We start from the raw sequence: 56,195 nt of genomic DNA on the forward strand, positions 1-56,195 counted from the left end.
CGCCGGTCGGACGGGCGGCGTTGTGCGCGGGCCGGACCTCCCGCGCCGTCAGGGGATGCGGACCGCCGCCGACAGCGGCAGGTTCCGCGAGGAGTCGCCGACCGCGATGACGTTGCGAAGCTCGTGTACGACAGGCCGTACCCGAAGGGGAACAGCGGCTGCTCGCCCGGCGCGTCGTACCAGCGGTAGCCGACCACTGCCGGCCGCCGCGACCGTCGGGGTGATCGCCTGGCTCGCCACCGAGCTCCCGGCCCGGAGCGCGCTGCGCGCGGCGCCCGCTGCCGTCCTCGCCCAGCGCTCCTGACGCCACCGCGGGCCCGGCCGACGCCCACGATCCACCGCGAACCATCAGCATCGGGACATCGTTGACGGGGTGACGGTGGCGCTCCTACTCTGCTACCGACCGGTCGGTATGTGCGTCGGAAGGGCCGCGATGTTCGCCAGCACGATGCAGGAGTTCCCCCTCACCGTTCCCGCGATCCTGCGGCACGGCGCCCGCGTGTACGGCGACGGCGAATGCGTCACCTGGACCGGCGGCGAGCCGCGCCGCGCGTCGTACCGGCAGGTCGCGGAGAACGCCGAGCGGCTCGCCGCGGCCCTCGCCCGGCTGGGCGTCGGCGAGGGCGACCGGGTGGCGACCTTCTGCTGGAACAGCCAGGAGCACCTGGAGGCGTACTTCGCCGTGCCGGGGATGGGGGCGGTGCTGCACACGCTGAACATCCGCCTCTTCCCCGACCAGCTCGCGCACATCGTCGGACACGCCGAAGACAAGATCATCATCGTCGACGACTCCCTGGTCCCCCTGCTCGCCCGCGTGGCCGACCGGCTACCCACCGTGGAGGCGTTCATCGTCGTGGGCGACGGTGACGCGTCCGCGCTGGGCGCCGCGCGAGTGCTGCGCTACCGCGAGCTGCTGGCGGCCGAGGAGCCCGGGTTCCGCTGGCCCGAACTCGACGAGCGGACCGCCGCGTCGATGTGCTACACCAGCGGCACGACGGGCGACCCGAAGGGCGTCGTCTACTCCCACCGCTCGACCTTCCTCCACGCCATGGCGGCGATGTCCGCGTCGCTGATGGGCATCACCGACGCGGACCGCGTGCTCGCGATCGTCCCGATGTTCCACGTCAACGCCTGGGGCCTGCCGTACGCCGCGTTCCTGTCCGGCGCCACCCTGCACATGCCCGGCCCGCACCTCCAGCCCGAGCACCTCACCGCGTTCATCTCAGCCGAGCGGACCACCGTCGCCTCGGCGGTGCCCACCATCTGGAGCGCCATCCTCAACCACGGCGCCGGCCACGACCTCGACCTGTCGTCGCTGCGGACCGGCACCTCCGGCGGCGCCGCCGCGCCCCGCGCGCTGCTGGAGGGCTTCGAGGACAAGTACGGCCTGCGCATCATCCAGGGCTGGGGCATGACCGAGACCAGCCCCCTCGGCGGCATGGCGTTCCCACCGCCAGGGGTGCAGCCGGGAACCACGGAGGACGTCGAGTGGCGCCTCAAGTCGGGCCGTGTCGCGGCGGGCGTGGAGATGCGCATCGTCGGCGCGGCGGGCGAAGAGCTTCCCTGGGACGGCCGGTCCGTCGGGGAGATCGAGGTGCGCGGACCGTGGATCACCGGTTCGTACCACCGCGATCCCGCACCGGAGAAGTTCCACGACGGGTGGCTGCGCACCGGCGACATCGGCACGATCGACGACCGGGGCTTCTTCCAGATCACCGACCGGGCCAAGGACGTCATCAAGTCCGGCGGCGAATGGATCTCCTCGGTCGAGCTGGAGAACCACCTGGTCTCTCACCCCTCGGTCCTCGAGGCCGCGGTGATCGGGATTCCGGACCCGCGCTGGGACGAGCGCCCGCTCGCCTTCGTCGTCCTCCGTGACGGCGCCCCGGCGACCGCGGGCGAGCTCGCCGAGTTCCTGTCCGGCAAGGTCGCGCGCTGGCAGGTCCCGGAGAACTGGGCGTTCGTCGAGGAGATCCCCAAGACAACGGTCGGCAAGTTCGACAAGAAGCCGCTGCGTGCGCGCTACCGCGCCGACGAGGTCAAGATCGAACGCCTCTGACGCCCGCCGTCGACACCCCTCCGGCCCGGAGCATCACGCTTAGTCATCGGACGGTTGCCTTCCGTGTTACCTTTGCTTTCCCGTCGCGGAACGAAAAGGGGCCGAAGATGGGATGGAGGAAGAGGTTAGCGTCCAATCCCTTCGGGACCATGGTGGCGGTCGCCGCGATCGTCCTCGGGGGGCTCGGGGCCGTCATCGGCGACGACACCAGCCAGGGGATGAGCAAGAGTCTGGCCGGGCACAGCAACGCCATCGCGCACATCTGGGGCGTCACCTTCGCCGTGGGGGGCGTCCTCAAGCTCTACGGCCTGTTCACCCGGCGGGTCACGCTCGAGCTCCCCGGCCTGTACATCGTCAGCGGCGGCTACGGGTTCTACGCCTTGACCGTCGTCCCCGGCCTGGGAGTGCACGGGCTCGCCGCCGGGATCGTCTCCGGGTCGCTGGCGGTGGGTTCACTCCTCAAGGCCAAAGCGATCATGCGGCGCGCACGTCAGGTGGCGGCCGAGTCTCCGCCGGACGGCGAGCGACCATGACCACGGGCAGCGACATCGTCGTCTCCGTCGCCCAATTCGCGGCGGGCGGCACGATCGTCCAGGCCATGGTCGCGATCTTCCGGCGGCGCGGCGAGCTGCGGCAGCTCGACCGCCAGATCGAGTCCGTCGCCATCGATACGGCCGACCAGGTGGTCATGATGCTGCACGCGGAGCTCGTCGACTCCAAGGAGGAGGCCGGCCGGCTCAAGCTGGAGCGGGCGGGTCTTGAACGGCAGATCGAGGCTCTCACCGCGCAGATGTCCTCGACCCGCACCGAGCTGACCACCACGCGCGCCGAGCTGCTCACGGCGCGCGCCGACCTCGCCCGCAAACGCGATCGCCGCAGGTAGGTCTCTCAGCGGCGTGCGGGGATGAGCGGTCGCCACGCGATCGGCGTGGACAGGACCATCGCCGAACTCGTCTCGCCGTGCGACGCGAGGCGCACCAGGATGCGCTCGAGCTCGGCGACCGAGGTGGTGGCGACCAGGACCATCGAGCACACGTCGCCCGTGAGCCGGGACACCTCCAGCGCCTCGGGAATGTCGTCGAGCAGCTCCGGGTGGACCGTGATGCAGCGGGCGCCGTAGCACTTCATCCGGACCTGGGCGACGACGGCGAACCCGGCCGCCGCCGGATCGACGCGGGCGTGATATCCGGTGATCACCCCCGCGTCCTCCAGACGGCGCACCCGCTGGGCGACCGTCGGCGCGGACAGGTGCACCCTGCGGGCCAGCTCGTTGTACGACAGCCGCGCGTCCTCCTGGAGCGCCCCGAGAAGAGCCCAGTCGACGGCGTCGAGGTCCGATTTCATGACCGTAAGCCTAATCGCCCGATGCGATTCCACTCGTAAGGAAAAGACGACTGTATCTTCGTCATCACCCCTTGGATGTCCGGATCGACCCACACAGAATGGTGTGTAGCAAAGAGCGACGAAGGATGGTGAAAGGTGACGGCCGAAGCACCGTCCGGCTGCCCCGTCCAGCACTCCGCCGATGAGCCGAGGCTCGACTTCGGTGGCACGACGCCGTACGAGGACTACGTGCACGCCTCCACGTTGCACGAGCTCCAGCGGCCGGTCACGGACGAGCCGCTGGAGATGTCGTTCCTCGTCGTCACCCAGGTCATGGAGCTGTACTTCGGCCTGCTGGCCTTCGACCTGAGGTACGCCCGCGACCGGCTGGAGGCCGACGACGTCCGTGAGGGCACCGCCGCGCTGCGGCGCTGCACCACGCATCTGAAGGCACTGCGCGCCGCCTGGCTGCCGATCGCACGGATGACGCCACGGGAGTTCAACACCTTCCGCCACGCGCTCGGCGAGGGCTCCGGGTTCCAGTCGGCCGCGTACCGGCACGTGGAGTTCCTCCTCGGAGAGAAGTCCGCGTCGATGCTCGCACCTCACCGGTCGGTGCCCGCCCAGCACGCCGAACTGTCCCGGGCGCTCGGCGAGCCGGGCGTGTACGACGCGTCGCTGGCCCTGCTCGCACGGCGGGGGCACGGCGTACCGGACGACGTCCTGAACCGCGACCTCACGCTGCCGTACACGGCGTCCCTCGCCGTGGAGGAGGCCTGGACCAAGATCTACGCGACCGACGCCGGCCACCTGATCCGGCTCGGCGAGGCGCTGAGCGACGTCGCCGAGGAGTTCACCGGCTGGCGTCACGACCACCTGATGGCCACGCGCCGGGCCATGGGCTCCAAACCGGGCACCGGAGGCTCCGCGGGCGTGTCCTGGCTGGAGAAGCGCGCGCGCCGGGATATCTTCCCGGAGCTGTGGACCGCTCGTGCCCGCGTCTGAAGGATCACCGCTCATGGACCTGGCCGGACATGCCGCCAAGCTCGACGCCGACGACCGCCTGGCACACCTGCGCGCCGAGTTCGACCTGCCGGCCGGCACCGTCTACCTCGACGGCAACTCCCTCGGCGCCCCGCCCCGCCGGGTCGCCGACCACGTGGCGAAGGTCGTCCGCGAGCAGTGGGGCGGGCGGCTGATCCGGTCCTGGTCGGAGGGCTGGTGGGAGGCGCCGAGGCGGGTGGGCGAGCGGATCGCCCCGCTGATCGGGGCCGCGCCCGGCCAGGTCGTGGTCGCCGACTCGACGAGCGTGAACATCTTCAAGGCCCTGGTCGCCGCCGTACGGCTCGCGCCCGGCCGGCGAGAGATCGTCGTCGACGCCGCCACCTTCCCGACCGACGGCTACATCGCGGCGTCGGTCGCCGAGCTCACCGGCGCCGTCCTGCGGGCGGCCGACGTCGACGACCTGCCGGCCGTACTGGGCGAGCGCACCGCCGTCGTGCTGCTCAACCACGTGGACTACCGCACGGGCCGGTTGCACGACATGGCGGCCGTGACGGCGCGCGTGCACGCGGCCGGCGCCCGCGTCGTGTGGGACCTGTGCCACAGCGTCGGCGTGCTCCCGATCGCGCTCGACGCGCTCGGCGTCGACCTCGCGGTCGGCTGCACCTACAAGTTCCTCAACGGCGGCCCGGGCGCACCGGCCTTCCTGTACGTGCGCCAGGATCTACAGGAGGCGTTCGACCAGCCGCTGTCCGGCTGGGGCGGCCACCGCGAGCCGTTCGCCATGGCCCCCGGCTACGTCCCGGCCGACGGCATCGAGCGGGCCCGCTGCGGCACCCCCGACATCCTGTCCCTGCTCGCCCTGGAGTCGGCGCTGGAGATCTGGGACGGCGTCGCGCTGACCGACGTGCGCGCCAAGGGCCTGTCCCTGACCGGCTTCTTCATCGACTGCGTGGAGGAGCTGCTCCCTTCCGGCACGGTCGAGGTGCTCACTCCCCTCGACGAGCGGCGCGGTCACCAGGTCTCCCTCCGCCACGTGGAAGCCGAGGCGGTCATGGCTGAACTGATCGCGCGTGAGGTGGTCGGCGACTTCCGCGCTCCCGACGTCCTCCGCTTCGGCTTCGCGCCGCTCTACGTCACCTACACCGACGCCCTCCGCGCCGCCGAGGTCCTGGCGGCCGCCGTGGAGAAGACGCCGGCCGGAGTGCGACACAGCTGATCACTGGTGGTCACCGCGAATTGAGGCCGGCAACGCCAGTGATCCTGCTGGGCTGCGGACACTCAGCGGGCCGTCAGATGATCGATCGGCAGCTCAGGGTTCCCGCACCCCGCAGGTCGCGGCCTCCCCAGTAGCCGACGACCGAAGAAGGAACTCGCCGAACCGGCGCGCGACCCCGGGCCCGTGTGGAACGATGATCATCATTGACGATCCCGACCATGGAGTTCTCACGGAACCACCGCCGCGGCCGCCGATACGGAGACACCCGTCGGACACGGGCTCAAAGCCGCCGGACTGCGCATGGCACGACGCGTCCTGACCGCAGCCGGTAAGCCGCCGACTCGACAAATCAGGTAAGTATCCAGCGATTCGGGAGAATGCCATGGAAACATTCGAAGACGAGCATTCCATTGGTGAAGCCGGGGTCGCCGGCGATACGCCCCTCGAGGACATCGATGTCGAGCGCATCCGACGGGTCATGGACTTCACCCGGTCGTTGAGCACTGGCGAACTGCTCGCCGAGATCCTGCCCAGTGGCACGCCCGCGCACGTCGCCGCGGAGATCGCGCGGCACTGCCGCGTCGCGCACGGCTCGGTCATGGTGTTCACGTCCGGGCCGAGCGCCCTCGCCGCCCCGCTGACCGGTATCGGGCTGAACCCCGGGGCGCCACGGCCGAGCACCGTCGTACACGAAAGAGTGGCCCGCCGATATGGCATTCCCGAGGCGGACCTGCAGGTCCAGATCGTGCATGCCGCCATTTCCGGCAACGAATCCGGCCATGTCGGTGAAATCGAGATATTCCTTTGCTCAGTGGGGTCAGGCGAGAGATTTCAACGGCTGCTGGACGATGAACGCCGGGCCAACCACGAAACACATTTCGCAATCGACGTCGCCGCGCCCGAGCCGCACCTGACAGAACGGCTGTGGGAGCTGCTCACCGGCCCTGCGGGAATGACGCCCGACGGCGGCGGATTCAACCCTTATGAAGGCCCGGCGGGCCGCACCGTACTGTACTTCCGCACCGAGGGTCTGGTCGCGCCCCAGGGGTGGCCGCGCAGGCTGGAGCTGCTCGTCGACGGCGATCACGAGCTGCTGGCCACCCACCTGCGGTCGGCGGAATCGTCTCGTCCGGCCCGCACCGCGCCGGAGCCGCCCGCCGACGAGGAGGCGACGCGGCGGATGTTGGACCTGCTGACCGGCGCGTGGACCACCCAGGCCCTGTGCGCGGCCGCGGAGCTCGGCATCGCCGACCACCTGAAGTCACACCCGGCGACCAGCGCCGAGCTCGCCACGCTGACGAACGCCGACCCCGACCTGATGCACCGGATACTGCGGTACCTGGAATCACTGGGCGTCTTGCGCCGGGACGGCCGGCGATGGAGCCTGACCGGGCTCGGCATGACGCTGCGGACCGGAGCGCTCCGCGACGTCGCCCGGCTGTACGGCGGGATCTTCTACCGCAGCTTCGGCTCCCTCTCACATTCCGTCCGCACGGGCGAGAACGCCTTCGAGCACGCCCTGGGCATGCCGCCGTTCGACTACCTGAACGAGCATCCCGACCAGGCAAGCGTCTTCCACGGTGCCATGGCGGCCGGGTCGTCGTGGTTCAGCGGTGTCCCCGAGGTGATCGACTTCACCGACGCGGGCACCGTCGTCGACGTCGCCGGCGGCCATGGCGACCTGCTCCGCCACATCCTCATGGCGGCTCCCGCCGCCCGGGGCGTGCTGTTCGACCAGCCCGCGGTGGTCGACGCGGCCCGCGAGGAGCTCGAGAAGGACGACCTGCTCGACCGGTGCGAGGTCATCGGCGGCGACTTCACCGAGTGGGTGCCGGAGGGCGGTGACGTCTATCTGCTCTCCCGCATCCTCCATGACTGGGACGACGAACAGTGCCTGAAGATCCTGGCGAACTGCCGCCAGGCCATGTCGGAGACCGCCCGGCTGGTCATCATCGAACGCCCCATCCCGACGGACGGCACACCGTCCCTGGCCATCGCCTGGGACGTGCACATGGCCGTCAACAACATCGGCGGGCGGGAACGCACCCACGAGGAGTACCGCCGGCTGCTGCGCGTCGCCGGTTTTCGCCTGGTCGACACCCGGCCGCTCGCCCTCGACATGGCGGCCCTGACCGCCGTTCCGGCCGACGGCTCATGACCGGGGCGGCCGGGATGCGGCCGCACGCGTGACCGGGGCGGCCGGGATGTGTGTGCGCACGCGGACGCGTCGATCGGCTGACCCCTGCACCGGCAGTCCGATGTCCGGAGCGAGCCTGGTCCGGCAGGCCCGCCCCGGACTGTGGGGGCCGTCCCGTCTCATCGGAGACGGGACGGCCGGCTACTTGCGCCGCAGGACGCTGCTCGGGAGGTTGAAGGGCATCCGATTCGTGGCGGGCTTGGAGCGGGCCTTCTTCCGCAGGGCCGGGTACAGGTCGGTGTAGACCTTGGTCGCGAGGTAGGTCCGCATGCTGGCGGTGTTCTGTCCGGACGCCGACGGCAGGCCGCCGCGGAGGTTGGCGACCGGCGTGAGGAGTCCGCAGCCGCTCGCCCCGGGAACGCTGTAGGCGTTGTCGTTCAGGGTGAGGCCGACGATGTCGTTGTCGTACGGGGTGAGGCTCGCCGGGTCCACCGTCGTGTTCAGCTTGATCGGCGCCTTGGTCGTGCCGATGTAGCAGGTGTTCCCCATCAGCGCGTTGATCAGCTTGATGCGCAGGTCCAGGGTGGAGCGCAGGTTGCCGCTGTCGTCGACGGACAGGCCGAAGTTCCCCACGTACTTGGGCTGGGCCTGCAGTTTGACGCCCGGCAGGTTCTCGGTGCCGGGGATGCCCAGCGCTCCGCCCGGCACGGTCATCGGCTTGCCGGTCAGGGTGACGATCTGGACCTGCTTGCTGGCACGGTCGGGGCCGCTCGCCAGGCTGATCGTCATCGGCTCGGTGAGCGGCTGGGTGATGTTGCCGAGCTTCATCGACCCGCCGCCGACGACGAAGATGTTGCACCACCACTGGGCCGGGTCGGCGCCGACCGGAAGCCGGTCGGGGCACGAGGAGAAGTCGACCTTGACCGGGGAGGGTTCGGCGTGGGCGGCGGGGGCCGTCAGGGCGACGGCGATGGGGGCGGCGGCGGCCGTGGCCAGGATCCGGCGCGTGATCGACTTCATCGGGACATCGCTTTCTGTAGTGGCAGGTGCGGCCACGGTCGAGATGCGCCACCGCCTTCTCGAACCGGTCGAAGGCGATCGCCGAGCGGGGGGTGCACGGCGCAGATCGTCGGGGCTCCGGCAGGGGACTCGCTCGCCCGGAGCGAGTCCCCTGCCGAACTGGTGACCAAGATCTAAAACAGCGAACCCCACCAGGTCAACCGGCCAGTAGCGATCTTGGCCGTACCTGGCCAATCGCGTGCCCCTGCAGGGATTAACGGTGCGTGACCGCACGAGTGCGACATTCCGCAAAAAAGCCGTTTAGCAGGCATTTCGTCAAATAGCCGTTCAGATCACCGCATGGCAACGGCGGGCTGGATACGCTCAGTCTCGTCAGCGGCGACGCGATGCGGCTACGCCCCTATCGAGAGGTGTCCTGGCCAGGACACGGCACGGGCGGCCCATGCGAACGCGCGCCCGCCCGGCGAATGCGACGGAGTCGTCGCCATTCGCGGGATTCCCGGCCAGGTCGCCCGCCCGAAGAAGGAGGAATGGGAATGATGACGTCCGGCTGCGTTCGGCCGGCGACACAGTGCGACGGTCACCAGACCGTCGGCCTGGGCCTTTCCACGAGATCGCACGACCGAGTCTCCACGGGAGGCGGCCGGTGACCGGACCGTTGGACTGGCAGCGACTCGTCGTGGCCCTGGCCGTGACCGTCGCCGCGGTGGGGACGGGGTTCGGCCTGCGCACTCTCCTGGGCTGGCTGACGCACCGCGCCGGGAACACCCGCTGGACCTGGGACGACCTGTTCGTCAAGCTGCTGCGCGACCTCGCGGTGGTGCCCTGCACGGCCCTCGGACTGTGGATCTCGGTGCTGGTCCTGCACCTCAAACCGGGCATCCGGACGACGACGGGCCGCGTTCTCGTCGCCGTCCTCATCCTGTCGATCTCGATCGCGATCGCGCGCTTCGCCGCCGGCGCCGTCTCGTCGATCGCGCTGGCCAGGTCGGGCGTCGCGCAGTCGGCGACGATCTTCGTCAACATCGTCCGGGTCGTGGTCGTCGGGATCGGCCTCCTCGTCCTCCTGCAGAGCCTCGGGGTCTCCATCACCCCGCTGCTGACCGCGCTGGGCGTCGGCGGCCTGGCGGTCGCGCTGGCGTTGCAGGACACGCTGGCCAATCTCTTCGCCGGGGTGCACATCCTGGCGTCGAGGAAGGTTCAGCCCGGGGACTTCGTACGGCTGGACAGCGGCCAAGAGGGCTACATCGTCGACATCAACTGGCGGAACACGACGATCCGCCAGCTACCCGACAACCTTGTGGTCGTGCCGAACTCGCGGTTCGCCGACGCGATCGTGACGAACTACCACCGGCCAGCGCAGGACATGTCGATTTCGGTCAAGGTGGTCATCGGCTATCACAGCGATCTGGACCACGTCGAAAAGGTCACCCTTGACATCGCTCACGAAGTGATGGCGACCGTGGACGGCGGAGTCACGGAATACGAGCCTTCTGTCCGATTCAACACGTTGGGTGAAGCGAGCGTCGGCTTCTCGGTCAACCTCCGGACCCGGGAGTTCACCGACCAGTACGTCGTCGTCCACGAGTTCATCAAGCGGCTGCACCGCAGGTACCGGGCGGAGGGGATCGACATCCCGTTCCCCCAGGGCAGCCTCATCCTCGCGGGTACGGTCCCGGCGCCCTGACAGACGCCGGTTCGGCCGGTCCGCCCGCGGAACGAACGAGTCGGCGGCCCGGGACCCGGGCTCAGACGAGCCGGTCAGTGACGGCGGCCAACCGACGGCCCGGGGACCCGGCCCAGACGAGCCGGTCAGTGACGGCGGACAGCCGACGGCCCGGGGACCCGGCTCAGACGAGCCGGTCGGTGACGGCGGACAGCCGGCGGACGAGGGACACGGCGTGTTCCCGTTCGCCGGCGGCGAGGTCCTGCCAGATTTCGGCGAAGCGGCCGACGATCTCCTGTCTCTTCTCCTCGAGGACGGCGCGGCCCGCGGCGGTCAGCGCGATGCACGTGCTCCGGCCGTCGCGGGCGTGCGGTGTGCGCGTGACCATTCCCCTGCGCTCGAGCGCGGTCAGCGCGCGGGTCACCGTGGGCTGGGCCAGCCCCGCCTGCTCCGCCACCGCGGACACCCCGCGGTCCCCCACGACGTCGATCGCCCCCAGGACCACCAGTTGGGGCACGGAGATGGCGTCCCCCTGAACCGTGTTGGCGGCGCCACCCGTGCGCCGGGCGGCGCGCAGGAGGTCCAGCACCGCGTCGACGAAATCACCGAAAAGGTCGGCCGATTCGTCACTTGCGGTCGCTAGGACACCCCGATCCGTCATATCCATAGCGTACTATGGAGTCGGAACGAGGAGACAGGCCACCATGGACGAGTCATTCACCCCGAGTCCCGACGGCTCCGCGCGGGACGCACGTCACAGGCCCCTGTTCGTCGTGGGTGTGGACGGATCGCACTCCGGCCGGGCCGCCCTGTGCCAGGCCGCGGAAGAGGCCGCCCGGACCGACGCGCACATCCTCTGCGTGCACGTCCGCTCCCAGCCCAGCCTCGGCGAGCTCGCGGCCCTCGTCGCGCCCGGCGCCGCGCTCATCAGCCGAGAGTGCCGGGATCTCGTGGAGATGCAGGCCTGGCTGGACGCCGTCCAGATCCTCGACCCGCTCGGGGGCTCCTGGGAGTTCGAGGCCGTCACGGGCCGCCCCGACAAGAGCCTGCGCGAGGTGACGATGGCGCGGCACGGCGACGCGCTGTTCGTCGGCCAGTCCCAGCGCGTCGGCTGGTGGTCGCGGCTGTTCCACCGCTGTCCCGCACGCCGACTCGCCCACGCCCGGGAGTACTCCGTCCACCTCGCCGGCACGCCGTAACCGCTCCACCGCCGCGCGGGGCACCGATTTTGTTCGCCGGTGCCAATCGTCGCCCTGTTTTCGTGCGTGACGTGCGCAGCGGACGGCCGGCGATTCCGCAAGGGTGATGACTCCTCGAACGGATGATCACGCTCGCTGACGCCCCGTCATCGGGCGAGTGCGGAAAGCGGTGGGGCATCACATGGTCGCTGGCGGTTTCACGCGCGGGTTCACCGGGGTCCTCCTGACGGTCTCCGCCTCGGTGGGCGTCCTGTCCGGCACGGCCGACGGCGCCGTGAAACGGGTGGCCGCCGACGACGGCGCCAAGATCACCGCGGAGCACTGGATCGACGCGCACACCGTCGACCTCACGGTCTCCTCCCCGGCCCTGGGCGCGTCGGTGCCGGTCCGCGTGCTGGTGCCGCGCCGGTGGTCCCGCTCGGCCAAGAGCTCCTGGCCGGTCGTGTACGCCTACCACGGCGGCCGGGACACCTACGTGTCGTGGACCCGGAGCACCGACATCGCCAAGGTCGCCGCCGCGTACGACGTCATGGTCGTGATGCCCGACACCGGGTGGGCGGGCTGGTTCACCGACTGGTGGAACAAGGGCAAGCGCGGCACGCCGAAGTGGGAGACGTTCCACACCTCCGAGCTGCTCCAGCTGATGCAGCGCAACTACCACGCGGGCACGCGCCGCGCCACCATGGGCGTCTCCTCCAGCGGGTACGGCGCGGTCAAGTACGCCGCGCGCCATCCGGGCATGTTCAAGTACGCCGTCTCCCTGAGCGGCGTCCTCCACCTGACCCAGACCGGCGTGCCCGCCCTCGTCATGTTCGAGGCGAGCGAGAAGTACGACCCGTTCCGGATCTGGGGCATCCCTGGCATCGACGACAAGAACTGGAAGGCGAACGACCCGTACGCGCTCGCCGCGAAGCTCAAGGGGACGGGGCTCTACCTCGCCAGCGGGCTGACCGGCCTGCGCGGCCCGCACGACCCGCAGGGCTCCGAGCCGGCGGAGCTGCAGGAGGTCGTGTGCGGGGCGACGACGGTCTCGCTGGTCGACCGGCTCCGAAAGCTGCGCATCCCCGTCACCGCGCACATCTACCGGAACGGCTACCACGACTGGTCGACCTGGCAGCCGGAGATGCACACCGCCTGGCCGCTGATGATGAAGGCGCTCAAGGCCAAGAAAATCACCTGACTCGGCGCATCCCTTAGTCAGACGGGCTCGCGGGTAGGTGCGGAGCGTTGCCGGCCGGTCCGCGGCGCGCGGACCGGCGTGTTCTCCAACGCTACGAGGGGTGATTTGATGAAGGATCGCGGCAGACCTCGCGTCGTCGTGGTGACCGGGGCGAGCGGGGGCATCGGGCGGGCGACGGCGCGGTTGTTCGGCGAGCAGGGCGCCAAGGTGGCCCTGCTGGCCCGTGGTGAGACCGGGCTGCGGGCGGCCGCCGAGGAGATCCACGCGGCCGGTGGACAGGCGCTGCCGATCCCCACGGACGTGGCCGACTGGGAGCAGGTACACGCCGCCGCCGAGCGCACCGAGGAGGAGCTCGGGCCGATCGACGTGTGGGTGAACGTCGCCTTCAGTTCGGTGTTCGCCGAGTTCAAGGACATCGATCCCGCGGAGTTCAAGCGCACCACCGAGGTGACCTACCTGGGGTTCGTGTACGGGACCAGGGCCGCGCTCGACCGGATGCTGCCGCGCGACCACGGTGTGATCGTGCAGACCGGGTCGGCGCTGGCCAAGCGCGGGATCCCGCTGCAGTCGGCGTACTGCGGCGCCAAGCACGCCATCCAGGGCTTCCACGAGTCGCTGCGCACGGAGCTGATGCACCGGCACAGCGGCGTCAGGGTGACCATGGTGCACATGCCCGCCGTGAACACCCCGCAGTTCGACTGGGTGGAGAACAAGCTGCCCCGGCACGCGCAGCCGGTGCCGCCCATCTACGAGCCGGAGGTCGCCGCGCGCGCCCTGCTGTACGCCGCCGACCACCCGCGGCGACGGGAGTACTGGGTGGGCGGCAGCACGGTGGCGACGATTCTGGCCAACCGGGTGGCCCCCGGGCTGCTCGACCGCTACCTCGCGCGGACCGGATACGACTCCCAGCAGACCGACCGGCCGCGTGACCCGAACCAGCCGGCGAACCTGTGGAAGCCGGCCGACGGCCCCGATGGCCCCGACTACGGCGCGCATGGCGGCTTCGACGACCGGGCGCATTCCCGCAGCGCCCAGGCGTGGGCGGCGGAGCACCGGGGGCTGCTGGCGGCCGGTGCCGGTGCCGCCCTCGGCCTGACCGGTCTGGGGCTCCTGCGGAACGGCCGATGAGGGCACAGCCGATCGCACGGCTGACCTGGGGCGTACTGCTGACGACGGCGCCGGGCACGGTCCTGGAGACGATCACGGGCCGGCCCGCCACGCCCTCGCAGCGCTGGGTGCTGCGGGTGCTGGGGAGCCGGCACGCCGTCCAGGCCGTGGTCGACCTGGCCCGGCCGACGCCGGCCGTCCTGCGGCTGGGCGCCGCCGTCGACCTGCTGCACGCGGCGACCTGCGCGGGTGCGGTGGCGTTCCTGCCCCTGTGGCGGCGCCCGGCCGCCATGGACGGCGTCGGCGCGCTGCTCCTCGCGGCCGGCGCCCTCGCCCAGGCCCGTACCCGGTGACGGCTCGGCCGTTCGCGCACCGGCGTACTGACGCCGGCTCCCGTACCCGCTGACGGCTCAGCGGTTCCGTACGGCGCGCAGGGTCTCCTTCAGCGAGGACAGCGTGGCGAAGACGGCCGTGGGCTCGTACCCGCAGTGCGCCATGCAGTTGGCGCAGCGCGGATCGCGACCGCGGCCGTAGGCGTCCCAGTCGGTCGCCTCGACGAGTTCCCGGTAGGTGCGGGCGTATCCGTCGGCCATCAGGTAGCAGGGCCGCTGCCAGCCGAACAACGAGTACGACGGGATCGCCCACGCCGTGCACGGGAAGTCGATCCGGCCTTCGAGGAAGTCGAGGAACATCGGTGAGTGGTTGAACCGCCACCGCCGCCGGTTGCCGCCCGCGAACGCCTCACGGAACAGCCGCGTCGTCTCCTCGACGCCGAGGAAGTGCTCCTGGTCGGGCGCCTTGTCGTAGGCGTACGCCGGGGAGACCATCATCTGGTCGACGGCCAGGTCGTCGTTCAGGTAGTTCAGCACGTCGATGACCGTGCGGGGGCTGTCCGTGCTGAAGACCGTCGTGTTGGTGGTGACCCGGAACCCGCGGCGCTTGCACTCCCGGACGGCGGCGACGGCCTTGTCGAAGACGCCCTCCTTGCACACCGAGGCGTCGTGGCGTTCCCGCAGGCCGTCGATGTGCACCGTCCAGGCGAAGTACGGCGACGGCTCGAACTGGTCGATCCTCCGGGGGATGAGCAGCGCGTTGGTGCACAGGAAGACGTACTTCTTGCGGGCGACCAGTTCGCGGACCAGCCGTCCGATCTGCGGGTGCATGAGCGGTTCGCCGCCCGCGATCGACACCATGGGCGCGCCGCACTCCTCCACGGCGGCCACCGCCTGTTCGACCGGCATGCGCCGGCGCAGCACGTCGGCGGGATGCTGGATCTTGCCGCAGCCCGCGCACGCGAGGTTGCACGCGAAGAGCGGTTCCAGCTCCACCAGCAGCGGGAACCTCCGGACGCGCCGCAGTTTGCGGCCCAGGATGTAGGCGCCGATGCGCAGGCTCTGGCGAAGCGGCATGGTCATGGCTTGGCCTCCGGAGGCGTGAACCCGCTTCTCGTCCCGCCGCTCCGCTTCTCCGCGGCACGGGCCGCGGTGCGGGGGCCGGCGGTGGCCGCCCAGGCGACCAGGACCGGGGTGATGCGGCGCAGCCGGCCGCTGGCGGTCAGGACGCGGCGGACGGTGCCGGGCCGCAGCAGCGGCACCGCCGGGGTGTCGACGATGACGCGCACCGCGACGAACGGCGTGCCGACCGAGACCTCGGCGAGCGGCCCGGTCTCCATGTCGACGGCGCGCACGCCGGCGGCCACGAGCCGCAGCCGCTCCCCGCCCGTGACGAGGTGCGGTGAGGTGAAGAGCGGCCCAATCCGCGTGTGCAGGCCCTCGAGCGCCAGCTCCTCGGCGACCCGGCGGGCCGCCGCGCAGGGGAACACCCGCTCGCCGAAGCGCACCTCGGTGGCGACCAGCACGTCGCCGGGGCGCAGCCCGACGTCGAGCGCGCCGCCGAACCCCGTGACGGCGAGCGCGGTGTGCTCCGGCAACCGGCCCGCCGTACGCGCGGCGCGGCGCGGGCCCAGGCCGGTCCGGATGACGCGGACGTTCCGGGCGGACGGCGGCAACCCGCGGCGGACGGCCCGCGCCTCGATCCGCAGGGCGGTGCAGATCAGCAGCCCGGTCACGGCGGGTCCTCCGCACCCGGTGGGCGCAGGTAGCGGCCGAGGGCGCTGACCGGGAACACCAGGCGGTAGAGGTGGTAGTTGATGTAGAAGTCGCCGGGGAATCCGGTCCCGGTGAAGTACGGCTCGTCCCACGTGCCGTCCGCGCGCTGGGTGCCGGTGAGCCACTCCACGCCCCGGTCGGCCGCCGCCGAGCGCTCCCCGGCGGCGAGCAGGCCGATGAGGGCCCAGGCGGTCTGGGAGGGCGTCGAGTGGCCGCGCCCGATCCAGGCCGGATCGCGGTAGGACCGCAGGTCCTCACCCCAGCCGCCGTCGTCGTTCTGGTGGCGTTCGAGCCAGGCGACGGCCCGCCGGACGCAGGGCCGGTCCGGGCGCACGCCGGCGGCGACGAGCGCGGGCAGCACGGCCCCGGTGCCGTAGACGTGGTTGGCGCCCCAGCGGCCGAACCACGAGCCGTCCGGCTCCTGGGCCCTGAGCAGCCAGACGACGGCGCGGCGCAGCACGTCGCCGGCCCCGCGCGGGTGCTCGTGCGCCAGCGCCTCGACCACGTGCGCGGTCACGTCGGCGGACGGCGGGTCGATCACCGCGCCGAAGTCGCAGAACGGCAGGCGGGTGCACAGTTCACGGGTGTTGTCGGCGTCGAACGCGGCGAACCCGCCGTCGCGGGAGGCCATGCCCGCCATCCAGCGCAGCCCTCGGTCGACGGCCGGCCGTACGTCCGGATGCGCGACCCGGCGCAGGGCCAGGACGACCTCGGCGGTGTCGTCGGTGTCCGGGTAGCCGTCGTTGTCGAACTCGAACGCCCACCCGCCCGGCGGCAGCGACGGCCGTCGTACGGCCCAGTCGCCGGGGCCCTTGACCTCCTCGTCGAGCAGCCACGCGGCGGCCCGTACGAGGGCGGGGTGGTCGCCGGGCAGGCCCGCGTCGCGCAGCGCGTTCACCGCCAGCGCGGTGTCCCACACCGGCGACTGGCAGGCCTCCAGGCGGCGCCCCCGCTCGTCGCGGATCGTGAACCGGTCGAGACCGGCCAGGCCCCGGCGCATCACGGGGTGGTCGAGGCCGTAGCCGGACAGGTGCAGGGCGATCAGCGAGTACACCCAGGGCGGCTGAATGCCGCCCCAGGAGCCGTCCGGTTCCTGCCGGGCGACGATCCACTCGGCGGCGCGGCGCAGGGCCGCGCGGCGCAGGCCCGGCAGGGGCCGCCGCTCGTAGCGGTGCAGCGCGCGGTCGAGAGTGCCGAAGAACCCGTCCCAGCCGAGGAGCCGCCGGTGGCGCGGCACGCGGCCGGTGCGCAGCTCGTCCAGGTCGAACGGCAGGGGCCGGACCGGGCGCCGCGCGCTCACGATGGTCAGCGGCACGATCGTCTGCCGGGCCCAGCACGCCCAGTCGTAGACGTTGAGGGGGAACCACGGCGGCAGGAAGATCAGTTCGGGCGGCATGACCGGCAGGTCGGTCCACGGCCACTGCCCGAACAGGGCCAGCCAGACGCGGGTGAACACCCGGCTGCCCTCGATCCCGCCGCCGCGCTGCGCGAAGGCGGCGGCGGACCGCATGTGCGGGGCGTCGGCGGGGTCCCCGGCCAGGCGCAGCGCCGCGTACGCCTCGATCGTCGTGGACAGGTCGCCGGGCCCGTCGTGGAAGTTCGCCCAGGACCCGTCCTCGCGCTGCTCGGAGCGGATCCAGCGGGCGGCCTCGGCGGTGTCCTCCGGCGTGCGGACGCCGAGGAACTCCCGCAGCAGCAGGTCCTCGGCGTCCATGGTGACGTTGGTCTGCAGTTCGGCCTTCCACCACCCCTCGGGGGACTGCAGGCCGAGGAGGTGGTCGCAGGCCGCCTTGAGGGCGACCTCGGCGCCGGCGGCTGCCGGGCGGGTGTCAGCGGTCACTAGTGGTCCCGGGATGAGATGAAACGGATGATCTCCCCGAACTCCTCACGGACGCCCGGGGGCAGGTCCAGGGCGGCCAGCTGGCGCTCGGCCGCGTCGAGCCGGTGCTCGGCCTCCGCCTCGGCCCACGCCCGGCCACCCGCGTCCTCGACCAGCCGGGCGGCCTCGCCCAGCTCGGCCTCGGACAGCGGCTCCGAGCGGGCGAGCAGCCGCGTCAGGCGCTCGCCCGCCGTCGTCCCGCTGGTGAGGGCGGCGACGACCGGAAAACTCTTCTTGCGCGCCCGCAGGTCGGCCAGGACGGGCTTGCCGGTGACCTCCGGGCTGCCCCAGATGCCCAGCAGGTCGTCGGCCAGCTGGAAGGCCAGGCCCGCCTGCGCGCCGAACGCCGCCAGGGCCGCGACCAGGTGGGCGGGCCCCTCGGCGACCATCGCGCCGATCGAGCAGGAGCAGGCCAGCAGCGAGCCGGTCTTGTCCGCCGACATCCGCCGGCACTCCTCCAGGCTCACATCGGCCCGCCCCTCGAACTCCAGGTCCGAGGACTGCCCCGCGATGAGCCGCTGGGTCGCCGCGGCAAGGCCGCGCGCCGCCCAAATCCCGCCTCGGGTCCCCTGCTCCAGCAGGAGCTCCGCGGCCAGGACGAGCAGCGCGTCCCCGGCGAGGATGGCGGCCGAACGGCCGAAGACGGTCCAGGCGGCGGGCCGGTGCCTGCGGGTACGGTCCCCGTCCATGATGTCGTCGTGGAGCAGCGAGAACGCGTGCACGAGCTCGACCGCCGCGGCGGCCGGCAGGCACGCTTCGACGTCCGCGCTCGCCGCCCGAGCCGACAGGATGGCCAGGGCGGGCCGCAGCGCCTTGCCGCCCGGCGTGGCCGGCCGGCCGTACGGATCGATCCAGCCGAGGTGGTAGCCGGCGACCTGGGCCGTCAGCGGGTCCAGGCGCGCGACGGCCGCGCGCAGCACCGGTTCGACGAGCGGGCGGGCGCCGGCGACCGACGGCGGGGCGGTCGCCGTCATGAGGCGGTGCCCGTCAGCCGGCTCCGGACCAGACGGGCGGCGGTGAGTCCGCTGCGCACGGCCCCCTCCATCGTGTCGGGCCAGCCCGTGTCGGTCCACGAGCCGGCGAGGTACAGCCCGGGCCACCGGGTGGCCGCTCCGGGCCGGAGCGCGCCGCTGCCGGGCGCCTGGCGGAAGGTGGCGTGGCGTTCCCTGGTGACGAAGAAGTCGTGGAGGCGTGCCCGGCGGGTCGCGGGGAACAGCTGCTCCATCGCCGGGACGAACTCGGCGCGGAGCTTGGCGGTCGGCTCGTCGATCCAGCGGTCCGCCGCGGACACCGAGACGGCGAGGTACTGGCCGGTGCGGACGCCGGCGGCGCGGGTCCGGTCAAAGACCCACTGCACGGGCGAGTCGACGACGGCCGCGAACGGCAGGCCGGTGACCGGCCGGTCGTAGTGGAGGTGGACGTTGACGATCGGGCTCTCGCCGAGTCCGGCCCAGCGGTTCCGGTCGGGGGCGGCGTCCCACGGCACGAGGTGCGCGGCCTGCCGGTGCGGGGTCGCGACGACGACGGCCGACGCCTCGATCCGCTCGCCGTCCACCACGACGACCGGCCCGGGCTCGATGGCGGTGACCTTCGCGGCCAGCCGTACGGAACCACCGCGCCGCTCGATGGCGGTGTGCGCGGCGGTGCCGTGCAGGTCGCCGAGGGGTGCGGCGGGCACGCCGATGTCGGCGGCGTCCGCGCGGCCCAGCAGGGCGGTACGGAACACCATCGCGGCCGGTCCCAGGGCCGCCTCCTCCACACCGATGTTCAGGGCGGCGACGGCGAAGAGTTCCCACAGCGCCCGCCGGGCGGCGTCCCGCTGCCCGTGGGCGGCGAGCCAGTCCCCCAGGCCGACGGGGTCGAGGCCCGGATCGGCCGGGTCGAGGCCGCGCAGGGCGAGCGCGCAGCGCATCGCCCGCAGTCGGTCGGCCGGCCGGAGCAGGGAGTAGGTCGCCAGCGTCGGCAGCAGGTGCAGCGGCCCCGGCAGCGCCCTACGCCGCAGCCGGCCGGGCCGCCCGGCCGGCGTCAGCACCCACAGGTCGAACCGGTCCTGAAGGTCGACGCGGGCCGTACCGCCGAGCCGTTCGAGCAGGCCGCGGTAGGCGGTGCAGCAGCGCAGGAACACGTGCTGGCCGTTGTCCACGACGATGCCGTCCCGGTCGAACGAGTGGGTCGCGCCGCCCAGCCTCGGGCGCGCCTCGTACACCGTCACCGGGAGGCCGGCCTCCCGGAGCGCGAGCGCGGCGGTGATCCCCGCCAGGCCCCCGCCCACGACCGCGACCGGCGCCCCCGGGCCGCACGACCTCGACGGGTCCACGGGTCCGGGCGGCCTCAACGGGTCGGCCGGCTCCCGGGAGCCCGACACGGACGCCGCGCCGCCTGGGCTCAGCGGGTCGACCGGCTCCCGGGAGCCCGGCGGGGCCACCGGCTCGCGGTGGCTCGACACGGCCGTCGGACCGCGGCGGCTCGACGGGTTCACCGCCCGGCCCCGACCAGGGCGCGCGCCGCGACCATGGCCTTCTCCCACGTCGGCAGCGCCGAGCGGGCGGCCAGCGCGGCAGGCGGATCGGTGGCGATCCGTTCCAGCAGGGACTGGTAGATGCCGGCCATCGCCGCCGTGCAGGCCGCGCTGCGCCGGTCCAGCAGGGGCAGCAGCCGCAGACCCCGGATGTACCAGCCGCGGGCCCGGTCGGCCTCGAACCGGATCAGCTCGGCGAGCCGCTCCGGGGGGTCGGTGAAGGCTCCGTCGGCGTCGAGGTTCAGCGTGCAGCCGAAGCGGGCGAGATCCTCGGCGGGCAGGTAGATCCGTCCGATCAGCCGGTCCTCACGGACGTCCCGCAGGATGTTGGTGAGCTGCAGGGCGATGCCGAGGGCGTCCGCCAGCGGCGTGGCGGCCTCCATGTCGTCCGCTCCGAACACGCCGAGGGAGAGGCGCCCCACCGACCCCGCGACGCTGCGGCAGTACCCGATGACGTCCTCGGCCCGGGCATACGTCACGCCGCGCACGTCGGCCGCGCATCCGTCGATGAGCTCGTCGAACGCCACGAGCGGAATGGGATGGCGGCGGGCGGCGTCCTTGAGCGCGACCAGCACGAGGTCCCCGGGGGCGGGCTCCCGGCCGTGCAGCGCGGCGCGCTCCTCCTCGAGGCGCGCCAGGCGCCGGTCGGCCGGTCCGTCCCCGTCCCCGATGTCGTCGATCCGGCGGGCGAAGGCGTACACGGCGCTCAGCGCGCGGCGCTTCGGGCCCGGCAGCAGCCGGATGCCGTAGGAGAAGTTCCGCGCCTGCGTGCGGACGATCTGCTCACAGCTGCGATAGGCGTCGGAAACGCTCACCGGCTCACCTTCCTGTCGCGAGGACGCGCAGCCACGTGGTCAGCAGCCGCGTGCGCCGGGGGCGGACCGCCTGGCCGAGGACGTCGTGGTCCGCGGCGGCCAGCGCCGTGATCGTGGCGCGGCCGCCCGCGACGTAGCCCGCGACGGCGACCCGCGCCGGGCCGGTCAGCGCCGGGACCAGGGAGGTTCCGGCGTCCAGAAGCCCGGTGGCGCGGGTCGTCTGCAGGGCGACCACGCGGCGCAGCCTGTCGGGGGTCGTCGCGCGCGTGAAGTCGTCGTCCGTGCAGCCGAACCGGCGCAGGTCGGCGCCCGGCAGGTAGACGCGGCCCCGCGTGTAGTCCTCGCCGACGTCCTGGCAGTGCTCGATCACCTGCAGCGCCGAGCACACCTGGTCCGACAGGGCGCACCGCCGTGAATCGGCGGCGCGGAACACGTGCAGGACGATGTGGCCCACCGGGTTGGCGGACAGCTCGCAGTAGGCGAGCAGCTCCTCGAAACTCTCGTACCGGGTGACCGCCTGGTCGCGCCGCCCGGCCCGGACCAGCCGCCGGAACGGCTCGACCGGGATCGCGTACGTGCTGACGGTCCGCTCCAGCACCCCGACGGCCGGCACCCGTGGGGCGCGTCCCGCGAAGAGGCGTCCCAGGTCGTCCTCCACGATGTCCAGCAGGCGGAGCCGGTCCGCGGCCGGCGCCTCGTCTCCGATGTCGTCGATGAACCGGGCGAAGCCGTAGACCGCCATGAGGTGGCGGCGGTACCCGCGCGGCAGCAACCGCGACGCCACCGGGAAATTCTCCCGGCGCGCCTTGAAAATGACGCCCTCTACCGATGACACGGGTTCACGATTTCCCTGAAGAGACGACGTAAACGAGCAGGCGGCCGACAATCGTTACGTCGGCTGGACATCGACCATGATTTGACTCTCCGGCGAGCCACGTGTGGCGTCGACCAGGGCAAACGTATACTGATGGCCTCGGCACCCGCCACGGCGAACACCCATCAACCCAGACTCACGGAATCGCAATAAAAAGCACCTTGAAAGACAGCCGATACCTTCTCGAAAATGCTTGAGTTCGACCCTGCGGGAGGAACGGTCATGGGCGTGGCAAGACACCGGCTGCTGATCCTCAGCGCCGGCATGGGCGCCGGTCACGACGCCGTCGCGGTCGAGCTCGCTCGGCGGCTCGCCGCCGCCGGTCACGACGCCGAGGTCGTGGACGTGCTGGAGCTGCTTCCGCTGAGCCTCGGGCGCGCCCTGCGGCGGTCGTACGGATGGATGATGCGGAGGGCGCCCTGGGCGTACGCCCTGATCTACCGGGTCTTCTTCGTTCCCGGCGGGGACCGTCCGATGGCGTCGACCTCGCCGCTGACCGTGCCGGCCGCCGCGCGACTGGACCGCCTGGTGCGGCGCCGGGCCCCGGACCTGGTCGTCTCGACGTTCCACCTGGCCGCGCAGGCGGCCGGGCACCTGCGCCGGAGGGGCCGGCTGCCGGTGCCCAGCACGGTCCTGGTCACCGACTTCGCGGCGCATCGCCTCTGGCTGCATCCGGGCAACGACCGCTACCTGTGCCCCTGCCCGGAGACGGCGCTGGACGTCACCGCCGCGACCGGCCGCCCCGCCGCCTGCCACGCTCCGCTCACGAGCCGCGGGTTCGGCCGTCCCCCGGCCGACGCGGCCGCGATCCGCGCCCGGCTCGGCGTCGGGCCGGCCGACCGCCCGGTCCTGGTCTCGGCGGGCTCGTGGGGAGTGGGGGACGTCGAGGAGGCCGCCGGGGTGCTCGCGCGGTGCGGGCGGTACATGCCGGTCGTGCTGTGCGGCCGCAACGACGCGCTGCACGATCGGCTCCGCGACGTCGAGGGCGTCGTGGCGCTCGGCTGGCGCGACGACCTTCCCGAGCTGATGGCGGTCGCCCACGCCCTCGTCGACAACGCGGCGGGGCTGACGTGCCGGGAGGCGTTCGCGGCCCGGCTGCCCGTCGTGTCGTACCGGCCGATCCCCGGGCACGGCCGGGACGGCGTCCTGGCGATGGCCCGCGCCGGGCTCAGCGTTCACGCGGACGACGCCACCCGACTGGTCGCCGAGCTCGACCGGCTCGGGGACCCCGCGGCGCGGCGCCGCCTGATCACCCGCGCGGCGGCGCTGTTCGACGCGCCTGCGGCCGAGGACCTGCTCTTCGGCCCGTACGAGGCGCCGGTCAGGGGTCCGGACGGTTCTCGCCCTCCGGGTCGGACGGGTTGACCTCCGCGTGGCGGCGGATCGGCGGCGACTGCGCCAGCCGCGCGCTCCCGTAAAGGATCAGGCCGACGCCCAGCACCTCCAGGACCGACCAGCCGCCCAGGCGGATCTCCTCGCCGAACAGGCCCACGCCGTACGCGATGCTGGCGACGGGATCGGAGACGTTGAGCGCCGGTTGCACGGCCACGAGCGTGCCACTGTGCAGGGCGTTCTGCAGGAGGAACAGGCTCCCCAGGCCTGCCGCCACCATGGCCCACACCGACCAGGAGGTCAGCACGGCGACGACGCCCGCGGACAGGACCTCCGTGGCCTCCTTCATCAGCGCGGCGGTGAACGCGAATCCCAGGCCGGAGGCGATCCCGAGCAGCATCGCGCGGGCCACCCCTGGGGTGACCTTGGCCATCGAGACCAGATAGGCGATCACCCCGGCCGTCACCAGCGTCGCGATCGCCCACTCGATCCGGTCCGGATGCCGTCGCCCCGGAGACGGGGCGGCGGCGGCGAGGAGAACGGCCAGCCCGACGGTCAGCGCACCGACGGCCAGCCAGGACTCCGAGCCCAGCCGGATCCGGAACAACCAGGCGATCAGCACCATCGTGATCGGCAGCTCGGTGACGAGGATCGGCTGGACCAGGGACAGGCTCCCCGTCGTCAGCGCGGCCGCCTGGAACAGGAAACCGAAGATGAGCGCGAGGATGCCGCCGAGCCACTCCCGCCGTCCTACCAGGTCCCAGATCAGCGCGAGCCGGAAGGCATCGTCCGCGGGCGCCGCCCGCGCCGCGCGCCGCTGCAGCACCGACGCGAGGGCGTTGCTCGCCGCGGCGAGGACCGCGAACAGGACGGCGATCATCCCGGCCCGCCCTCCGGAGCCGTGTCCTGCCCCGGCTTGCCGAGGAAGGAGGAGCGGCCGAGCACCCCGATGCCCGCGACGATCATCACCAGGCCGGCGACCTCCGCCGCGAGCGCGGCCTCACTGAGCCGGAGGTGTTCGGCGAAGACCACGATCCCCAGGACGATCCCGATGATCGGCTCGACCGCCGTCATGGCGGGCAGCGAGATGCCGATCGGCGCCGCGTCGAACGCGCTCTGCGCGAGCAGCAGGGCCACCACGGCGATCACGACCAGGGCGTACGGCTGCCAGCTGCGCAGACCGGCCGCCAGTCCTTCGCCCAGCATGAGCAGCGAGCTTCGCGTCAACGCGTCCTGGACGCCGAACAGCATCCCGGCCGCCGCCGCGAACAGCATCGCCTTGGTCCGCAGGGATCGCGGGGCCGCGGCGAGCACGAGCGCCGCCGCGACCACCAGCACCACGCCGGCCCAGACCCAGCGGACCGACCCCGGCCCCGCGGGCCGCCCTCCTTCCGGATGCCCGAAGGCCAGAAAGATCACCACTCCCCCCGTCACGAGCAACCCGCCCCACCAGACCGCCCGGCTGAGCGGCTCCTGGTAGACCAGATGGGCGATGACGAGCGCGAAGATGAGGTTCGTCGCCAGCAGTGGTTCGACCCGGCCGAGGTCGGACTCATCGAGTGCCACCGCGCCCAGCACCTGGCCGCAGACCATCGCGGCGATCCCCAGCAGCCACACCGGCTGGCGGATGAGGTGGGCGAGCAGCCGCATCCGCAGCATCTCGTCCAGCGGCTCGCGGTAGGCCACGTGCTGCTGGGCGACGAATCCGATGCCGAGGAAGCAGGCCGCCGCGAGGGCGAAGAACGTCTTCATCGGCCGCCCGCCGAAATCACGTTAGGGGTGGTACCCGGCCCTCACGGCTTGTACCGGCGCCGACCTGCGGCTCTTCGAACGCCCCGGACCGGCGCGGCCGGAGGATGCGGACGTCTAAGGAACACGATTATCCACTCGACAAATGATCCGGCATCGCCGCACAGTAGACGCATGCGCATCGCGTTAACGGGGATCGGAATCATCGGCGCGGGTCTGTTCATCGACTGGATCGCGGGGGCGTACGGTGCTGTGACGTTCGCCTTCTTCGGGTTGTGGGCCCTGCTGCTGACCTTGTCGGCCGCGTTCGCCCAGGGATCGCCGCTCACACCGGACGAGGCCCTGGCCGACGAGCCCGCCGAGGGCGGGGACCGCGTCACCGACGGGTCGTAGCCGGGGGGCGTCCCGGCGCTGATCTCCGCCGGGACGGTCAGACGCAGCCGGGGAACGGTCAGGCGCAGCCGGGGAACGGTCAGGCGTGTAGTCCGGGGAGGACCTCGGCGGCGACCGCCTCCAAGACCTGCTCCGAACCCGCGAAGACACCCTCGCGCCGCGGCCAGGGAGCCACGACATCGGTGAACCCGAGCTCTCCGGCCCGGCCGAGGAAGTCCCGGTAGGTCTCCACGGACGACAGGGAGAACACCGGCGCCGCGTCGGCCTGCACGAACCTGCGGACCGCGCCGCGCTCCCGTCCGGCCTCTTCCAGCGCCTCGTCGAACCGGGCGGCGGCCTCGGCCACACTCGCCCACCACGCATCGAGATCGTCGCTGGCGGCCCCCGTGGTGATCCAGCCCTGCCCGAAACGGGCGGCGACCCGCATCGCCTTCGGACCGTTGGCGGCCACCACGAACGGCGGCCGGGGCCGCCGCACCGGACCGGGCGCGCTGCGCGCGTCCACAGCCTCGTAGAACTCGCCGGTGAGGGTGACCTTCCCCGCGGTCAGCAGCGCGTCGAGGAACTCCACGAACTCCGCGAACCTCCGGGAGCGGCTCGCCACCCTGCCATCCGCGCCGAAGACCGTCGAGTCGTAGTCACCGGCGCTACCCGCCCCGACCCCCAGCGTGAACCGGCCTTCGGACACGTCGTCCAGCGTGAGGATCTCGCGCACGAACGGCACCGGATGCCGGAAGTTCGGCGAGGCCACCAGCATGCCCAGCTCGATCCGGTCGGTCGCCCGCGCCGCCAGCGCCAGCGTCGGCACCGACCCGAACCACGGACCGTCCACGAGTGACCGCCAGCCCAGGTGGTCGAACGTCCACGCGTGGTCGAACCCGTACTCCTCGGCCCGCCGCCACTTCGGCTCGGCCTCCGACCAGCGGTACTCCGGAAGAATGACGATTCCCGCCCTCATCTGCACTCCTTCGGTAGCGCGGAGATTCAGCCGCCCCGCCGCGTTGATCCGAACGATATGACGAGGTAGTCGTCCAGAGGCTGGTAGCCGATGCGCCGGTGGATCGTGTTGCTCCCCGGGTTGGCCAGGTCGGCGAAGACCACGACCTCCTCCGCCCCGGCATCGACGGCCGCCTGGCTCACCGCGGCGGTCGCGGCGGCACCGTATCCGTGGCGCCGGTGCTCCGACGGGGTGTAGACGGGCGCGATCCGCACCATCCCGGCGACCATCCGGGTCCGCCCCGCGAGGGCCACCGGTATCCCGTCCCGCTCCCAGATGGTGAGGCCGCCGTAGGCGATCCGGTCGTCGACCGCGGCGTCGTGGTCGCCGGGACGTTCGCGGATCTCCCGCTCGGCGTCGTAGTACCAGCCGAGGAGCAGGTCGCGGTCGGCGGGCCGCGCGAGACGCGCCCGACCAGGCGTGTCCGGAGGCTCGACCTTCTCCAGCCGGTACAGCCGCCGGCGCTCCCAGATCCTGAAGTCGACGCCGGTCGCGATCCGCCATTCGGCGGCGAACGCCTCGGCGAGCTCGTGACGCCCGGTGACCCCCGGCGGTCTCCGCCCGTCCGCCGCCAAGGTCTCCGCGAGCTCCGCGACGGCCTGCCCCGGCATCACGCTGAGGAGCAGCGGAAAGGGCGGCGTGTGCACGAACGCCCCGGCCACGCAGCCGGAGGCGGTCGACCAAGTCCCCATCACCGCGGGCGCGTCCCCGTACGCCGCCGGCCCCCGTACCCGCAACGCCTCGACCACGGTGATCAGCACGGTGTTCTCGATCGGCCGAGACCGCAGGAAGCCCCCAGCAGTCACGTCATATTCGGCAATATCTCCCGTAATAGCCCACCCCACGCGCCCATACTGCCCAGTATTCGCAGGAGCAGTCACAGAAGGGCCAAGATCGTGATCAAGCCTTCACGATGATCGTCGGCATACGGTGCGCATAGTGAGGCTGTCGCCTAACTCCGAACCAGGCCGCTCAGGCGGGCCAGTGTGCCCTGGGCTGTCACGCCAGGAGGGATTTAAAAACCCTGGCGAAGGCGTCCTCGACCCGGTGCGGGCATCGGTCGGCCGACGCGGACGTGTGTACCCGGCGGAGGGCGGCGCGCAGAACGCTCGGCAACAAACCGGCAGCGGCCCGGTTCACCCGGATTTGCCGTTGGCGAGGCGGGCCCCGCGTGGCCTTCACCGAGCGCTCTGCCCGCCCTCGGCTCAGTTCGTCGGCCCCCCGTTCCAGCACGGTGACCGGCCGACCCACCCGGCGGAGCCCGACCGACGCCGCGAACCCGCCGACCCCTCCGGATGTCGCCCCGGCCGCCACCGTGCAGAACTCTCGGAGAACACCCCTACGGCGAGCCGAATTGCCCCACTGCGTCCCATTAACGGGATGACCCGCGCGGCGTTCGCCGAGCTTTCAGCACACCGAACCGCGCCGGCGGCAGCCCGATTCGCAGCCTTTGCGCGCCGGCTCGCTGGATCGCCATGGCCTTGAGCAATCAAGATCGCGAGTAGTGCGACAGCCTCTAGTGGCACAGCGCACACCAACGATCACGGAATCCGCCTCAGACGCCGAGATCAGAGACCGCTCTCAGTCATCTGGTCCCGCACCGCTACGACACCGAGAAGCACTGCGACCTCGACGCACGCTCCGCCCTGATTGGTGCTTCGACTGCTCTTACGCCACGGTCGACTCATCACATGACCTCCATGATCTTCTTGATCATGTCCCGTGACGAGCTCTCAGGCAATGCCAGATGACCTTGGGCGACTGGTGAGGGTGCTCGAAGTGGTCCTGCTGCCGGTAGATGGCGAGCGCACCGAACCCGTAGACGTTCTTCTTGCACTTAATGCTCATCGTCTTGCCATAGCAGACGAATTGTCCCTTGACGCCGTCACCTCCGAGGCAGGTCACGAAGCCGCCATTGGACAGGTAGGCCTTACCCTCCGCCGCATAATTGTTGTACCCACTTAGCGTTCGCCTGGGTGGTGAGGTCGCCGGCCGAGACGCGCTGCACCGAGGCGTGCCGCGGCACGGTCGGCTGCGCCAAGGCGGGCTGCGCCGCGGCCGTCGTCAACCCCGCGGCCAGTGCAAGGGTGCCGAGTGCAGTGATTTTGGAGCGCACGACGTTCTCCTCCTTTGATACAGGGACCGGCAGATTCCGCGGATTGCGATGATCTGCGGCTGTCGCCCTTATCCAAGTGAGCGAGCATCGGGCCGAACAGTGCCGCCAGGCTCAACCCTCACCGGCCCGGGTAGGCCCGTGGACCCATCGGTTGTGACGGCGTCCGTCGGGAAGTTCTCGAAGCATGCGACTCAGCGGGGCACGGGTGCTGATCACCGGCGCGTCCTCCGGCATCGGGGCGGCCACGGCGCGGGAGATGGCGCGGGCCGGTGCCCGGCTCGTCCTGGCGGGGCGTGACCGGCGGCGGCTCGACGCCGTGGCGGCCGAGACCGGGGGGCTGGCCCTGCCGGGCGATCTGACCACCGACGCCGCCGGGCTGGCCTCCGACGCCGGGCCGGTCGACGTGCTGGTGAACAACGCCGGGACGGGGTGGGCGGGGCCGCTGGCGCGGATGCCGGGCGAGGCCATCGAGCGGCTGGTCGCGGTGAACCTCACCGCGCCGATCCTGTTGACCCGCCTGCTCCTGCCCGGCATGGTCGAGCGCGGAGGAGGTCACCTGGTGTTCGTCGCCTCCATCGCAGGCGCGGTCGGCGTACGGGACGAGGCGGTGTACTCCGCGACCAAGGCCGGGTTGATCGTCTTCGCCGAGGGGCTGCGCCACGAGCTGCGGGAGGTCAGGGTGTCGGTCGTGCTGCCCGGCGTCGTCGACACGCCGTTCTTCGAGCGGCGCGGCACGCCGTACGCCCGCCGGCGGCCCCGCCCGGTTCCGCCGGAGCGGGTCGCGCGGGCGGTCGTGTCCGCGGTCGAGCGAGACCGCGCGGAGTGCTACGTGCCGGGCTGGCTCCGGGTGCCGTCCCGGTTCCGTGGCGCGGCGCCGGGCGTCTTCCGCGCTCTCAGCGGACGGTTCGGCTGAGCGGGTTACCAACCCTGGGCGGACGGTCGAGCTCGGCGGGCCCGTGATCTTGCCGGGGTTCCCCGGGCAGGGGGCGACCTGATAGGCCAGAGGCATGCTGAGACCCGCCACCGCCCTCCGTCGCCTCGCCGTCTCCCTCGCGGCGCTGCTGGCCGTCACCGCCGTCTCCCCGGCGGCGCAGGCGCGTACGGAACCGAAGGCCCCCAAGGAGTTCGTCGCGCTGAGCGACGTCGACCCGACGATCATCCAGGAGATGCGCTACTACACGGTCCACAATTTCGTGGGCCGGCGCATCGACGGATACCGCCAGCCGATCTGCATCCTGACCAGCACAGCCGCCCGGGCCCTGCACAAGGTCCAGCAGAGGCTCGTGCGCCAGGGCTACTCGCTGAAGGTGTACGACTGCTACCGCCCGCAGCGCGCCGTGAACCACTTCGTACGGTGGGCGGAGGACCCGAAGGCCACCGCGATGAAGGCCGAGTTCTACCCGCGCGTCGACAAGTCGCGGCTGTTCGCCGACGGTTACATCGCCGAGAAGTCGGGGCACAGCCGGGGCAGCACGATGGACCTGACGGTCGTCAAGCTGCCCGCGCGGCCGACGGCGCCGTACCGGCCGGGGCAGCGTCTGGTCCCCTGCTACGCGTCGCAGGCGAAGCGGTTCCCCGACAACTCGATCGACATGGGCACCGGCTTCGACTGCTTCGACACGCTCGCCCACACCCTCGACCCGCGGATCAAGGGCAAGCAGCACGCGAACCGGCTTCTACTGAAGAAGGCCATGGAGTCGGCCGGGTTCGTCAACCTCGCCGAGGAGTGGTGGCACTTCACCTACAAGCCCGAGCCGTTCCCGAACACCTACTTCAACTTCCTCGTCTCGCGCGGTTCCCTCGCCGGGCGGCACTGAGCGGCGCCGGTCAGACGGCGCAGCGCAGCGGACCACCGTTGTAGTCCATCGCGTCGGTGAAGGCGGCGATCAGGTCGAGGTCGCCGCCTTCGGCGTCCGCGTACGCCCGGTGCAGGTTGAGGACGATGCGTTCGCGGTCCGGCCACCCGGCGAACGGGCCCAGATCGCACTCTCGCGCCGCCTGCAGGGGCGTGAGCCCCTTCGCCCGGCCTCGCCGCGCGGTGTCGAGGATGAGGCGGTAGTACGCCTCGTGCGCCGCGAGAACCGGTGCGAGATCACCGGTGACGATCGCGCCGTGGCCGGGCACGACGGTACGGGCACCGAAGCCGGCCAGCCAGTCCAGTGAGCGCAGTGCCCCCTCGACGGACCCCATGAACACCAGGGGCGTCACCTCGTGGAAGATCAGGTCGCCGGTGAACAGCACCTGCTCCTCGGGCAGCCAGGCGACGACGTCGCCGGCGGTGTGGGCGGGGTGACCGGGGTGGCGCAGTTCGATCCGCCGGTCGCCGGTGAAGAGCGTGAGCTCGTCGTCCAGGACGACGGTCGGCGGCCTGACCTGCGAGATGCCCCAGTCGGGCGACGGCGACCAGATCGGCGGGGTGGCCTTGAGGATGAAGTCCGCCAGCAGTTCCTCGCGGGTCACCCGGTGTCCGACCACGACGGCCGACTCCGGGAGCAGCGCGTTGCCGTAGGCGTGGTCACCGTGAAAATGGGTGTTGACCGCCATCCGCACCCGGTCCCCGCCGGTCGCCGCGTCGACGGCGGCGAGGAACCGGCGGGTGCGCTCCGCCGTCGCGCACGTGTCGATGAGGATCACGCCGCCGGAGCCGTGCACGGCCCCGGCGTTGTTGATCCACCAGGAACCGTCCGGCTGCACCCAAGCGTGCACGCCGGCCGCCACCTCGGTGAGTCGTGACCCGCTACCGCCGGCCGTCATGATGCTTCGCTCCGCATTCGGCGATCCTAAGGGCCTCAGGCGATCCGGCGGTCGCGGCCCGCCACGAGGCCGGCCCCGAGTTGCAGCAGCATGAGCACGGCCATGAGCGAGAGCGGCGCCCGCCAGCCGCCGCTGTGCTGGTAGAGCGCCCCGACCAGGACGGGCACGGGGATCGAGAGAAGGTAGCCGGTGCTCTGGACGAACGCGGACAGCCTCGTCACCGTCGCGCCGTCCCGGCCGCGCATCCCGATCATCGTCAGGGCCAGGGGGAAGGAGCAGTTGGACAGACCGAGCAGCACGGCCCACAGCCAGGGTGCGGTGGCCGGCGCGGCCCACAGCCCGGCGTACCCTGCCAGGCCGCACACGGCCAGCGCGGCCGCCAGCCCGCTCTGGTTCCCCAGGCGGCCCGCGACGGCGGACAGCGCGAAGGACAGGGGCACGCCGAGCAGGGACGTGACGGCGAACAGCAGGCCGGCCATCTCGGCCGACAGCCCCGCGTCGCGGAACATCTGCGGCAGCCAGCCGATGATGACGTACGCGGCGCCGGCCTGCAGGCCGAAGAACACCGCGAGCGCCCACGCGGTGGCGTTCCGGGTGATGCGCGCGCCGGGCGCGGGCTCCGGCGATCCCTGCGCGGCGGGCTCCACGCCCGGCGTACGGGCGGCCGGTGCGCGGCGCCGGCCGAGAGCGATCCAGGCCGGGATCGCGGCGGCGGCGAGGACCGCCCAGGAGCCCAGGCCGGCGCGCCACTCCCCGCCGAACGCCCGGGCCAGCGGAACGGTGATGGCGGCGGCGGTCGAGGCGCCGACGTTGAGTGCCATGGAGTACAGGCCGGTCATCGCGCCGACCCGGTCCGGGAAGCGCTGCTTGACCACGACCGGCAGCAGGACGTTGGTGACCGCGATCCCAGCGAGCGCGACGGCGCTCAACGCGACGAACACGAGGGCGTCCGGCGCGAAGGGCCGTACGGCCAGGCCCGCCGCCATGACGACGGTGCCGATGGCGATGACGCCGCCGGCTCCGTGGCGGCGGGCGAACCGGGGTGCGGCGAACCCGACGAGCGCGAAGCACAGGGCCGGCAGCGAGGTGAGCAGCCCGGCGACGGTGGCGCTCATCCCGAGGGCGCCGCGCACCTCTTCGAGCACCGGACCGACGCTCGTGACGGCGGGGCGCAGGTTGAGCGCGGCGAGGACCAGGGCGACGGCCGCCAGCCGTCGCGTGGGGAAGGGCGGTCGGGAGAGGTCGCGGGGCGGTTCTGCACAGTGCGGACGAACCGCCTCATCATTGGCCATAGGGCCAATCGTAGAATGATGGGATGAATCTCGGACCAGTCCCCCGTCGGGCCGCCCTGTCCGACCAGGTGATCGCCCGGCTGCGGCAGCAGATCACCTCAGGCGCCTGGCCGGTCGGCTCGCGCATCCCCACCGAGCCGGAGCTGGCCGAGCGGCTCGGCGTCGCCCGCAACACCGTGCGCGAGGCCGTACGGGCGCTCGCCCACAACGGGATGCTGGACATCCGCCAGGGCTCCGGAACCTATGTCGTCGCGACGAGCGAGCTGGCCGGGGTGATGCAGCGCCGCTTCGCCGCCGCCGACCGGCGCGACGTGACCGAGGTACGCGGCGCGCTCGAGGCGGCGGCGGCGGGGCTGGCGGCCGAGCGGCGCACGGAGGAGGACCTGCGACGGCTCGACGCGCTCCTGGAACGCCGCGAGAAGGCCTGGGCCTCCGGCGACCGGGACCTCTTCGTGGACGCGGACGCGGCCTTCCACCTGTCTGTGGTCGCCGCCTCCCACAACGAGGTCATGGCCGAGTTGTACGCGGACCTCGGGCAGGTAATCCGCGACTCGCTCCGGGAGCACTTCGGCGCCGAGCTGTCCCCCGAGGAGTACATGGACCACGCCCGGCTGCTCGACGCCATCCGCGCCCGAGACGCGGACACGGCCGCCGCCGAGGCCGCCTCCCACACCGGCTGCCGCTTCGGCCACTGACCGCCCGGCCGATCACCCGCGCGGGCGCGTCCGCGCTCGCGAAGTCGGCGGCGATGTGCGCGAGCCGGGACCGTTGCCGGTCTGATCGAAGACATGTACAGTCCTCGGCAGCTGAACGACGCGAGGAGGTGAGCCCGATGACGACGACCGGTCCTTTCCGGGCGCTCTTCGCCGTCGCGGCCGTCTGACCCGCACCGAGGAGTGTCCGTCCGTAACACACTCCTCAGTGAAGGAACAATGACAGTCACGCCTTTCCAGATCTCCGTATCCGACGACGTCCTCGACGACCTGCGCACGCGTCTCGCGCGTACTCGCTTCACGACGGCGTCCGACCCCACCTCCTGGGCGGCCGGTACCGATCCCGGTTACCTTCGCGAGCTCGTCGCGTACTGGGCGAACGAGTTCGACTGGCGGGCCGCCGAGGCGGCGCTGAACGCCTTCCCCCACTACGTCGCCGAGGTCGCCGGCCGCCGGGTGCATTTCGCGCACATACGCGGTGTGCGCCCGGAAGGTGCGCCCGCGCCGCTGCCGCTGGTCCTGACGCACGGCTGGCCGGGCAGCTTCATGGAGATGCTGCCCGTCGCTCAGAGCCTCACCGACCCGGCGAGTCACGGCGGCGACCCCGCCGACGCCTTCGACGTCGTCATCCCCTCGCTGCCCGGTTTCCTGTTCTCCGAGCTGCCGGACGGTCCCTTCACCCGCCGAGGCGTCGCCGAGATCTGGCACGCGCTGATGACCGAGACCCTCGGCTACCGGCGGTTCGGGGCCTTCGGCGGGGACATCGGGGGCGGCGTCACCCAGTGGCTCGGCGCGCTCTTCCCCGACCAGGTCGCGGGCGTCCACGTGACATCGGCGGTCGTCACGACCGACTTCGCCGACCGGCCTGCGACCGCCGAGGAGCAGGCGTTCCTCGACGGCCTGGACGCGTACGACGAGAAGGACGGCGGGTACAGCGAGATCATGCTGACCCGGCCGGACACGATCGCGGCCGCCCTGATGGACTCCCCCGCCGGGCTCGCCGCCTGGATCGTCGACAAGTACCGCGACTGGAGCGACTGCGACGGTGACGTGGAGAAGCGCTGGGACAAGGACACTCTGTGCACGGTCGCGACCCTGTACTGGGCGACCGGCACCATCGGGTCGTCCTTCCGGCAGTACTACGACTATCCGCGGAACCGGCCGGTCCCCAGGATCACCGTCCCCGGAGCGGTCACCCTGAGCAACGAACCCGCGCTGCGGACCCTGCCCAAGAGCCTCGCCGAACGGGTCTACGCGGACCTGCGCCACTGGCACCGGCCGGAGCGCGGCGGGCACTTCATGGCGCATGAGGAACCCGAGCAGGTCGTCACCGACCTGCGCGCGTTCTTCCGCCCGCTGAGGACCGCGCCCTGACATCCGGGGCCCTCGCCCACGCTCGCTGACCGCGGGCGGACAGGGCCGCACCTCATCCCCGGCGGCCGCGGCCGCCGGGGATGAGGTCGCACGCCACGATCCCGGGCCGGGTCGCCGGGTCGAGCGGCGAGGCGGTCCGTTCGCCGTCGGCCCGCGCCCGATCCATCAGCTCATTCGGCGGCCTGCGCCCCCACCAGGACGTCTCCCGCCGTGGTGCGGTAATAGAGCACGGACCGTCCGGCGCGCCGCCGCAGGACGAGCCGGGCGTCGAGCAGGACCTTCAGGTGACGGCCGACCGAACCCAGGCCCTGGCCGGTCAGGGCGACCAGTTGGGTGGTGCTCTTGGGCGTGTTCAGGAGCATGAGGACCCTCGCCCGTGCGGGACCCAGCAGCCCGCCGAGCGCGCCGGGCACCGGGGCGGGATCCGGCTCGGCCAGGACGCCGGAACACGGATAGACCACGGCGTACCGGTCGTCCTCCCAGCACACCCAGCCCACACGAAAGGTGACCGGAACGAACAGCAGTCTCGCCCCGGACAGGTCACGGGGCGGATAGTCGTACGGGTTGACCTGGAGCCGGCCCTCCCCCAGCCAGCGCATCCCCGGGCGCATCGCGTCCAGCGCGGCGGCCCATCCGCCCTGGCTCAGCTGCCCGGTCCGCGCGACGACGTCGGCCTCGATGATCCGCCGGCGGCGGTCCCAATCCGGCCGTACCGCTTCCGTCCACAGCCACTCCAGCAGGTCGGCGAGGCGGCCGGCGAGGTCGCCTCGGCGCAGCCGGGGTGGGACCGGGCCGCCCAGCCCGACCTCCAGATCCGCGCGGGCCCGATCCGCCGGCGTCTCGCGGATCCGGGCCAGCTCCTCCTGGAAGGTGAGGTCCGCCGCACCGGACGGCGTGGAGGTGGCGAAGTCGGCGATCCAGCGCGGCCGCAGCGCGGCCCGTACCAGGAGCGCGGTGACGGGATCGCCGGCCAGTCGCGCACGGTAGGCGGGCAGGTGGGCGTCGAGCCATTCCCGCTCACCGGGGTTGGCGGCCGCTCCCTTCTCCAGGGCGCCCAGGCACGCGCTCGTCTCGGCCAGGGCCGAGACGACGAACCGGCTCTCCGCCAGCGTGTCGGTGCTGATCCGCCACCAGCCCATGTTTCGCCTCCCCGCGAAACATTAACGGCTTCGTCCTCCCGGTCAGAACACTCACGATCATGCCCACCACCTATCGAGACCTCTTCCGCACGCCCGAATTCGGCCCGTTGTTCGCGACCGCGTCGACGCAGATCGCGGCCTCCACCGTGAGCGGGCTGGCTCTGGGGATGCTCGTCTACACGGCCACCCGCTCACCGCTGCTGGCCGCCCTCAGCATGTTCGGCCCGTCTCTCGCCCAGGTGGTCGGGGCGACGACGCTGTTGTCGGCCGCCGACCGGCTGCCGCCGCGCGCGGCGATGACGGGTCTGGCGCTCGTCTTCGGCCTGGGCACCGCGGTGCTGGCCGTCCCCGGCCTGCCTCTGTGGGCGGTGTTCGCGGTGATCATGACGCTCGGGGTGGTCGGCTCCGTCGGCGGCGGCGTACGGTACGGGCTGCTCAGCGAGATCCTCCCTACTGAGGGCTACCTGCTCGGGCGGTCCGTCCTGAACATGTCCGTCGGCACCATGCAGATCTGCGGCTTCGCGGCGGGGGGCGTGCTCGTGACGGCCATGTCCCCGCGCGGCACGCTGCTGGCCGGCGCCGCCCTCTACCTCGCCACGGCGGCCGTCGCCCGATGCGGGCTGGCCCGCCGACCGCCGCGTGCCACCGGCCGTCCGTCGATCGCGGCGACCTGGCGGACCAACGCGCGGCTCTGGTCGGCGCCGCCCCGCCGGTACGTCTATCTCGCCCTCTGGGTGCCGAACGGCCTCATCGTCGGCTGTGAGTCCCTGTTCGTCCCGTACGCACCCCGGCATGCGGGCCTGCTCTTCGCGTTCGCGGCCGGCGGGATGCTCATCGGGGACACGGTGACCGGCCGGTTCGTCCCCGGCCGGTGGAGACGGCGGCTGGACGCCCCGCTGCGCCTGCTGCTGGCCGCGCCGTACCTGGTCTTCGCGTCGCACCCGGCACTGCCGATCGCCCTGGCCGCCGTCACGCTCGCCTCGATCGGGTACTCGGCGACCCTGCTGCTCCAGGACCGCCTGATGGCCCTGACGCCGAGGGAGATCCACGGGCAGGCGCTGGGCCTGCACTCCGCCGGCATGCTGACGCTTCAGGGCGTCGGCGCCGCCCTCGCCGGCGTGGTCGCCCAGCGTCTGTCACCGGCGACGGCGATGGCCGTGATGGCGGCGGCCTCCGTGGCGGTCACCGTCCTCCTGGCCCCCGGCCTCCGGGACGCCCCCGCCGCGGAGCAGGACCCGCCCGGAGGGGCGATCGCGGACGGCGACCCTCGCCTGGAGACGGCCGAAACCCGGCGGCAGGAAATGTCAAAGAATTCGTCAATCCCTACATAAGCTGATTAGGGGTGATTTCCACCGGGGAAGACAATCAGCGCGCCGTCCTGCGCGCCGGCCGGACCGGAATAGCGCACTTCACCAAAAAACCGGCGGCGCGCCGATCGCATGATCCCGAGGAGGTCACGTCTATGAAGCTTCCCATGGCACTTACCGTGTCGGGACTGGTCATCGCCGGTGGAGTGGCCCTCGCGGGGCCGCCGGCGAACGCGTCCACCGGCCAGGAAAAGGTCACCGTAGCACCGCGGAGTTCGGTCTACACCGAGTCCGTCGCCACCGTTACCGACCGCCCTCCGAGGTGCCGTCATTACGTGCGCGGCCACATGCGGCATTACCGCGGGAAGAACATCTTCGTCCGCGGCTACTGGATGCCGCGCGGCTGCGTCCACCACAGGTGACGCCCGCGAACCACTGACGACCCGAGATCCAGGGGGAGCCGCGGCTCCCCCTGATCCGCATGGCGGGGTTCGCCCTGGGCATGGTCGACTTCATCCGGATGTCGGAGGATGGAGCGATGAGCGGCGAAGGCGAGCAGCGGGACGGCGTGGCACTGACCAATCTGGACCAGCCCCTGTTCGAGGGCGCGGGGGCGGCAAAGCGCGACCTGGTGGACTATCTCGACGCGGTCGCCGGCCGGATCGTCCCGCACCTGCGGGGCCGGCCGCTGTCGGTGATCCGCGCGCTGCGCGGCCAGGCGCCGTTCATGCAGAAGAACCTGCCGCGCTACGCCCCCTCATGGATACCGACCGTGCGGATGTGGGCCGAGGCCTCCCATCGCGAGGTGACGTACGCCCTGTGCGAGGACCGCCGGACCCTGCTGTGGTTCGCGAACCAGCGCGCCGTCGAGTACCACCCCGCGCTCCTGAGCGGCGACCAGGTGACCCACCTCGTGCTCGACATCGATCCGCCGGACGCCGGAGCGTTCGCCCTCGCCGTCCGCGCGGCCCGGCTGGTCCGCCAGGTACTGGCGGACGCCGGCCTCACCGGGGTCGTCAAGACGAGCGGCGCCAAGGGCGTCCACGTGTTCGTCCCGGTCGACGGAGGGGTGACGACCGAAGAGGCGGCCGCCGCGACCCGGGCGGTCGCAGCACGCGCCGAACGCCTGGATCCCGCGCTGGCCACCACGGCGTTCATCCGGGAGGACCGCGGCGGCAGGGTGTTCGTCGACTCGACGCGGGCCGGCGGGGCCACCGTCGTGGCCGCCTACAGCCCTCGCGTACGGCCCGGCGTGCCCGTCTCGTTCCCCGTCGCGTGGGACGACCTGGACGAGGTGACGCCGGCGGACTTCACGATCCGCACCGCGCCACGGCTACTCGCCGACGGCGACCCCTGGACCGCGTGGATGCCCGGCCCGCAACGCCTCGACCCCGGCCTGGTCGCCGAGGGCCGTACGATCCCGGTCGCCCGGGTCCAGGCGATGCACGAGGGCAAGCGCCGCGCTCGCGCCCGCCGCGCCGGCGGATGACTCCGGGGCGGGCCGCCGGAACGCCGGACGGACGGCCTCCGGTCACTCCAGACTGCCCCTCATGAGCCATGCCGCTGATCCGTACGGTTCGCCCTCCCCCGGCGACTCGGGTACGCCACGATCCCTCGACCGTGTCCTGGCGGACGTCGCCGCCGAACGCGCGGCCCAGGACGCGATGTGGGGCGTCCAGGACCTCCCCGACGGCACCGGGGCCGAGCACACCGCCACGGCCGACGCCGCCAAGCGGGACTGCCAGGAGGCCTGGGCCGGCGCCCGGCTGACCTGGCGGCACATCCTCGCCGAGGAGTTCCACGAGGCGCTCGCCGAGACCGACCCCGCCGCCCTGCGAACCGAGCTGATCCAGACCGCCGCCGTCGCGGTGAAGTGGGTGCAGGCGCTGGACCGCCGCGAAGGAGACCTGACCCACCGGCCCGCGACCGGTCCCGGGCGCCGGGAGAAACTCGTACGCGACCGGGTGCCCGACCTCATCCGCGCCGGCGGCGGCACGCCCGAGGTACGGGTCGCCGAGGACGGCGAGTACCTCATGCTGCTGCGCGCGAAGCTGTACGAGGAGGTCGGGGAGTTCGCCGAGTCCGGCGACGCCGAGGAACTCGCCGACATCCTCGAGGTGGTCTACGCCCTCGCCGCCGCGCGCGGCGTCGAGGCCGGTGAACTCGACCGTCTCCGCGCCGCCAAAGCAGCGAACAACGGGAGATTCGAGCGACGCCGGGTCCTCGGCCGCGCCGAGACTCGGTGATCATCGAGGATTTCCCGCGCCGGCGCTCCGACCACCCTCGATGATCATGAACTGCGTGGCGTGAGGCTAACGAGCTCGGGGGCCGCGACCTGATGCGGGACGGTCGCTGGGTGGCGTCCGGCTGAGCCGTGGAACCGTCAGTCGTCGTCGCGCCGCGTTTCCTCGGCGAGTTCGTCGACCGCGACGGCGACGGCGAGGACCAGCGGGACGTCGGGGTGGTCGACCTCGATGCCGTACGTGTCGCGGATCCGGAACCACTTCCGTGAGGTCTGGGCGACGACGCCGTCGTCACCCTCGATCTGGTAGTTCTTCTCGATGAGATCGCCGGTCGCGGTCCACTCCTGGCCGTCGGCGAGCTCCACCAGCATCTTGTGCCGGAGCGGGCTGAACAGCTTCTTGTGCACCTTGGCGACCGTGTCGCCGTCGCGTTCGACGACCATCGTGTCGCGGATGCTGACCATCTTCTTCCGGATGACGGCGAGGACCTCTCCCCCGGGCCCCTTGAGCTCGAACGTCTGGCGCAGTCGCAGCGCCTTGCCGTCGACGAGGAAGGCGCGCTGCCCCGTCTCGTCCTCGATCCAGTAGTCCTCGCCAATGGCGAACATCCGCTCGCGCATCACGAACTTCACTGCGCCTCCCTCGGGATTCGTCCTCGCCGCAGGAGCGTCCCCGCCTCATCGTCGATCACACCCCCGGGCCGAAATCCCACATCATCACGATCGTCGCGAACCGGGTGGCTTTTCGGGCGACTTCGCCGCAGGATGGGGGCCGTGTCCCTTGATCACTTGACCGAGGCCGAGCAGCTCGTGTGGCAGGTGTTCCGCTCCGGGAAGTGGGCCGATCTGCGGGCCGGCGAACCCGGCGCGGACGACCTGGCAGGCGGAGCGTCGTGGGGTCCGGAGCGCACGGTCGACGCCGAGGTGATCCGGGCGCTGCTGCTCGGCGCCGCCGGTGAGGAGGCGGGGCACCATCCGGCGGTACGGCTGCGCGGGGCGCGGGTGACCGGGCGGCTCGACCTGATGGGGACGGCGGTCGCGTACGCGCTGGTGTGCGAGGGATGCCACTTCGACGAGCCGCTGCGGTTCGTGGAGGCGAGCACGAAGACGGTGCGCATCGTCGGCAGCCGGATCCCGGCCTTCAACGGCGCCCGGATGCGCCTCGACGGGATCCTCAACCTGTACGAGAGCCGGATCGACCACGGCCTGCGTCTCGACCGGGCGAAGGTCACCGGGGAGGTGCACCTGCGCGGTGCGGTCGTGGGCGCCGGCGCCGACGGTGTGGCGGTCGCGGCCGACGGCATGGCGGTGGACGGCAACGTCGAGTGCGACGACGGCTTCACCGCCGACGGCGCCGTACGGTTGCGCGGGGCCCGCCTCACCGGCTCGATGGCACTGCGCGGCGCCCGCCTGAACCACCCGGGGGGCCAGGCGTTCGACGCGAGCAACCTGACCGTCGACGGCGGGTTCTCCGCGCGGAACGTGTCGGCGACCGGCGAGTTCGGATTGCGGGACGCGCGGATCGCCGGATGGGTCAACATGGCCGGGGCCCGGCTGCGTAACCCCGGCGCGGTGGCGTTCACCGCGGGCGGCCTGACCGTCGGCGGCGGCATGTGGTGCCACCACGGGTTCACGGTCGAGGGCGAGATGCGGCTCGTCGGCGCCCGTCTCGACGGCAATCTGACCCTCGCGGGCGCTCGGCTGGACAACCCCGGCGGTACGGCCCTGAACCTGGACCGGGCCACGTTGGCCGACCTGGACGCCGCCGGGCTCACCGTGACCGGGCGGACGACCCTGGTGGCGGCCGAGATCGCCAACGGGGTCAACGCCGAGGGTGCCCGCCTGGACGACGGCACCGGCGGCATCGCGCTGGTCGCCGACGGGCTGTCGACCGGCATGCTGAACATGGACGACCTGCGGGCGCGGGGCATGCTGATGATCCGCACGGCGCGGATCGGCGGCCGGATGTCGCTCGTACGGGCCCGGCTGAGCGGGTCCCCGACCGCGTTGCGGCTGTCCCGCACCGAGATCGGCGCGGACCTGTTCTGCGGCGACATGACGGCGGAGGGCAGGGTCAAACTGACCGGCGCGCGCATCGGCCGCCAGCTCGCCCTGGACCGGGTACACCTGACCCATCCGCGCGGGGTGGCCCTCGACGCCCGCACCCTGACCGCCGGCCAGCTGACACTGAGCGGGCCGGTGGAGGGCGCCGTCGAGCTGCAGCACTCCCGCATCGGAGTGCTGCACGACGATCCCGGCAACTGGCCGGCGGCGCTGTATCTCGACGGGCTGACCTACGAGGCGCTGGAACCGCCCCTTTCCGCCGCGCAACGGCTGACCTGGCTGTCGCGCGACCCCGACGGCTGCCCACCGCAGCCGTACGAGCAGCTCGCCGCCCACTACTCCCGCATCGGCCAGCCGGCCGAGGCGCGCCGGGTGCTCTACGCCCGCGAGCTGCACCAGCGCCGCACCATGACCCGCGTCGGCCGGGTGTGGGGCTTCCTGCAGGACGCCACGGTCGGGTACGGCTACCGGTCCCGGCGTGCCGTGGCCTGGCTGGCGCTGCTGCTGGTCGTGGGCAGCGTCATCTACGGGCTCGCCCCGCCGCCGCCGCTGAAGGCCGGCGAGGCCCCGCACTTCAACCCCGTCATGTACACGCTCGACCTGCTACTGCCCATCGTCGACCTGGGGCAGCAGAGCGCCTTCAACCCGGCGGGCGCCGAGCAGTGGTTCTCCTATCTCCTCGTCGCCGCCGGCTGGGTGCTGGCGACCACCATCGCCGCCGGTATCGCCCGCGTCATCACCCGCCGCTGACGGACTCGGCGGAACATACGGGCGATATCCCTCGGGCGTGCCCGGTTCGGATGTCCTGCCGGGCGTTCTGGGCGACAATCGGGGAATGCGATGGTGGAGGTCGTCACGGCGGCGTCCCGCGGAGTCGTCCGCCGCCGAATTGGAAGCGCTCCGTTCCAGGGTCTCGGCCACCAGGTCACCGGCCGCATGGGCGGCGCTGGAAGTGGCCCGCGCCCAGGCCATGTTGCGTTCTCCGGCGGCCGGCGCCGAGAGCGGCCTGCTGAAAGTGCTGGACATCCTGTCCGGGGCCCGTAGCGTCGCGATGATCGGTGATGACCGCACGGTCGTCGGAACAACGCACGCGACCGCGGCCGAGGTATACGACCTCCTGGATCGGAACGCCGACGATCTGGACCGGAGGGTCGGCGAACTCACGATGGCCGCTCACTGGCTTCGGCACGGTGACCCCGCCGAGTACATCCGTTGTCTGAACGTCTTAGGGGATGCGTATCGCCGCCGGGTACACGACCTGCACTGGCGGAACATGGAGAAGGCACTGTCCGTGCTGCGTGCGGCCACCAGACGAGCGCGGAGACTCGAGCGATGGGATCTCTGGGCCAGGGCGAAGCTCGGCCTCGGGGTGGCCTACGGCGAACGGATCGCGGGTGACCGCAGGAGGAACCACCGCCGGGCCCTCCATGCCTTCGACGACGCCATCGCCGGATTCTCGCGACTGGGGGACGCGGAGCGGTGGGCCCAGGCCCATAGCGCACTGGCCGAGGCCCATCTCAAAGCCGAGGAGCTGTCTTCCGCCGATCTTCGAGCGGCGGTCGCCGCCTGCAGGTCCGCGTTGACCGTCTACTCCCGCGATCGGACACCCTTCGAATGGGCGGTGGCGCGGGCGATGCTCGGCAAGGCCCTCATGCTGAGCTGCGAGCCACATGATCCAGACTTCGACAGGGCGCTCCGGACGCAACAGGACGCGCTCCAGATCTTTACCGGCGGCACGACCCGTGATGAACGGTCCGCCGCGGCGGCGACGCTCATCGGACTCGCGGAGGGTCATGTCCGCAAAGTGGCCGCCGGCTTCACCGCCGAAGCGGCGCACGCCGTCGAATGCCTGTCGAGGGCATTGAAAATCAATACCGAGCTCGGGCGTCCCTTCGAGTGTCGCGCGGTCGCTGTGGAACTCGGCATGGTGCATGCGGACATCGGCGGGGATTGGAACTCGGCCACGAGCGCCTGGGAGGCGGCCCTGGAGGCCCACGAGGTGCTGCTGTCGCTGTCGCCGGACCAACAGACCAGGGAGATGGAGGCGTCCGAGGGCCAGCGGCTGGTCGGCCTGCTCGCCTACGCCCACGCCCGCGCTGGGAACCCGGAGGCGGCGGGTGTCGCTCTCGAGCGGGGCAGGGCCAGAGTCGCCCGCAACTTCGTGGAATCCGATCTCCTCTCCCCGGATCTCACCCCGGAGATGTACGCCGCGGCGATCGCGGCCGAACCGGTTGCCGGCCCCTGGCCGGCAAGTGAGTTCAGCAATCTGGTGGCCCGGCTTCGGACCGTCTTTCCCGACTTCCTGCGGCCTGCCGACGCGCAGACGCTGCTCTCCGCGGTGGCCTCTGGCCAGGCCGTCTCCTACCTCGCGGTCACGGTGCTGGGCAGCGTCTGGATCGTGCTGTCCCACGCCGAGGACCGGACCCTGGCCGATGCGATCATCGTTGATGACGTGACGTCGGAAGACCTGCGGCAGTTGCTCACGGGAGGTTATGTCCAGGCTCAGTTCTGGGCTCCCGCCGACTTCCCGAGGGCGTTGGCCGACGGCATGCGACGTCTGGAGACCCTCCTCGCCCCGTTGCGGAGGCGAATCGACGAGCTCGGGCCCGGCTCACTCATTCTCATCCCGACCGGGTACACCAATCTGCTCCCGCTCCACCTGGGTCTGGAGGCGGAGGGCCGCACGGTGTCCTATGCGCCGTCGATGACGGTCCTCACGATGGCCCGCACGAACGCGACGGTGAGCCGGAACGGACCGGCCTCCCTGGTCGCGGTGGCGGTCGCGGACAGTACACCGCCGCTCCCGCTCGCCGACGTCGAAGTCCGGCGGGCCGCGGCCCTCTTCGAGAACGTCACCGTCTTCAGCACCACACCGGCAGACGGCGACGAGGTCCTCGCGGCGGCGGAGCATGCCGACTACCTCCATTTCGCCAGCCACGGCCATGCCAACGCGAACCAGCCGCAGGCCTCCTATCTGGAGCTTCCCGGAGGCGGGCGGTTGCACGTGGCCGACATCATCCGCCGGCCGAACGAGCTCAGGGGAACCCGCGTCGCGGTCCTGTCCGCATGCCAGACCGCGCTGACGCTGGACCAGCCCGACGAACTGCTGGCGCTCCCCACCGCATTCCTCGTCGCAGGTGTCGCGGGTGTGATCGCAGCGCTGTGGGCAGTGGACGACCTGGCCACGGCACTGCTCATGGATCGCCTGTACGTCCACCTCACGACCGGGGGCCTCTCGCCCGCTCGGGCGCTTCGCCGAGCCCAACGTGATCTGGCGACGATGACCGCCCCTGACGTTCTGACCTACCTCCGCGAGCGGGAGGTTCCGGAGAACGTCACAACGACTCGGTCCGGTGCGGGAGCACCGGAACCGGACGCACGCGGCTTCAGCCCGTATCCGTTCGCCGACCCTTACTACTGGGCCGGATTCCTATACATCGGTGCCTAGAGAGTCGTCGTAGCGGAGCAACTCCGCGGTGGCGGCTTCCAGTCCGATCCGCCGCGCCTTCGCGATGATCCGGTAGATGCCCGCCAGCGCCTCGAGGGTATCGGTCTGGCCCTCGATCGCGGCCGCCTCGATGAGGTCGTCGAACAGATCGTCCACTTCCGGACCCAGCAACCCCGGGTTGCGCAGCAACAGGGCGCGCCCCTCGGCAGCCGTCCGGGACGTCACGAACTCCACGATGATGTCGGCGAGCTCGGTGACCGTCAGCATCGCACGGCTCCCCCGATCTGCGTCACCGATGACAGCGGGACGGTGACCTCACCGCTCTTGGAGCGCACGACGATCGACTGGCCCTGGAGCCGTACGAACGTGCCGCACGTGCCGCCGACCGAGGTACGGACCACCAGGGCCGGTTCCCGAGCGACCGGGCCGTACCAGGTGACCCCGACCGCTGCCACCAGAAATCCGACACAGCCGAGGGTCAGCACGATCCCGGCTCGCAGTGCCTTGGCCGCCGCCAGCGCCTCCCGATGGTCGAGCACCGCGAGGGGCGGCAGATCGGCCATCTCGGCGACCCGGGGCCGGCCGTGCGCGGCACGCAGAATCGCGAGCGCCCCCCACACACCGGTCACGAGAGCGCCGCCGAGCAGCGACCCGACGACGACCGCCCAGCCCTCCTCAAGCCCGCTGATGTCGGACCTGCCCTTGATCAACCCGAAACCCACCAGCGCCACCAGGAGCCCGCCCAGGCCCGAACGCCACGCCAGAGCGGCCTTCCGAACCCGGTCGAGCTCGCTCCGCAGCAACGCCTCCCGCGCCTGGGCACGACGCAGATCGACGAGCGTCGGCACCGGCCCGGGTGACAACTCGATCACGACGGCCCCTCGCGCAGGCCGATGGCCCAGAACGCCCCGCATCCGACGCGCGACTCGGGTCGGCCAGGATGCGGCTCGTCGCATGTGCAGACGACGGTCTCGTATCTCGGTGCCTTTTCACCGGCAGAACCGCCGCCGTACCGGAACACCCGGTCGAAGATGGGGATGCTGATCACCGCGTCACACCGCGGGCAGGGCCCGCCCAGCAGGAGGACACCGGGTTCCACCTGTTCGACGGTGAACGTCCGCGCCGCCCGCACCCCGAACTCCGCGGCGGTCACCTCCTCGTACGCGACGACCGGACCCGCGTCATCACCCATCGCTCGCCCTCCGCGCCGAACGCCCCCGCCCCGTACATCCTGACTCACTCACGGTCGATGGTCCACCGGCATCGGCGGTCTCGGCCCGCCCGGGGAAGCGCTCTATCGTGATGTGGTGCTCACGGTCGGAGTGGACCTCGCCGCGGAGGCCGGCAACACGGCGCTCGCCTGGCTGGACTGGGACTCCGGTGGGTGCTCGGTCCGCGGGATCGACCGCGCCTGCGAGGACGGCATGCTCGTCGACGCGCTCATGGCGGCGGACAAGGCCGGGATCGACTGCCCGCTCGGCTGGCCGGTCCCCTTCGTCGAGTTCGTCGCCGCGCACCGGTCCGGGCACGTCGACGTGCCGGCGGGCACGCGCGGACGCGACTGGCGCCGGAACCTCGCGCTGCGGCTGACCGACCGGGTGGTCCACGAGCGGACCGGGCTGACCCCGCTCAGCGTCTCCGCCGACCGGATCGGCCACACGGCGATGCGCTGCGCCGCACTGCTGTCCCACCTCGCGCGGGCGGGCCGTCCGGTGGACCGGTGCGGCACGGGCGTCGTCGTCGAGGTGTACCCGGCCGCGTCCCTCCGGTCGTGGGGTCTGCCGCATCGCGGCTACAAGCGCCCGGAAGACGCGGCGGCCCTCGGCCGGCTGGTCGACGCCCTGCGGGCGGCGGCGCCCTGGCTGGATCTCGGCCCGCACGAGTCGCTGTGCCGCCGCTCGCACGACGCCACGGACGCGGTGGTCGCGGCGCTCACCGCCCGCGCCGCGTTCCGCGGCCTCGCCACCACGCCGGAGGCGCACCAGATCGAGGCGGCGAGGTCCGAAGGATGGATCGCGCTTCCCACGAGTCCCCTGACCGATCTTCGGCCTGGAGCGTGAAGATCACGACGGCGTGAACGCCGCCCCCTTCTGTCGCCCCTTGGGGGTAGTTTTTCTGGTTGCACCTGCTCCACGCGATTTGGCACCGTAGAGCGGTTCCCCCTATCACCGTCCCCCGCCGAGAGAGTCCCGTGTGCTGATCCGACTCCTGCGCGCTCACCTGCGCCCCTACCGCCGTCCGCTGGCGCTCGTCGTCGTGCTGCAGCTGATGCAGACGCTGGCCGGCCTCTACCTGCCGACCCTCAACGCCGACATCATCGACCAGGGCGTGGTGAAGGGCGATACCGGCTACATCCTGAACACCGGCGGCGTCATGATCGCCGTGTCCCTCGTGCAGATCGTCTGTTCGGTGGGCGCCGTCTACTTCGGCGCGCGCACCGCGATGGCCGTCGGCCGCGACCTGCGGTCGGCCATCTTCACCCGCGTCCAGGCGTTCTCGGCCCGTGAGGTGAGCGGGTTCGGCACTCCCTCACTGATCACCCGGACCACCAACGACGTGCAGCAGGTCCAGATGCTGGCCCTCATGACCTTCGTCATGATGGTGGCGGCCCCGATCATGGGCGTCGGCGGCATGGTCATGGCGCTGAACCAGAACGTGACGCTGTCGTCCCTGCTCCTGATCATCGTCCCCGTTCTCGGCGTGGTGATCGGCCTGATCATCAGCCGGATGCGGTCGCTGTTCCGGGTCATGCAGGAGCGCATCGACGGCATCAACCGGGTGCTCCGCGAGCAGATCACGGGGGTCCGCGTCATCCGGGCATTCGTCCGGGACGTCCCCGAGCAGCGGCGGTTCGCGACCGCCAACACCGAGCTGCTCGACGTGTCACTCGGGACCGGCCGGCTGATGGCCCTGATGTTCCCGCTGGTGATGCTGGTGGTCAACGTCTCCAGCGTCGCCGTCCTGTGGTTCGGCGGCCACCTGATCAGCGGCGGGTCGATGCAGGTCGGCGCGCTCACCGCGTTCCTGGCCTACCTCATGCAGATCCTCATGTCGGTCATGATGGCGACCTTCATGTTCATGATGGTGCCGCGCGCGGAGGTGTGCGCCGAGCGCATCCAGGAGGTGCTGGACACCGAGTCCAGCGTCGTCCCGCCGACGGACCCGGTCCGTACCCTCGGCGTGCACGGCCACCTGGAGCTGAGGGACGTCGAGTTCCGCTTCCCCGGGGCGGAGGAGCCCGTGCTGTGCGGCGTCGACCTGGCCGCCCGGCCCGGTGAGGTCACCGCGATCATCGGCTCGACCGGCAGCGGCAAGACCACGCTGCTGAACCTCATCCCCCGGCTCATGGACGCCACCGGCGGCACCGTGCTCGTCGACGGGGTCGACGTGCGCGAGCTGGACCCCGTGACGCTGTCGGACGCGGTCGCGTTCGTCCCGCAGAAGCCGTACCTCTTCTCGGGAACGGTCGCCTCCAACCTGCGCTACGGCAAACCGGACGCCACCGACGAGGAGCTCTGGCACGCCCTGGAGATCGCTCAGGGCCGGGACTTCGTGGAACACATGGAGGGCGGCCTGGACGCCAGGATCGACCAGGGCGGCACGAACGTCTCCGGCGGCCAGCGCCAGCGCCTGGCCATCGCCCGCGCCCTCGTACGCCGGCCCGAGATCTACCTGTTCGACGACTCGTTCTCCGCCCTGGACTACGCGACCGATGCGGCGCTGCGCGCGGCGCTGGCGGCCGAGACCGCCGAGGCGACGGTCGTCATCGTCGCCCAGCGCGTCTCGACCATCCGGCAGGCGGACCGCATCGTCGTCCTCGACGAGGGCCGCGTCGTCGGCACCGGCACCCACCACGAGCTGATGGACACCAACGACACCTATCGGGAGATCGTGCTCTCCCAGCTCACTGAGCAGGAGGCCGCGTGAGTACGCCTGGTTCCGAAGAACGTACGGTCCCGCGCCGCGGTCCGGGGCCGGCCGGCGGGCCGGGCATGGCCCGCGGACCGGCCGCGTTCATGGCCGGGCGCTCGACGGAGAAGTCCCTGGACTTCGGCGGATCCAGCCGGCGGCTGCTGCGCATGCTCCGCCCCGAGCGACCGCTCATCCTCGTCACCCTGCTCCTGGCCGTCGCGAGCGTCGCGACGGCCGTGGTCGGTCCGAAGATCCTCGGCCGTGCCACCGACCTGATCTTCGCCGGTGTCCTCGGCCGGAGGTTCCCCGCCAGTACGAGCAAGGCCGCCGTGGTCGCCCACCTGCGGAGCACCGGCCAGGGCACCCTCGCGGACATGCTGAACTCGATGGACGTCGTGCCCGGCCACGGCATCGACTTCGGCAAGGTCGGCGCTGTCCTGATGATCGCGCTGGCACTGTTCGCGGTGGCCGCGGTCCTCGGCCTGCTGCAGGGCCGGCTCACCACCACGATCGTGCAGCGGTCGATGTTCCGGCTGCGCGAGCAGGCGGAGACGAAACTGGCCCGGCTGCCGCTGAGCTACTTCGACCGCCAGCCGCACGGTGAGATGCTCAGCCGCGTCACCAACGACATCGACAACCTCGCCCAGACGCTGCAGCAGACCCTGAGCCAGATGCTGACCTCGCTGCTCACCATCGTCGGCGTCCTGACCATGATGATCTTCATCTCGCCGCTGCTGGCCCTGATCGCGCTGGTGACCGTGCCCGTCTCGGTGATCGTCGCCTCCAGGATCGGCAAGAAGGCGCAGCCTCAGTTCATCAAGCAGTGGTCCACCACCGGCCGGCTGAACGGGCACATCGAGGAGATGTACACCGGGCACTCCCTGGTCAAGGTGTTCGGCCGTCAGGACGAGTCCCTGGAGACCTTCCAGCAGCACAACGACAGCCTGTACGCCTCGAGCTTCAAGGCGCAGTTCATCTCCGGTCTGATCCAGCCGGCGATGATGTTCATCGGCAACCTCAACTACGTCCTCGTCGCGGTCGTCGGCGGCCTGCGGGTGGCGTCGGGCTCCCTGTCCCTGGGAGACGTGCAGGCGTTCGTCCAGTACTCCCGGCAGTTCACCCAGCCCATCACGCAGGTGGCCAGCATGGCCAACCTGCTGCAGTCCGGCGTCGCCTCCGCCGAGCGCGTCTTCGCGCTGCTGGACGCCCAGGAGCAGGAGCCGGACCCGGAGACGCCGGTCCGGCCCGAAGAGGTACGCGGGCGGGTGGTGTTCGAGCACGTGTCGTTCCGGTACTCCCCGGACACACCGCTGATCGAGGACCTCTCCCTGGCCGTCGAGCCGGGCCAGACCGTCGCCATCGTCGGCCCGACCGGCGCCGGCAAGACGACCCTGGTCAACCTGCTCATGCGGTTCTACGAAGTCACCGGCGGCCGCATCACCCTCGACGGGACCGACATCGCCGACATGACCCGCGAGGACCTGCGGTCCAGGACCGGCATGGTGCTGCAGGACGCCTGGCTGTTCGGCGGCACCATCGCCGAGAACATCGCGTACGGGGCGGCGGGCGCCGCCCATGAGCAGATCGTGGAGGCGGCCCGCGCCACGCACGTCGACCGGTTCGTCCGCACTCTGCCCGACGGCTACGACACCGTCATCGACGACGAGGGCACCAACGTCAGCACCGGTGAGAAGCAGCTGATCACGATCGCCCGCGCGTTCCTCGCCAGGCCCACGATCCTCATCCTGGACGAGGCGACCAGCTCGGTCGACACCCGGACCGAGGTCCTGATCCAGCGCGCGATGAACTCCCTGCGCAAGGGCCGGACCAGCTTCGTCATCGCCCACCGGCTGTCGACCATCCGCGACGCGGACCTCATCCTCGTCATGGAGTCCGGCAGCATCGTCGAGCAGGGCACCCACGACGAGCTCCTCAAGGCCGACGGCGCCTACGCCCGGTTGTACAAGGCGCAGTTCGCCCAGGCTGTCGCGGAGGTCGACTGACTCCGCAGGGCGCGCCGCGAGGCGAGGAGAGCCGGGGGCGACGACGAGGGAGCTGGAGGCGATCGCCGCCCGCACCCTCGCCGCGTTCGCCGAGCTCGATCCGGACGCGGTACGGAACGAGAGCCGGCTGTGGGCGGTCGCCGCCGAGGAGCTCGGTTACGGCATGTAGCGAACTCGCCAAGGGGTCGGCCGTGTGCTCCGCCGCACACGGCCGTCCCCCGCACCGCGCGCCTCACGGCCTCAGGACGATCTTGCCCCGGGTGTGGCGCTTCTCCAGCTCGCGGTAGGCGTCCTGGACCTGGTCGAGCGGGTACGTCGCGGCGACCGGCACGTCCAGCTCGCCCTTGCCGACCAGGGCGGCCAGCTCGGCCAGCACCTCGGCACTCGCCGCCGCGGCGTTCCCCTCGGTCTTGACCCCGTGCTTCTCGGCGGCCGCCCAGTCGATGATGGTGTCGATCCGCTCCGGAGCGACCCCCAGCTCGATCGCGAGGTCGACGTAGCCGCCGCCGAACGCGTCGATGAAGGCGTCGACCTTCCCGTCGGGCGCGGCGGCGGCCCTGATGCGGTCGGCGACGCCGTCACCGTAGGCGACCGGGATCGCTCCGTGGTCCGCGAGCCACCGGTGGTTGGCCTCGCTCGCCAGGCCGATCACCCGTGCTCCGGCGTTGCGGGCGAGCTGGACCACGATCGTCCCGACTCCCCCGGCGGCGGCGGACACCACGACCGTGTCGCCCGGTCCCGCCGTGACCGCGCGCACCGCCGCGTACGCCGTCGTGCCCGCGACGTACAGCGCCCCGGCCTGTTCCCACGGAACGCCCGCGGGGCGCGGGGTGAGGTTCGCGGCCTCGACGAGGACGTACTCGGCGTGGCTCGCCCGGTCGTCGGTGAAGCCGACGACCTCGTCACAGGCCGTGTACGCCTCGACGCCGTCGCCTACCTCCTCGACCACCCCGGCAAGGTCGCTGCCCTGTCCCGAGGGGAACGTCGCGGGCCACCGCTCGTGCAGCGCCCCCCGACGGATCATCGCCTCACCCGGGTTGATCGCCGCCGCCTTCACCCGTACGAGCACCTGACCGGTCCCGGGGACCTGCCGGTCGACATCGGCTACCTGAAGAACCTCGATCCCGCCGTACTGCTCGAACCTGACTGCCTTCGGCATCGCAAACTCCCTGGTCTTGGCTTCCGGCCGGCTGGAGGCCGGACACCGACCAGGTTGCCAAACGTCCACGGCGGGGACGAGCGGACGGTTCTTCCTAGGATTCCGTGTCCGGTGATCCGCCCACGGATGGCTGGTGGCGCTGTTCTGTCGTAGGTACTTGCTGTAATCGCCTCATGCCTCGACGTGTTGATCCGGATGCTGCCCGGGTGGTGATGCGCACCGCCCGGGTGGGGCTGCGCGTCACGCCCGCCCAGCGGCGGCGGTGCTTCGGATTACTCCTGGCAAACGGGGACGTGTGGGCCTGTGTGCTGGACATGAACCGCTGGCGGCGCCAGCGCGGCCTGCACGGCATCACGAACTTCCAGCAGCTGTGCCGGGAACTGCACAAGGCTGGGCCTGCGGCGTTCGGCGAGTTGAACTCCTCCTGCGCCGAAGGGGTGCTGCGCCACTACAGCGACGCGTGGTTCGCCGCCGCGAAGCGCCGCAAGAGCGGTGATGCCACCGCCCGGTTCCCGCGCCGTAAGCGTCGCCTGGTCCCGGTCCGGTTCCGCTATCGCCATTTCGCTTTCGACGGTCAGCGGCTTCGGCTGGCGACCGCACGAGGGTGCCCGCCGCTGTGGGTCCGGCTGGATCGCCCTGTGCCCTACCCGGTGGAGCAGGTCCGGTCGGTCACCCTGCTCAACGAGGACCGCCGGTTGTTCATCGAAGTGAGTGCCGAGGTCCCTGTCGCCACGTATGCGCCTGGGTGTGAGCCGGATCCGGGGCGGGTGGCGGGGGTGGATCCGGGGGTGATTCATCCGTTCGCGGTGGCCGGACCGGATGGGGAAGGCCTGATCGTGTCGGGGCGGGCGATCCGTGCCGAGACCCACCTGCACCTCAAAGACACCAAGCGCCGTCGCCGCGCGGTCGCCAAACGAGCTCCGAAGCCGGGTCAGGCCGGGTCGCGGCGGTGGCGTAAACACCGGGCCCGGCAGCGGAAATTGGAGGCCCGTCACAAGCGTCGGGTCAAGCAGGCTCAGCATGAGGCGGCCAAGACCGTGGTCGGCTGGGCCGTGCAGCGGCGGGTCGGGACGCTGGTGGTCGGTGACCCGCGCGGGGTCCTCGACCTGAAGGCCGGTCGGCGGCACAACCAGCGCGTCCGGGCCTGGCGGATCGGCTACCTCCTCCGCTGCCTGAAAGACAAGGCCGAACAAGCCGGGATCCGCGTCGTTCTGGTGGACGAGCGCGGCACGTCATCGACCTGCCCGTCCTGCGACCAGCGGGTCCCCAAACCCCGCGGACGCGTATTCACCTGTATGCATTGTGGTTTCAACGGGCACCGCGACCTCGTCGGCGGCGCCAACATCGCCCGGCGCAACCCGAGCGGAACCATCACCACCAACAGCAAAAATCCATTCCCGGTGGTGATCACGCACCGTCGAGCCGGACGGCACCTCCCCGGTACCGCACCAGCACGGCGTGACCCAAGACGACGCCCCCATCACGGCACCGCCAACGGGTCCCATGGCCGGCCGCGGCCCGCCCCACCCCCGTGGGGAGTCGCTCGCCCCCCAGGCGAGGATCAACCAACGATGGTCAAACACGGCCAACGTATGTTGATGCGGCACTAGGATCCGTGATCCTTGGCTGAGCGTCCGGACCCCGGGGGAACCTCGGCGATGATGGCGCTATGCAGATGGACCGCCGTGAGCTCGCCGATTTCCTGCGCCGCTCCAGGGAACGACTCCGCCCCCAGGAGGTGGGCCTGCCGGCCGGGCCGCGCCGTCGCACGCCCGGGTTGCGCCGCGAGGAGGTCTCCCAGCTCGCCGGGATGTCCGCCGACTACTACATGCGCCTCGAACAGGCCAGGAGCCCGCAGCCCTCGCCGCAGATCCTCACCTCGCTGGCCCACGCGCTCCGCCTGACCGACGACGAGCGCGACCACCTGTACCTGCTGGCCGGGCACCGGCCGCCTGCGGGACGCCTGGCGGGCGACCACGTACGGCCGAGCTTGCTGTACCTGCTCGACCGGCTCACGGAGACCCCGGCGCACATCACCAACGACCTCGGTGACCTGCTGGCCCGCAACACCATGGCCGAGGCGCTGCTCGGCTGCATCTGCTCGGTCCGCGAGCAGGACCGCAACATCGTCTGGCGCTGGTTCACCGACCCCACGGTCCGGCGGATCTACCCGCCCGACGAGCGCGAGCGGCAGGGCCGCGCCCACGTCGCCGACCTGCGCGCCTCCGTCGCCCGGCGCGGCAACGACGCCGCCTCGACCCGGCTGGTCGCCCGGCTGCGGGAGGCCAGTGACGAGTTCGCCGCCCTGTGGGAACTGCACGAGGTCGCCGTACAACGCACCAGCCGAGTCCGCGTCGACCATCCCGCCATCGGGCCCCTCGAGCTGGAGTGCGAGACGCTGCTGAGCCCGGCCGAGGACCAGCGGCTGACCATCTTCACGCCGCCGCCGGGCACGGCCACCATCGACCATCTGAGCCTGCTGCGCGTCCTCGGCCACGACGACTTCGTCCCCGCCACCCCCGAACGCCGCTGACGGCAGTCGCGCCTCAGCGCCTACCGCTCCGGCCAGGCGTGGAGGGCCGTCTCGGCGATCTGCTCCAGGTCGGTCCTCGCGACGCCGTCGCGAGCTTGGGCGGACATGCCCTTGACGACTGCCCCGTAGAAGGTCGCGAGGGCATGGGCGTCGGTGTCGGCGGGGAGTCACCCGATTCGAGATCGCGAAGTCCCGGGACCGCGGCCCCCGGCCGGGGCGGTGCGGATGCCGCTCCCGCCGTGTGGCAGCGTGGATACGCGTCCTTTGGGCACCGGGCGTGGTCCATCGACACAGGGCCGCGCGCCACACAGAGGAGGAGAACTCATGTCGAAGCCGCCGCTCCCCGAGACCGCGGTCGCCATGCTCAGCAAGCCCAACCCGGCCGTCATCGCCACCTTGCGGTCCGACGGACAGCCGGTGTCCACGGCCACCTGGTATCTCTGGGACGGCGGCCGGGTGCTGATCAACATGGACGAGGGCCGCAAGCGGCTCGACCACATCCGCGACGACCCCCGGGTCACGTTGACGGTGCTCGACGGCGATGACTGGTACACCCACATCACCCTCATCGGGCACCTCGCTGAGATGCGCGACGACGAGGATCTCGCCGACATCGACCGGCTGTCCCGGCAGTACACGGGCCGGCCGTACCCGCAGCGGGACCGTGGCCGGGTCAGCGCCTGGATCGAGATCGACCGCTGGCACGGCTGGGGCGGCTTCAAGGACAGCGACCAAGCGGGCGGATAGCCCCGCCCGTCTCCCGTACCGCGCGTCACGACGCCGCCGGTGAAGGGACTTCGGCGTCGGCCAGACCGAAGAGGGGCAGGCAGGGAGCCAGCCCGTCGATCGTGACGGACATGGTCCGCCGTGCCTGCCAGCCGGCGCGGTCCAGGCGCAACCGGCGCGACACCACGGGACGACCGCGGACGGCATGGCGTTCGATTCCGTCCTCCCGGTAGCCCAGCCTGCGGGAGACCGCGAGGGATGCCGCATTGTCGGCGAACGCGGCGGAGACGGCGTACTCCGCGCCCATCCCCGCGAACGCCAGGTGCAGCATCGCGGCGCGCATCTCGGTCCCGATCCCCTGTCCCTGGTACCGCCGTCCCAGCCACGATCCCGTCGACACCTCACGCAGGACCGCGAAGTCCCTCCCGGTCATCCCCTGGCTCCCCACGATCGTGCCGTCCAGGTCGGCGACCAGGTTGAGCACCCAGGCCGAGGGCTTCCAGGCGGCCCACTGCGACCAGTGGTACTGCAGGAGGCTTCGCGCCCGCTCGACCGGCGGGGCATCGGTCCACGGCACGGCGAACGGCTGCACGTCGGGGTCGTGGACGCCGTCGATCGCCAGATCGGCCAGCGCGTCCAGATCCTCCAGGGTCGGAACACGCAACCGCAGCCGCGGAGTGCGCAACCGCAGGTCGAACAGAGGCCAGTGCGACGATGCCATGCCCGAGATTGTGAGTGGCGGTCCCGCCCGGCCGCACCTGATTTTCGCCCCCGCCTCCCGTACGGGTCGATCCACCGGGCGGCGCCGCCGCTGCAGGCACTGAATGACGTCAGCG

The 56,195-nt window shown here is 71.7% G+C and carries 56 protein-coding genes; 30 read left to right on the top strand and 26 right to left on the bottom strand.

Annotated elements, in window-relative coordinates; genetic code table 11:
- The 4 genes from NE236_RS32760 to NE236_RS32775 all read left to right on the top strand — a co-directional run.
- The coding region (locus tag NE236_RS32760) for a hypothetical protein (RefSeq protein WP_252846095.1) at positions 1-304 on the top strand (304 nt) is incomplete at its 5' end.
- Positions 305-433: 129 nt separating this feature from the next.
- Positions 434-2,059, top strand: coding sequence for a long-chain fatty acid--CoA ligase (locus NE236_RS32765; protein ID WP_252846096.1), 1,626 nt, complete (start codon positions 434-436; stop codon positions 2,057-2,059).
- Between the two features lie 149 nt (positions 2,060-2,208).
- Positions 2,209-2,592, top strand: coding sequence for a hypothetical protein (locus NE236_RS32770; protein ID WP_252846097.1), 384 nt, complete (start codon positions 2,209-2,211; stop codon positions 2,590-2,592).
- Complete coding sequence (locus NE236_RS32775; protein WP_252846098.1) at positions 2,589-2,942, top strand: hypothetical protein; 354 nt, start codon at positions 2,589-2,591, stop codon at positions 2,940-2,942. The genes NE236_RS32770 and NE236_RS32775 overlap by 4 nt, the downstream gene beginning before the upstream one ends.
- Before the next feature lie 5 nt (positions 2,943-2,947).
- On the opposite strand, the gene NE236_RS32780 is transcribed toward NE236_RS32775, so the two are convergent.
- Positions 2,948-3,403 carry an Lrp/AsnC family transcriptional regulator gene (locus NE236_RS32780; RefSeq protein WP_252846099.1) on the bottom strand — a complete coding sequence of 152 codons (456 nt, stop codon included), beginning with the start codon at positions 3,401-3,403 and terminating at the stop codon, positions 2,948-2,950.
- A 135-nt stretch (positions 3,404-3,538) separates the two neighbouring features.
- Here NE236_RS32780 and NE236_RS32785 point away from each other — a divergent pair, with 135 nt between their 5' ends.
- The 3 genes from NE236_RS32785 (at position 3,539) to NE236_RS32795 (ending at position 7,761) form a co-directional block, all read left to right on the top strand.
- The gene (locus NE236_RS32785) at positions 3,539-4,387 is read left to right on the top strand and encodes a tryptophan 2,3-dioxygenase (RefSeq protein ID WP_252846100.1); all 849 of its coding nucleotides are present in this window, start codon (positions 3,539-3,541) and stop codon (positions 4,385-4,387) included.
- Positions 4,388-4,400: 13 nt separating this feature from the next.
- Positions 4,401-5,603: a kynureninase gene (kynU, locus tag NE236_RS32790; protein WP_252846101.1), complete on the top strand. Its 1,203-nt coding sequence runs from the start codon at positions 4,401-4,403 to the stop codon at positions 5,601-5,603.
- A 382-nt stretch (positions 5,604-5,985) separates the two neighbouring features.
- Positions 5,986-7,761, top strand: a complete 1,776-nt coding sequence (locus tag NE236_RS32795; RefSeq protein ID WP_252846102.1) for a methyltransferase — start codon at positions 5,986-5,988, stop codon at positions 7,759-7,761.
- Between the two features lie 180 nt (positions 7,762-7,941).
- Here NE236_RS32795 and NE236_RS32800 read toward each other — a convergent pair whose 3' ends face one another.
- Complete coding sequence (locus NE236_RS32800; protein WP_252846103.1) at positions 7,942-8,760, bottom strand: hypothetical protein; 819 nt, start codon at positions 8,758-8,760, stop codon at positions 7,942-7,944.
- A gap of 646 nt (positions 8,761-9,406) precedes the next feature.
- Between NE236_RS32800 and NE236_RS32805 the strand changes: the two genes are divergently transcribed.
- Positions 9,407-10,447: a mechanosensitive ion channel family protein gene (locus NE236_RS32805; RefSeq protein ID WP_252846104.1), complete on the top strand. Its 1,041-nt coding sequence runs from the start codon at positions 9,407-9,409 to the stop codon at positions 10,445-10,447.
- 163 nt (positions 10,448-10,610) lie between these two features.
- Here NE236_RS32805 and NE236_RS32810 read toward each other — a convergent pair whose 3' ends face one another.
- A complete protein-coding gene (locus NE236_RS32810; RefSeq protein WP_252846105.1) occupies positions 10,611-11,087 on the bottom strand; it encodes a MarR family winged helix-turn-helix transcriptional regulator in 477 nt (158 codons plus the stop codon).
- 43 nt (positions 11,088-11,130) lie between these two features.
- On the opposite strand from NE236_RS32810, the gene NE236_RS32815 reads away from it, so the two are divergent.
- From NE236_RS32815 to NE236_RS32830, 4 genes are all read left to right on the top strand, one after another.
- A complete protein-coding gene (locus tag NE236_RS32815) occupies positions 11,131-11,625 on the top strand; it encodes a universal stress protein (RefSeq protein ID WP_252846106.1) in 495 nt (164 codons plus the stop codon).
- A gap of 181 nt (positions 11,626-11,806) precedes the next feature.
- On the top strand, positions 11,807-12,805 hold the full coding sequence (locus NE236_RS32820; RefSeq protein ID WP_252846107.1) for an alpha/beta hydrolase: 999 nt from the start codon (positions 11,807-11,809) through the stop codon (positions 12,803-12,805).
- A gap of 108 nt (positions 12,806-12,913) precedes the next feature.
- Positions 12,914-13,933, top strand: coding sequence for an SDR family oxidoreductase (locus tag NE236_RS32825; RefSeq protein WP_252846108.1), 1,020 nt, complete (start codon positions 12,914-12,916; stop codon positions 13,931-13,933).
- Positions 13,930-14,265: a hypothetical protein gene (locus NE236_RS32830; protein WP_252846109.1), complete on the top strand. Its 336-nt coding sequence runs from the start codon at positions 13,930-13,932 to the stop codon at positions 14,263-14,265. The genes NE236_RS32825 and NE236_RS32830 overlap by 4 nt, the downstream gene beginning before the upstream one ends.
- 57 nt (positions 14,266-14,322) lie before the next feature.
- On the opposite strand, the gene hpnH is transcribed toward NE236_RS32830, so the two are convergent.
- From hpnH to hpnC, 7 genes are all read right to left on the bottom strand, one after another.
- Positions 14,323-15,327 carry an adenosyl-hopene transferase HpnH gene (gene hpnH / locus NE236_RS32835; protein ID WP_252846110.1) on the bottom strand — a complete coding sequence of 335 codons (1,005 nt, stop codon included), beginning with the start codon at positions 15,325-15,327 and terminating at the stop codon, positions 14,323-14,325.
- Positions 15,324-15,980: a phosphorylase family protein gene (locus NE236_RS32840; RefSeq protein WP_252846111.1), complete on the bottom strand. Its 657-nt coding sequence runs from the start codon at positions 15,978-15,980 to the stop codon at positions 15,324-15,326. Before NE236_RS32840 ends, hpnH begins: the two co-directional genes overlap by 4 nt.
- Positions 15,977-17,860: a squalene--hopene cyclase gene (gene shc / locus NE236_RS32845; RefSeq protein WP_252846112.1), complete on the bottom strand. Its 1,884-nt coding sequence runs from the start codon at positions 17,858-17,860 to the stop codon at positions 15,977-15,979. The genes NE236_RS32840 and shc overlap by 4 nt, the downstream gene beginning before the upstream one ends.
- Positions 17,860-18,873, bottom strand: a complete 1,014-nt coding sequence (locus NE236_RS32850) for a polyprenyl synthetase family protein (RefSeq protein ID WP_252846113.1) — start codon at positions 18,871-18,873, stop codon at positions 17,860-17,862. Before NE236_RS32850 ends, shc begins: the two co-directional genes overlap by 1 nt.
- The gene (hpnE, locus tag NE236_RS32855; RefSeq protein WP_252846114.1) at positions 18,870-20,171 is read right to left on the bottom strand and encodes a hydroxysqualene dehydroxylase HpnE; all 1,302 of its coding nucleotides are present in this window, start codon (positions 20,169-20,171) and stop codon (positions 18,870-18,872) included. The genes NE236_RS32850 and hpnE overlap by 4 nt, the downstream gene beginning before the upstream one ends.
- Positions 20,172-20,374: 203 nt before the next feature.
- Entirely contained in the window at positions 20,375-21,232 is an 858-nt protein-coding gene (locus NE236_RS32860) for a phytoene/squalene synthase family protein (RefSeq protein ID WP_252846115.1), read from the bottom strand.
- 4 nt (positions 21,233-21,236) lie between these two features.
- Positions 21,237-22,067 carry a squalene synthase HpnC gene (gene hpnC / locus NE236_RS32865; RefSeq protein WP_252846116.1) on the bottom strand — a complete coding sequence of 277 codons (831 nt, stop codon included), beginning with the start codon at positions 22,065-22,067 and terminating at the stop codon, positions 21,237-21,239.
- Between the two features lie 261 nt (positions 22,068-22,328).
- On the opposite strand from hpnC, the gene NE236_RS32870 reads away from it, so the two are divergent.
- Positions 22,329-23,471, top strand: coding sequence for an MGDG synthase family glycosyltransferase (locus NE236_RS32870; RefSeq protein ID WP_252846117.1), 1,143 nt, complete (start codon positions 22,329-22,331; stop codon positions 23,469-23,471).
- Here NE236_RS32870 and NE236_RS32875 read toward each other — a convergent pair.
- Positions 23,428-24,318, bottom strand: coding sequence for a DMT family transporter (locus tag NE236_RS32875; RefSeq protein WP_252846118.1), 891 nt, complete (start codon positions 24,316-24,318; stop codon positions 23,428-23,430). The genes NE236_RS32870 and NE236_RS32875 overlap by 44 nt on opposite strands.
- On the bottom strand, positions 24,315-25,190 hold the full coding sequence (locus tag NE236_RS32880) for a DMT family transporter (RefSeq protein WP_252846119.1): 876 nt from the start codon (positions 25,188-25,190) through the stop codon (positions 24,315-24,317). Before NE236_RS32880 ends, NE236_RS32875 begins: the two co-directional genes overlap by 4 nt.
- Before the next feature lie 171 nt (positions 25,191-25,361).
- Between NE236_RS32880 and NE236_RS32885 the strand changes: the two genes are divergently transcribed.
- Positions 25,362-25,580, top strand: a complete 219-nt coding sequence (locus NE236_RS32885; protein ID WP_252846120.1) for a hypothetical protein — start codon at positions 25,362-25,364, stop codon at positions 25,578-25,580.
- A 79-nt stretch (positions 25,581-25,659) separates the two neighbouring features.
- Here NE236_RS32885 and NE236_RS32890 read toward each other — a convergent pair whose 3' ends face one another.
- The 5 genes from NE236_RS32890 to NE236_RS32905 all read right to left on the bottom strand — a co-directional run bounded on the left by NE236_RS32890 (position 25,660) and on the right by NE236_RS32905 (position 28,693).
- Positions 25,660-26,538 (bottom strand): LLM class flavin-dependent oxidoreductase, encoded by an 879-nt coding sequence (locus NE236_RS32890; RefSeq protein ID WP_252846121.1) that lies wholly within the window; start codon positions 26,536-26,538, stop codon positions 25,660-25,662.
- Between the two features lie 26 nt (positions 26,539-26,564).
- On the bottom strand, positions 26,565-27,383 hold the full coding sequence (locus tag NE236_RS44775) for a GNAT family N-acetyltransferase (RefSeq protein ID WP_252846122.1): 819 nt from the start codon (positions 27,381-27,383) through the stop codon (positions 26,565-26,567).
- 762 nt (positions 27,384-28,145) lie between these two features.
- Positions 28,146-28,265, bottom strand: coding sequence for a DUF397 domain-containing protein (locus tag NE236_RS32900; protein WP_252846123.1), 120 nt, complete (start codon positions 28,263-28,265; stop codon positions 28,146-28,148).
- A 25-nt stretch (positions 28,266-28,290) separates the two neighbouring features.
- Positions 28,291-28,425, bottom strand: coding sequence for a hypothetical protein (locus NE236_RS43980; protein WP_289851188.1), 135 nt, complete (start codon positions 28,423-28,425; stop codon positions 28,291-28,293).
- Positions 28,426-28,507: 82 nt separating this feature from the next.
- Positions 28,508-28,693: a hypothetical protein gene (locus NE236_RS32905; protein ID WP_252846124.1), complete on the bottom strand. Its 186-nt coding sequence runs from the start codon at positions 28,691-28,693 to the stop codon at positions 28,508-28,510.
- Positions 28,694-28,877: 184 nt separating this feature from the next.
- On the opposite strand from NE236_RS32905, the gene NE236_RS32910 reads away from it, so the two are divergent.
- Both NE236_RS32910 and NE236_RS32915 read left to right on the top strand, forming a co-directional pair.
- Entirely contained in the window at positions 28,878-29,606 is a 729-nt protein-coding gene (locus NE236_RS32910; protein ID WP_252846125.1) for an SDR family NAD(P)-dependent oxidoreductase, read from the top strand.
- Positions 29,607-29,700: 94 nt separating this feature from the next.
- Positions 29,701-30,510: a M15 family metallopeptidase gene (locus NE236_RS32915; protein WP_252846126.1), complete on the top strand. Its 810-nt coding sequence runs from the start codon at positions 29,701-29,703 to the stop codon at positions 30,508-30,510.
- Between the two features lie 10 nt (positions 30,511-30,520).
- Here NE236_RS32915 and NE236_RS32920 read toward each other — a convergent pair whose 3' ends face one another.
- Both NE236_RS32920 and NE236_RS32925 read right to left on the bottom strand, forming a co-directional pair.
- Positions 30,521-31,447: an MBL fold metallo-hydrolase gene (locus NE236_RS32920; RefSeq protein WP_252846127.1), complete on the bottom strand. Its 927-nt coding sequence runs from the start codon at positions 31,445-31,447 to the stop codon at positions 30,521-30,523.
- 35 nt (positions 31,448-31,482) lie between these two features.
- Entirely contained in the window at positions 31,483-32,739 is a 1,257-nt protein-coding gene (locus NE236_RS32925; RefSeq protein ID WP_252846128.1) for a CynX/NimT family MFS transporter, read from the bottom strand.
- Positions 32,740-32,762: 23 nt separating this feature from the next.
- Here NE236_RS32925 and NE236_RS32930 point away from each other — a divergent pair, with 23 nt between their 5' ends.
- Both NE236_RS32930 and NE236_RS32935 read left to right on the top strand, forming a co-directional pair.
- Entirely contained in the window at positions 32,763-33,434 is a 672-nt protein-coding gene (locus NE236_RS32930) for a FadR/GntR family transcriptional regulator (RefSeq protein ID WP_252846129.1), read from the top strand.
- Positions 33,435-33,671: 237 nt separating this feature from the next.
- Entirely contained in the window at positions 33,672-34,826 is a 1,155-nt protein-coding gene (locus tag NE236_RS32935; protein ID WP_252846130.1) for an epoxide hydrolase family protein, read from the top strand.
- Positions 34,827-34,996: 170 nt separating this feature from the next.
- Here the strand turns inward: NE236_RS32935 and NE236_RS32940 are convergent, their stop codons facing one another.
- Positions 34,997-35,965 carry an ArsR/SmtB family transcription factor gene (locus NE236_RS32940; RefSeq protein ID WP_252846131.1) on the bottom strand — a complete coding sequence of 323 codons (969 nt, stop codon included), beginning with the start codon at positions 35,963-35,965 and terminating at the stop codon, positions 34,997-34,999.
- A gap of 59 nt (positions 35,966-36,024) precedes the next feature.
- On the opposite strand from NE236_RS32940, the gene NE236_RS32945 reads away from it, so the two are divergent.
- The 4 genes from NE236_RS32945 to NE236_RS32960 all read left to right on the top strand — a co-directional run bounded on the left by NE236_RS32945 (position 36,025) and on the right by NE236_RS32960 (position 39,518).
- Positions 36,025-37,296 (top strand): MFS transporter, encoded by a 1,272-nt coding sequence (locus tag NE236_RS32945; protein ID WP_252846132.1) that lies wholly within the window; start codon positions 36,025-36,027, stop codon positions 37,294-37,296.
- Between the two features lie 143 nt (positions 37,297-37,439).
- The gene (locus tag NE236_RS32950) at positions 37,440-37,694 is read left to right on the top strand and encodes a hypothetical protein (protein ID WP_252846133.1); all 255 of its coding nucleotides are present in this window, start codon (positions 37,440-37,442) and stop codon (positions 37,692-37,694) included.
- A gap of 59 nt (positions 37,695-37,753) precedes the next feature.
- The gene (locus NE236_RS32955; RefSeq protein ID WP_252846134.1) at positions 37,754-38,761 is read left to right on the top strand and encodes a DNA polymerase domain-containing protein; all 1,008 of its coding nucleotides are present in this window, start codon (positions 37,754-37,756) and stop codon (positions 38,759-38,761) included.
- 61 nt (positions 38,762-38,822) lie between these two features.
- The gene (locus NE236_RS32960) at positions 38,823-39,518 is read left to right on the top strand and encodes a nucleoside triphosphate pyrophosphohydrolase (RefSeq protein WP_252846135.1); all 696 of its coding nucleotides are present in this window, start codon (positions 38,823-38,825) and stop codon (positions 39,516-39,518) included.
- 137 nt (positions 39,519-39,655) lie between these two features.
- On the opposite strand, the gene NE236_RS32965 is transcribed toward NE236_RS32960, so the two are convergent.
- Positions 39,656-40,147, bottom strand: a complete 492-nt coding sequence (locus NE236_RS32965) for an LURP-one-related/scramblase family protein (protein WP_252846136.1) — start codon at positions 40,145-40,147, stop codon at positions 39,656-39,658.
- A gap of 141 nt (positions 40,148-40,288) precedes the next feature.
- Between NE236_RS32965 and NE236_RS32970 the strand changes: the two genes are divergently transcribed.
- Positions 40,289-42,328 carry a hypothetical protein gene (locus NE236_RS32970; RefSeq protein ID WP_252846137.1) on the top strand — a complete coding sequence of 680 codons (2,040 nt, stop codon included), beginning with the start codon at positions 40,289-40,291 and terminating at the stop codon, positions 42,326-42,328.
- 85 nt (positions 42,329-42,413) lie between these two features.
- Positions 42,414-45,026: a CHAT domain-containing protein gene (locus NE236_RS32975; RefSeq protein WP_252846138.1), complete on the top strand. Its 2,613-nt coding sequence runs from the start codon at positions 42,414-42,416 to the stop codon at positions 45,024-45,026.
- On the opposite strand, the gene NE236_RS32980 is transcribed toward NE236_RS32975, so the two are convergent.
- From NE236_RS32980 to NE236_RS32990, 3 genes are read right to left on the bottom strand one after another with little or no spacing between them, the layout of a single operon-like run.
- Positions 45,009-45,293: a hypothetical protein gene (locus tag NE236_RS32980; protein WP_252846139.1), complete on the bottom strand. Its 285-nt coding sequence runs from the start codon at positions 45,291-45,293 to the stop codon at positions 45,009-45,011. The genes NE236_RS32975 and NE236_RS32980 overlap by 18 nt on opposite strands.
- Complete coding sequence (locus tag NE236_RS32985) at positions 45,287-45,898, bottom strand: hypothetical protein (RefSeq protein ID WP_252846140.1); 612 nt, start codon at positions 45,896-45,898, stop codon at positions 45,287-45,289. The genes NE236_RS32980 and NE236_RS32985 overlap by 7 nt, the downstream gene beginning before the upstream one ends.
- A complete protein-coding gene (locus tag NE236_RS32990) occupies positions 45,895-46,218 on the bottom strand; it encodes a hypothetical protein (protein WP_252846141.1) in 324 nt (107 codons plus the stop codon). The genes NE236_RS32985 and NE236_RS32990 overlap by 4 nt, the downstream gene beginning before the upstream one ends.
- A 115-nt stretch (positions 46,219-46,333) precedes the next feature.
- On the opposite strand from NE236_RS32990, the gene NE236_RS32995 reads away from it, so the two are divergent.
- The 3 genes from NE236_RS32995 to NE236_RS33005 all read left to right on the top strand — a co-directional run bounded on the left by NE236_RS32995 (position 46,334) and on the right by NE236_RS33005 (position 50,941).
- On the top strand, positions 46,334-47,086 hold the full coding sequence (locus tag NE236_RS32995) for a DUF429 domain-containing protein (RefSeq protein ID WP_252846142.1): 753 nt from the start codon (positions 46,334-46,336) through the stop codon (positions 47,084-47,086).
- A gap of 133 nt (positions 47,087-47,219) precedes the next feature.
- A complete protein-coding gene (locus NE236_RS33000) occupies positions 47,220-48,953 on the top strand; it encodes an ABC transporter ATP-binding protein (protein WP_252846143.1) in 1,734 nt (577 codons plus the stop codon).
- Positions 48,950-50,941, top strand: coding sequence for an ABC transporter ATP-binding protein (locus tag NE236_RS33005; protein ID WP_308209183.1), 1,992 nt, complete (start codon positions 48,950-48,952; stop codon positions 50,939-50,941). Before NE236_RS33000 ends, NE236_RS33005 begins: the two co-directional genes overlap by 4 nt.
- Positions 50,942-51,173: 232 nt before the next feature.
- Here NE236_RS33005 and NE236_RS33010 read toward each other — a convergent pair whose 3' ends face one another.
- Positions 51,174-52,100 carry an NADP-dependent oxidoreductase gene (locus tag NE236_RS33010; RefSeq protein ID WP_252846144.1) on the bottom strand — a complete coding sequence of 309 codons (927 nt, stop codon included), beginning with the start codon at positions 52,098-52,100 and terminating at the stop codon, positions 51,174-51,176.
- A gap of 104 nt (positions 52,101-52,204) precedes the next feature.
- Here NE236_RS33010 and NE236_RS33015 point away from each other — a divergent pair, with 104 nt between their 5' ends.
- The 3 genes from NE236_RS33015 (at position 52,205) to NE236_RS33025 (ending at position 55,380) form a co-directional block, all read left to right on the top strand.
- Complete coding sequence (locus tag NE236_RS33015; RefSeq protein WP_252846145.1) at positions 52,205-53,710, top strand: RNA-guided endonuclease InsQ/TnpB family protein; 1,506 nt, start codon at positions 52,205-52,207, stop codon at positions 53,708-53,710.
- A gap of 59 nt (positions 53,711-53,769) precedes the next feature.
- Entirely contained in the window at positions 53,770-54,633 is an 864-nt protein-coding gene (locus tag NE236_RS33020) for a helix-turn-helix transcriptional regulator (protein WP_252846146.1), read from the top strand.
- 324 nt (positions 54,634-54,957) lie between these two features.
- Positions 54,958-55,380 carry a PPOX class F420-dependent oxidoreductase gene (locus tag NE236_RS33025; protein ID WP_252846147.1) on the top strand — a complete coding sequence of 141 codons (423 nt, stop codon included), beginning with the start codon at positions 54,958-54,960 and terminating at the stop codon, positions 55,378-55,380.
- Between the two features lie 25 nt (positions 55,381-55,405).
- Here the strand turns inward: NE236_RS33025 and NE236_RS33030 are convergent, their stop codons facing one another.
- Positions 55,406-56,080: a GNAT family N-acetyltransferase gene (locus NE236_RS33030; RefSeq protein ID WP_252846148.1), complete on the bottom strand. Its 675-nt coding sequence runs from the start codon at positions 56,078-56,080 to the stop codon at positions 55,406-55,408.
- Positions 56,081-56,195 lie beyond the last annotated feature (115 nt).

It is taken from the genome of Actinoallomurus purpureus (genome assembly GCF_024055795.1).
Classification (GTDB): Bacteria; Actinomycetota; Actinomycetes; order Streptosporangiales; family Streptosporangiaceae; genus Actinoallomurus; species Actinoallomurus purpureus.

Coding starts and splice junctions, on each gene's coding strand:
- NE236_RS32765 (WP_252846096.1), top strand. CDS start 434: ATGTTCGCCAGCACGATGCAGGAGTTCCCCCTCACCGTTCCCGCGATC.
- NE236_RS32770 (WP_252846097.1), top strand. CDS start 2,209: ATGGTGGCGGTCGCCGCGATCGTCCTCGGGGGGCTCGGGGCCGTCATC.
- NE236_RS32775 (WP_252846098.1), top strand. CDS start 2,589: ATGACCACGGGCAGCGACATCGTCGTCTCCGTCGCCCAATTCGCGGCG.
- NE236_RS32780 (WP_252846099.1), bottom strand. CDS start 3,403: ATGAAATCGGACCTCGACGCCGTCGACTGGGCTCTTCTCGGGGCGCTC.
- kynU (WP_252846101.1), top strand. CDS start 4,401: ATGGACCTGGCCGGACATGCCGCCAAGCTCGACGCCGACGACCGCCTG.
- NE236_RS32795 (WP_252846102.1), top strand. CDS start 5,986: ATGGAAACATTCGAAGACGAGCATTCCATTGGTGAAGCCGGGGTCGCC.
- NE236_RS32800 (WP_252846103.1), bottom strand. CDS start 8,760: ATGAAGTCGATCACGCGCCGGATCCTGGCCACGGCCGCCGCCGCCCCC.
- NE236_RS32810 (WP_252846105.1), bottom strand. CDS start 11,087: ATGACGGATCGGGGTGTCCTAGCGACCGCAAGTGACGAATCGGCCGAC.
- NE236_RS32815 (WP_252846106.1), top strand. CDS start 11,131: ATGGACGAGTCATTCACCCCGAGTCCCGACGGCTCCGCGCGGGACGCA.
- NE236_RS32820 (WP_252846107.1), top strand. CDS start 11,807: ATGGTCGCTGGCGGTTTCACGCGCGGGTTCACCGGGGTCCTCCTGACG.
- NE236_RS32825 (WP_252846108.1), top strand. CDS start 12,914: ATGAAGGATCGCGGCAGACCTCGCGTCGTCGTGGTGACCGGGGCGAGC.
- NE236_RS32830 (WP_252846109.1), top strand. CDS start 13,930: ATGAGGGCACAGCCGATCGCACGGCTGACCTGGGGCGTACTGCTGACG.
- hpnH (WP_252846110.1), bottom strand. CDS start 15,327: ATGACCATGCCGCTTCGCCAGAGCCTGCGCATCGGCGCCTACATCCTG.
- NE236_RS32850 (WP_252846113.1), bottom strand. CDS start 18,873: ATGACGGCGACCGCCCCGCCGTCGGTCGCCGGCGCCCGCCCGCTCGTC.
- NE236_RS32870 (WP_252846117.1), top strand. CDS start 22,329: ATGGGCGTGGCAAGACACCGGCTGCTGATCCTCAGCGCCGGCATGGGC.
- NE236_RS32875 (WP_252846118.1), bottom strand. CDS start 24,318: ATGATCGCCGTCCTGTTCGCGGTCCTCGCCGCGGCGAGCAACGCCCTC.
- NE236_RS32880 (WP_252846119.1), bottom strand. CDS start 25,190: ATGAAGACGTTCTTCGCCCTCGCGGCGGCCTGCTTCCTCGGCATCGGA.
- NE236_RS32885 (WP_252846120.1), top strand. CDS start 25,362: ATGCGCATCGCGTTAACGGGGATCGGAATCATCGGCGCGGGTCTGTTC.
- NE236_RS32890 (WP_252846121.1), bottom strand. CDS start 26,538: ATGAGGGCGGGAATCGTCATTCTTCCGGAGTACCGCTGGTCGGAGGCC.
- NE236_RS32900 (WP_252846123.1), bottom strand. CDS start 28,265: ATGAGTCGACCGTGGCGTAAGAGCAGTCGAAGCACCAATCAGGGCGGA.
- NE236_RS43980 (WP_289851188.1), bottom strand. CDS start 28,425: ATGAGCATTAAGTGCAAGAAGAACGTCTACGGGTTCGGTGCGCTCGCC.
- NE236_RS32910 (WP_252846125.1), top strand. CDS start 28,878: ATGCGACTCAGCGGGGCACGGGTGCTGATCACCGGCGCGTCCTCCGGC.
- NE236_RS32915 (WP_252846126.1), top strand. CDS start 29,701: ATGCTGAGACCCGCCACCGCCCTCCGTCGCCTCGCCGTCTCCCTCGCG.
- NE236_RS32920 (WP_252846127.1), bottom strand. CDS start 31,447: ATGACGGCCGGCGGTAGCGGGTCACGACTCACCGAGGTGGCGGCCGGC.
- NE236_RS32925 (WP_252846128.1), bottom strand. CDS start 32,739: ATGGCCAATGATGAGGCGGTTCGTCCGCACTGTGCAGAACCGCCCCGC.
- NE236_RS32930 (WP_252846129.1), top strand. CDS start 32,763: ATGAATCTCGGACCAGTCCCCCGTCGGGCCGCCCTGTCCGACCAGGTG.
- NE236_RS32935 (WP_252846130.1), top strand. CDS start 33,672: ATGACAGTCACGCCTTTCCAGATCTCCGTATCCGACGACGTCCTCGAC.
- NE236_RS32940 (WP_252846131.1), bottom strand. CDS start 35,965: ATGGGCTGGTGGCGGATCAGCACCGACACGCTGGCGGAGAGCCGGTTC.
- NE236_RS32945 (WP_252846132.1), top strand. CDS start 36,025: ATGCCCACCACCTATCGAGACCTCTTCCGCACGCCCGAATTCGGCCCG.
- NE236_RS32950 (WP_252846133.1), top strand. CDS start 37,440: ATGGCACTTACCGTGTCGGGACTGGTCATCGCCGGTGGAGTGGCCCTC.
- NE236_RS32955 (WP_252846134.1), top strand. CDS start 37,754: ATGGCGGGGTTCGCCCTGGGCATGGTCGACTTCATCCGGATGTCGGAG.
- NE236_RS32960 (WP_252846135.1), top strand. CDS start 38,823: ATGAGCCATGCCGCTGATCCGTACGGTTCGCCCTCCCCCGGCGACTCG.
- NE236_RS32975 (WP_252846138.1), top strand. CDS start 42,414: ATGCGATGGTGGAGGTCGTCACGGCGGCGTCCCGCGGAGTCGTCCGCC.
- NE236_RS32980 (WP_252846139.1), bottom strand. CDS start 45,293: ATGCTGACGGTCACCGAGCTCGCCGACATCATCGTGGAGTTCGTGACG.
- NE236_RS32990 (WP_252846141.1), bottom strand. CDS start 46,218: ATGGGTGATGACGCGGGTCCGGTCGTCGCGTACGAGGAGGTGACCGCC.
- NE236_RS33010 (WP_252846144.1), bottom strand. CDS start 52,100: ATGCCGAAGGCAGTCAGGTTCGAGCAGTACGGCGGGATCGAGGTTCTT.
- NE236_RS33020 (WP_252846146.1), top strand. CDS start 53,770: ATGCAGATGGACCGCCGTGAGCTCGCCGATTTCCTGCGCCGCTCCAGG.
- NE236_RS33025 (WP_252846147.1), top strand. CDS start 54,958: ATGTCGAAGCCGCCGCTCCCCGAGACCGCGGTCGCCATGCTCAGCAAG.
- NE236_RS33030 (WP_252846148.1), bottom strand. CDS start 56,080: ATGGCATCGTCGCACTGGCCTCTGTTCGACCTGCGGTTGCGCACTCCG.